At 40.4% G+C, this 47,603-nt stretch carries 43 protein-coding genes (1 of these 43 running past the window's edge); 26 read left to right on the top strand and 17 right to left on the bottom strand.

Annotated features, from left to right (window positions below; genetic code table 11):
* From MED121_RS18190 to MED121_RS18175, 4 genes are all read left to right on the top strand, one after another.
* The coding region (locus tag MED121_RS18190) for an ABC-three component system protein (RefSeq protein ID WP_009835226.1) at positions 1-1,103 on the top strand (1,103 nt) is incomplete at its 5' end.
* Positions 1,096-1,794 carry an ABC-three component system middle component 1 gene (locus tag MED121_RS18185; protein ID WP_009835225.1) on the top strand — a complete coding sequence of 233 codons (699 nt, stop codon included), beginning with the start codon at positions 1,096-1,098 and terminating at the stop codon, positions 1,792-1,794. The genes MED121_RS18190 and MED121_RS18185, both read left to right, overlap by 8 nt.
* Positions 1,791-4,151: an AAA family ATPase gene (locus MED121_RS18180; RefSeq protein WP_009835224.1), complete on the top strand. Its 2,361-nt coding sequence runs from the start codon at positions 1,791-1,793 to the stop codon at positions 4,149-4,151. The genes MED121_RS18185 and MED121_RS18180 overlap by 4 nt, the downstream gene beginning before the upstream one ends.
* A gap of 184 nt (positions 4,152-4,335) precedes the next feature.
* Positions 4,336-5,415 (top strand): hypothetical protein, encoded by a 1,080-nt coding sequence (locus MED121_RS18175; protein WP_131471004.1) that lies wholly within the window; start codon positions 4,336-4,338, stop codon positions 5,413-5,415.
* An 80-nt stretch (positions 5,416-5,495) separates the two neighbouring features.
* On the opposite strand, the gene MED121_RS18170 is transcribed toward MED121_RS18175, so the two are convergent.
* The 5 genes from MED121_RS18170 to MED121_RS18150 form a co-directional block, all read right to left on the bottom strand.
* Positions 5,496-6,335 (bottom strand): hypothetical protein, encoded by an 840-nt coding sequence (locus tag MED121_RS18170; RefSeq protein ID WP_009835222.1) that lies wholly within the window; start codon positions 6,333-6,335, stop codon positions 5,496-5,498.
* Positions 6,336-6,403: 68 nt separating this feature from the next.
* On the bottom strand, positions 6,404-6,937 hold the full coding sequence (locus MED121_RS18165) for a hypothetical protein (protein WP_009835221.1): 534 nt from the start codon (positions 6,935-6,937) through the stop codon (positions 6,404-6,406).
* 306 nt (positions 6,938-7,243) lie between these two features.
* Entirely contained in the window at positions 7,244-7,828 is a 585-nt protein-coding gene (locus MED121_RS18160) for a paraquat-inducible protein A (protein WP_009835220.1), read from the bottom strand.
* A gap of 149 nt (positions 7,829-7,977) precedes the next feature.
* Positions 7,978-8,877 (bottom strand): patatin-like phospholipase family protein, encoded by a 900-nt coding sequence (locus tag MED121_RS18155; RefSeq protein WP_009835219.1) that lies wholly within the window; start codon positions 8,875-8,877, stop codon positions 7,978-7,980.
* A 1-nt stretch (position 8,878) separates the two neighbouring features.
* Positions 8,879-9,826, bottom strand: a complete 948-nt coding sequence (locus MED121_RS18150; protein WP_009835218.1) for an SDR family oxidoreductase — start codon at positions 9,824-9,826, stop codon at positions 8,879-8,881.
* Positions 9,827-10,109: 283 nt separating this feature from the next.
* Between MED121_RS18150 and MED121_RS18145 the strand changes: the two genes are divergently transcribed.
* Positions 10,110-11,003, top strand: a complete 894-nt coding sequence (locus tag MED121_RS18145; RefSeq protein ID WP_009835217.1) for an AraC family transcriptional regulator — start codon at positions 10,110-10,112, stop codon at positions 11,001-11,003.
* 186 nt (positions 11,004-11,189) lie between these two features.
* Positions 11,190-11,972, top strand: a complete 783-nt coding sequence (locus MED121_RS18140) for a transporter substrate-binding domain-containing protein (protein ID WP_036181027.1) — start codon at positions 11,190-11,192, stop codon at positions 11,970-11,972.
* A 156-nt stretch (positions 11,973-12,128) separates the two neighbouring features.
* Here MED121_RS18140 and MED121_RS18135 read toward each other — a convergent pair whose 3' ends face one another.
* Positions 12,129-13,298, bottom strand: coding sequence for a cell adhesion protein (locus MED121_RS18135; protein ID WP_116371659.1), 1,170 nt, complete (start codon positions 13,296-13,298; stop codon positions 12,129-12,131).
* 337 nt (positions 13,299-13,635) lie between these two features.
* Entirely contained in the window at positions 13,636-14,520 is an 885-nt protein-coding gene (locus MED121_RS18130; RefSeq protein WP_009835212.1) for a LysR substrate-binding domain-containing protein, read from the bottom strand.
* 151 nt (positions 14,521-14,671) lie between these two features.
* On the opposite strand from MED121_RS18130, the gene MED121_RS18125 reads away from it, so the two are divergent.
* Both MED121_RS18125 and MED121_RS18120 read left to right on the top strand, forming a co-directional pair.
* Positions 14,672-15,346: a pirin family protein gene (locus MED121_RS18125; protein ID WP_036181025.1), complete on the top strand. Its 675-nt coding sequence runs from the start codon at positions 14,672-14,674 to the stop codon at positions 15,344-15,346.
* Positions 15,347-15,404: 58 nt separating this feature from the next.
* The gene (locus MED121_RS18120; protein WP_036181023.1) at positions 15,405-15,644 is read left to right on the top strand and encodes a DUF2798 domain-containing protein; all 240 of its coding nucleotides are present in this window, start codon (positions 15,405-15,407) and stop codon (positions 15,642-15,644) included.
* Positions 15,645-16,021: 377 nt separating this feature from the next.
* On the opposite strand, the gene MED121_RS18115 is transcribed toward MED121_RS18120, so the two are convergent.
* On the bottom strand, positions 16,022-16,921 hold the full coding sequence (locus MED121_RS18115) for a LysR family transcriptional regulator (RefSeq protein ID WP_009835209.1): 900 nt from the start codon (positions 16,919-16,921) through the stop codon (positions 16,022-16,024).
* Between the two features lie 243 nt (positions 16,922-17,164).
* Between MED121_RS18115 and MED121_RS18110 the strand changes: the two genes are divergently transcribed.
* The 3 genes from MED121_RS18110 to MED121_RS18100 all read left to right on the top strand — a co-directional run bounded on the left by MED121_RS18110 (position 17,165) and on the right by MED121_RS18100 (position 19,881).
* Positions 17,165-18,166, top strand: a complete 1,002-nt coding sequence (locus MED121_RS18110; RefSeq protein WP_009835208.1) for a zinc-dependent alcohol dehydrogenase family protein — start codon at positions 17,165-17,167, stop codon at positions 18,164-18,166.
* 156 nt (positions 18,167-18,322) lie between these two features.
* The gene (locus MED121_RS18105; RefSeq protein WP_009835207.1) at positions 18,323-18,814 is read left to right on the top strand and encodes a thioredoxin family protein; all 492 of its coding nucleotides are present in this window, start codon (positions 18,323-18,325) and stop codon (positions 18,812-18,814) included.
* A 242-nt stretch (positions 18,815-19,056) separates the two neighbouring features.
* Entirely contained in the window at positions 19,057-19,881 is an 825-nt protein-coding gene (locus MED121_RS18100) for a pyrroline-5-carboxylate reductase (protein WP_036181021.1), read from the top strand.
* A gap of 68 nt (positions 19,882-19,949) precedes the next feature.
* On the opposite strand, the gene MED121_RS18095 is transcribed toward MED121_RS18100, so the two are convergent.
* The gene (locus MED121_RS18095) at positions 19,950-20,630 is read right to left on the bottom strand and encodes a glutathione S-transferase family protein (protein ID WP_009835205.1); all 681 of its coding nucleotides are present in this window, start codon (positions 20,628-20,630) and stop codon (positions 19,950-19,952) included.
* Positions 20,631-21,229: 599 nt separating this feature from the next.
* On the opposite strand from MED121_RS18095, the gene MED121_RS18090 reads away from it, so the two are divergent.
* From MED121_RS18090 to MED121_RS18075, 4 genes are all read left to right on the top strand, one after another.
* Positions 21,230-22,069 carry an HAD-IIB family hydrolase gene (locus MED121_RS18090; protein WP_009835204.1) on the top strand — a complete coding sequence of 280 codons (840 nt, stop codon included), beginning with the start codon at positions 21,230-21,232 and terminating at the stop codon, positions 22,067-22,069.
* A 10-nt stretch (positions 22,070-22,079) separates the two neighbouring features.
* A complete protein-coding gene (locus MED121_RS18085) occupies positions 22,080-23,300 on the top strand; it encodes a glycosyl transferase (protein ID WP_009835203.1) in 1,221 nt (406 codons plus the stop codon).
* A 45-nt stretch (positions 23,301-23,345) separates the two neighbouring features.
* The gene (locus MED121_RS18080) at positions 23,346-25,097 is read left to right on the top strand and encodes an alpha-amylase family glycosyl hydrolase (protein ID WP_009835202.1); all 1,752 of its coding nucleotides are present in this window, start codon (positions 23,346-23,348) and stop codon (positions 25,095-25,097) included.
* 139 nt (positions 25,098-25,236) lie between these two features.
* Complete coding sequence (locus MED121_RS18075; protein ID WP_085987764.1) at positions 25,237-25,452, top strand: hypothetical protein; 216 nt, start codon at positions 25,237-25,239, stop codon at positions 25,450-25,452.
* A gap of 381 nt (positions 25,453-25,833) precedes the next feature.
* Here the strand turns inward: MED121_RS18075 and MED121_RS18070 are convergent, their stop codons facing one another.
* A complete protein-coding gene (locus MED121_RS18070; protein WP_207382840.1) occupies positions 25,834-26,337 on the bottom strand; it encodes a lactoylglutathione lyase family protein in 504 nt (167 codons plus the stop codon).
* Between the two features lie 114 nt (positions 26,338-26,451).
* Here MED121_RS18070 and MED121_RS18065 point away from each other — a divergent pair, with 114 nt between their 5' ends.
* From MED121_RS18065 to MED121_RS18045, 5 genes are all read left to right on the top strand, one after another.
* Entirely contained in the window at positions 26,452-27,348 is an 897-nt protein-coding gene (locus MED121_RS18065; RefSeq protein ID WP_009835199.1) for a LysR family transcriptional regulator, read from the top strand.
* A 207-nt stretch (positions 27,349-27,555) separates the two neighbouring features.
* Positions 27,556-28,389, top strand: coding sequence for a pre-peptidase C-terminal domain-containing protein (locus MED121_RS24120; protein ID WP_009835198.1), 834 nt, complete (start codon positions 27,556-27,558; stop codon positions 28,387-28,389).
* Between the two features lie 163 nt (positions 28,390-28,552).
* On the top strand, positions 28,553-29,059 hold the full coding sequence (locus MED121_RS18055; RefSeq protein WP_009835197.1) for a GNAT family N-acetyltransferase: 507 nt from the start codon (positions 28,553-28,555) through the stop codon (positions 29,057-29,059).
* A gap of 60 nt (positions 29,060-29,119) precedes the next feature.
* Positions 29,120-29,731, top strand: a complete 612-nt coding sequence (locus MED121_RS18050; protein WP_009835196.1) for a DUF6151 family protein — start codon at positions 29,120-29,122, stop codon at positions 29,729-29,731.
* Between the two features lie 57 nt (positions 29,732-29,788).
* On the top strand, positions 29,789-31,030 hold the full coding sequence (locus MED121_RS18045) for a sugar efflux transporter (protein ID WP_036181018.1): 1,242 nt from the start codon (positions 29,789-29,791) through the stop codon (positions 31,028-31,030).
* Positions 31,031-31,073: 43 nt separating this feature from the next.
* Here the strand turns inward: MED121_RS18045 and MED121_RS18040 are convergent, their stop codons facing one another.
* The 6 genes from MED121_RS18040 to MED121_RS18015 form a co-directional block, all read right to left on the bottom strand.
* Positions 31,074-32,018, bottom strand: a complete 945-nt coding sequence (locus MED121_RS18040; protein ID WP_009835194.1) for a hydroxymethylglutaryl-CoA lyase — start codon at positions 32,016-32,018, stop codon at positions 31,074-31,076.
* A complete protein-coding gene (locus tag MED121_RS18035) occupies positions 32,015-34,018 on the bottom strand; it encodes an acetyl/propionyl/methylcrotonyl-CoA carboxylase subunit alpha (RefSeq protein ID WP_009835193.1) in 2,004 nt (667 codons plus the stop codon). Before MED121_RS18035 ends, MED121_RS18040 begins: the two co-directional genes overlap by 4 nt.
* Positions 34,011-34,907, bottom strand: coding sequence for an enoyl-CoA hydratase-related protein (locus MED121_RS18030; protein WP_009835192.1), 897 nt, complete (start codon positions 34,905-34,907; stop codon positions 34,011-34,013). Before MED121_RS18030 ends, MED121_RS18035 begins: the two co-directional genes overlap by 8 nt.
* A 101-nt stretch (positions 34,908-35,008) precedes the next feature.
* Positions 35,009-36,616 carry a carboxyl transferase domain-containing protein gene (locus MED121_RS18025; RefSeq protein WP_009835190.1) on the bottom strand — a complete coding sequence of 536 codons (1,608 nt, stop codon included), beginning with the start codon at positions 36,614-36,616 and terminating at the stop codon, positions 35,009-35,011.
* Positions 36,617-36,728: 112 nt separating this feature from the next.
* Positions 36,729-37,895 (bottom strand): isovaleryl-CoA dehydrogenase, encoded by a 1,167-nt coding sequence (locus tag MED121_RS18020; RefSeq protein ID WP_009835189.1) that lies wholly within the window; start codon positions 37,893-37,895, stop codon positions 36,729-36,731.
* A gap of 47 nt (positions 37,896-37,942) precedes the next feature.
* The gene (locus MED121_RS18015; RefSeq protein ID WP_009835188.1) at positions 37,943-38,401 is read right to left on the bottom strand and encodes a MerR family DNA-binding transcriptional regulator; all 459 of its coding nucleotides are present in this window, start codon (positions 38,399-38,401) and stop codon (positions 37,943-37,945) included.
* A gap of 272 nt (positions 38,402-38,673) precedes the next feature.
* On the opposite strand from MED121_RS18015, the gene MED121_RS18010 reads away from it, so the two are divergent.
* Positions 38,674-39,852: an acetyl-CoA C-acyltransferase gene (locus MED121_RS18010; protein WP_009835187.1), complete on the top strand. Its 1,179-nt coding sequence runs from the start codon at positions 38,674-38,676 to the stop codon at positions 39,850-39,852.
* Between the two features lie 198 nt (positions 39,853-40,050).
* Complete coding sequence (locus MED121_RS18005) at positions 40,051-40,419, top strand: STAS/SEC14 domain-containing protein (RefSeq protein WP_009835185.1); 369 nt, start codon at positions 40,051-40,053, stop codon at positions 40,417-40,419.
* A gap of 162 nt (positions 40,420-40,581) precedes the next feature.
* Here the strand turns inward: MED121_RS18005 and MED121_RS23875 are convergent, their stop codons facing one another.
* Positions 40,582-42,348 (bottom strand): diguanylate cyclase, encoded by a 1,767-nt coding sequence (locus MED121_RS23875; RefSeq protein ID WP_009835184.1) that lies wholly within the window; start codon positions 42,346-42,348, stop codon positions 40,582-40,584.
* A 365-nt stretch (positions 42,349-42,713) separates the two neighbouring features.
* Between MED121_RS23875 and MED121_RS17995 the strand changes: the two genes are divergently transcribed.
* The 4 genes from MED121_RS17995 to rluF form a co-directional block, all read left to right on the top strand.
* A complete protein-coding gene (locus MED121_RS17995) occupies positions 42,714-44,321 on the top strand; it encodes a methyl-accepting chemotaxis protein (RefSeq protein WP_009835183.1) in 1,608 nt (535 codons plus the stop codon).
* Positions 44,322-44,435: 114 nt separating this feature from the next.
* Complete coding sequence (locus tag MED121_RS23870; RefSeq protein WP_083789414.1) at positions 44,436-46,163, top strand: GGDEF domain-containing protein; 1,728 nt, start codon at positions 44,436-44,438, stop codon at positions 46,161-46,163.
* 249 nt (positions 46,164-46,412) lie between these two features.
* Complete coding sequence (locus MED121_RS17985; protein WP_207382837.1) at positions 46,413-47,216, top strand: transporter substrate-binding domain-containing protein; 804 nt, start codon at positions 46,413-46,415, stop codon at positions 47,214-47,216.
* Between the two features lie 171 nt (positions 47,217-47,387).
* Positions 47,388-47,603 carry the 5' portion of a 23S rRNA pseudouridine(2604) synthase RluF gene (gene rluF, locus MED121_RS17980; protein ID WP_009835179.1) on the top strand. Its footprint extends 915 nt past the window's final position, so 216 of the gene's 1,131 nt are visible here — the first part of the coding sequence; the start codon lies at positions 47,388-47,390; its stop codon lies off the right edge, out of view.

Raw genomic sequence — 47,603 nt, 5'->3', positions numbered from 1 at the left:
ATCATATTGAAGATCCTAATGATTCTTTTATTCATAAGGCTTTTACTGAAGACAATGTTACAGAAAAAAAGGTAAAAATTCTTAGGCAAGCAAAGGAAGAAGATGATCGCTTAATTAACGAAGATAGCATTCAAACGGTTCTTAATGAGGCTTATTTATCAACGGCTGATGCAGGAGTTATAAATAGGGTTGAACAATATAGGTATGGTGATACTTTTGCATGCGATATTAATGATATTGATGAAAAAGTAAAAAATGCTATCTCTGATCTTAATCTTGCCCTGAATATTAACTCAAATGATGAAGCGTTAGATAAGCTGTTTTGTGCTCTATTAGCAAAACTAGATGAAAATGTTATTTTAAAGCATACTAACCTTAATTGTGAAAATGAAACACCGATTACTTTTAAAGAAATTATAGACCTTTTTACCAATGATCGAATTAGAGATAGTGATGATGCTTACCTAGCATCAAAATTTAAACTGCTATTCATAAAAACCTTTGAAGAGTTTCTTGATGATCAAGACTTATGCCAGCCTGATATTGCTGAAGCATATTTAAATGATGATTCTAATTTAAATGTAGTTATGGACATCTTAATAGACTTATCCGCAAATGAGTTATGGCATTACTTTAAAAAACTTAATCCTCATGTAGCTTTGGATACAGGAAAAACCATTGAAAAAGCTCTTCTTACAAATGTTGATAATTTAAAGCAATACTTATTTTCAATCTTTAGTGAAATGTGTCGTACAAAATTTATCCACAAGCAGAATGAACAGTTAATTCTATATAAAAATGGAAATAAAATTTATTTACCAACAACAATTGGGGCGCAAACTAAGAAACAATTAGTTATTAAAATAATGAACAACAGCCAGGCTATTTCATCATTATTTGAAGTGACTGCTATGGTAACAGGGTGTGAACATGCAACTGAGATTGAGTGCTTTGCCGAAGAATATTGCAGACTTTCGGAAGTAACTTTGAATGATTTTTATGTCGATGAGCCCCCTGAAAGCAGAGAAAGGATTACACAGATTTCTCACGATATTCGTCTTATAAAGGTAAGTACTGCAATAGAGGAAATAAGCAATGCTTGATATTTTACATGGACTTTGTGAATCAAACAGTCTTGTTATGCATGAGGTTGAGATAGATATTGAAGGTGTCAATTCAAAAATTGGGGTGCCTAGTAAAGAAAACGTTAATCAGGAGTATTATCTTATTCTTGAATGCGAGGCCGCGGATGATGCTCTTATTAAAAAGCTGATTAATGAGTATGCTGAGAAGTTCATGGATGTTTTAGAAAAGTTGGACTGTACGGACGAAAGTTTTAGAAAAAATAGTACGCTAATCTTATGTTGTGAAGCCGGTCATATTACCGAGAAGCTATTATTAAATTTTGAAGAAAATCCATACTTCTTTAAAAAGAATGTTATTACTTACTCTAAAAGTGAACTGGTATCTCTAAAAGAAAAACTAAATAACCAATTTAGTAATGAACACTTAAATAAATTGCTAATGAGTGATGAGGGAGGCTTATTTGATTCTTTTAAAACACAGAAGCTTGAAGATGGGAATTATTATCCATTACTTATCAGAGTAATTACAAAGCTCCCTTTTGTACATTATTTACCTCAACCAAATCAACTAGATGATTTGAGTAGTTTTGTTAGAAGTGAGTTAGATCAATCTGATTTAGAATTACTTGATTTTATTTGTGATGGTGATGAAAATTTTAGCTCCGATCTTATTGATGCAAAAGTTACATCAGCTTGGGGGGAGGTATGAGTAACTTATATCGACTGGAAAAGCTTACATTCAATAATTTTAAGTTATTTGGTGAAGAATTCACTATAAATTTTAGCGGTAATGAGCTTGTTGTATTTGATGGTCCAAACGGACATGGAAAAACAACTGTATATGATGCTATTGAACTAGCTCTCACAGGAGGGATAAGGCGTTTTAATTCAACTGAAAATCAGCAAAACCCTAAAGATGTTGTTGTTGCGTATAAAAATAGCGCAGATTGCTTTGTAAGATTGGAGTTAAGGAATGATGAAGATTGTATATTAATTGAGAGGCGATTAAAGAAGGATTTGCCTAATAGTGCAAAGAAAATTAGCAACTTCAGAAGCCTTTGGGATCTTATCTTACTCAAGAATAATGAGCGAAAAATTATTACTGAGTTTGATTTAAATGAATTAATAGGTAGCCCTAATTTAGGGCGTGACTTTACTTTGTTTCACTATGTTGAACAGGAAGATACCGCTCACTTTCTAAAGCATAAAAAAGAGAAAGAGCGTGCAGAAGCTTTGTCAGTTCTTTTTGGTGACACTATTGAAATGCAAGATAAAGTTTTTAAAGTCGAACAGATAGAAAAACGTCTTGATGAAATTCTAAGGGAAAAAGATAGAGAGAAAAAAAATCTTGAAAACAGAGGGAACTTGGAGACTTCTGAAGGTGGACAAGAATCAATATTATGTTTTAAGTCTCTGTTAGAGTGGAAAGATATACACTTTGAATGGGATAGAGAGAACATTGAGGCTCTTTCATCTGAAAAAAGAGATGGTATTTTATCAGAGCTGCATAATATTGGTAGATTAGTAAAATATCGTGAATTTTACTTAAGTCGTAGGAAACATATCCTAGCTACAAACCAACATGATGTTTTGAAACTATTTATAGCATATTCTAAGTATGTTAATAAAATAGATCAACTTAAGGAGCAGTCTAGGCAGGTTGATTTAGTTACAAAGATTACATCGTTGCTAAATTTCGAAAGTTTTAAAAAATTGCTTTCCTCAAATGATTTAGTTGAAGTTTTTTCTTTAGTTGGTTATGAATCTGGGGATGATTTTCTTAAATTTTTAAAACAGATCGTTGAAGGAAATGAACGTAATCAAGAAAGCTCAAAGTTTTTACTTGAGCTACTTGGTAATAGAAATTATTTAAAAGCTTTTTTAATTAACGAGAAGTTAGAAAAGGAATGTTTTCTTTGTGGTACTGGTTTTAATGAACACACAGAGTTGATCCAATCGATCGAAAAAAAGGAATTAGCTTTAAAATCAATTTTGACAGACGATGAGAAGCGTTTAGATAAGTTGCAAAGTGATTTTTTGAAACATACATTGCCAATATTTTTTGGGAAGACAAGTAAATTTTTATCTAATACAGTGGCTCCTTCTGAAGAGCATATTTCTGAACTGGAGAAAGCAAAAGAAATGGGCGAGCGCTTCGCTAATCTAAAGCTATGGCTGAATCAAGAAAAAATAGCTTACTCAGATTTGTTGTTGAATTATAAGCCTGAAAATAATACGGAATCTGAAATTGAAAAAAATTTATCACTTATTAGAGATAGAATTTTAGAGAAGATTAAATATAGCCCTGAAGGTTATGATGAATCAAATGATGAAATAAATTTTGATAATGTATTTAAAATTTACTTTGATTCTAATTCAAAGTATTTGAACTTACTGCATATAGAAGACATAAAACTAAAGTCTAAGTATATTCAGCAATTATTTTCCGAGATGATTACAAGTGATATAAAAAAATATCAATCTGTTAAGCAGGAAATTAATATATTAAATACCAAGAAAAGTTCTATTTACAAATTGCGGAGAAATTTAAAATCAGCAATAAGCCGTTATCAAAAACTTCTCATTAAAGATATTGAAATTCCATTCTATATTTATTCAGGAAAAGTGCTTCAGGCTCATCAGTCTGGTATTGGAAATGGAATATTCATTAAAGATAAAACAGGTGGAAATGAGCTGAAAAATATTCGATTTGTTTCCAACTGGAAAAGTGATCATGACGTCATTAATACTATGAGTTCTGGGCAAATAGCAGCAGTAGTTATTACACTTTATCTAGCACTAAATAAAGTGTATGCCAGAGGTTTTGGCACTTTGCTGATTGATGACCCTGTGCAAACGATGGATGAAATCAATATGATTTCGCTAGTTGAACTTTTAAGAAATGAGTTCTCTGATAGGCAAATTATACTTTCAACTCACGAAGACCATGTTTCAAGGTATTTTATATATAAATTTTTAAAATATAAACGATCAGTAAAGCAAATTAAATTATTGGAAAGGAAGGAATATCAACTTTCAAGTGCTGTAAAAAAAGTTGCTAATTAAACAAAACAGCCATGATAAAATCTCATAGTTTATCATGGCTTTTTATTGTCTAAAAAAGCCTCTAACACCGAATCCTCATCTATAAACCTGCTTTGTATCTCTTGCCATTTAATATATGATTTTTAACTGAATTCAATTTTTCTGTTCCTAAATTCAGATATAGGTAGCCTTTACAAGGATTTTTATGACTACGAGTACTAGCATCTATTATCAATCCATAGAAACAAATAGCTCTGACCCGACAAGTTCGTATTCTTGGAAAGAGTGCATGCATACCCGAACTACTGCTAAGCGTGCTGTAAGCAGCGGTACGATTAGATTTCGTGAAAAGCTGCTTAGAGCCCCCAAAGCTATTACCTCAAAGAAAATAGCTAAAAAAGCAAAGCCGAAAAGGCTCAAACTAGATGTAAAAGTGAGAGAGTATAAGCCGCTAGTAAGCAGGGATAAGGACAGAATGCTTAGAAGGCGATACATAAGGCGTTTGATCTTGAATGGTCAAAGGCAAATGCGCCGAAGTATTAAACAGTATGTAGATATTACTTGTGTCGGGGAGTTAAACGCTCAGATTACTTCGGATGATATCAGTACCTTTAGGGATCTAGGGAAAAGCGTCAGAGTGGCTTCTGCAAAGAAGCATTGTCAGAATTTCAGTTTGTTCACACCAATTTTAGATACCAACTTAAGTTTAAATACACACTTTCTAAGTGACACCGGCTTTGTTGTATTCATTAAAAACAATTTATTGATCGTCTTTTTACATGTGCCTAATAGCCATGCTTCTTCAAGCACTGGAATGCAGAGCTTTTTCACTGGCTTAAAAGACAAAATTAACGCCTCTAGCTTAATTAAAAAAATACCCGATATCATCATGGGCGACACGAATCAAAACGGTATTTCTACCGTGGTAAATATTCTAAATGCCATGAGTTCTGGTGGTAATAGCTATAAACTAGCAACAAAAGTCGTAACAGATTCAACCTTAAAAAATTCATTCGGTAACCTCTATGGTACTAACTCTACAGGAGAGAAGTTCTACGATATTGCTTTATATAACGAAAACACCGTTCACCTTCCTTGGATAGAGTATACCAATCAGTTTGTTTACCACGGCGTAAATGATGACGGAGATGATGGCTCAGACAGTGACGATGACGACGCAACCTATGAAGGACGCACTCATCATCAGCTAAGTAATATAGTAAGTAATGGTGCAGTTGCGGTAACAGACCATAAAGGGATCTTGTTACATGTTAGGTTGAAGTAGGGGGGATTTTAAGATGGAGCTGGTTTTTAAGGTAACAGCCACCCTATAAAATTAGAGTGACTGTATTTATAAAACCTTGCTTAAAATAAATGTGGGTCGTTTTCTCCATTATTAATACTTTGCATTTTTTGATCAGCTGTTGCTTCTATCAATAACCTATCTGCTTTGTATGAATTATTTATTACGTCGGTAATTATTTTAATTACTGACGGATCATTTAAAGTTTCTTGACCATCTGCTTTAATCGTTTTACGTATTTTCATTTCAGAGCGGTTCATTCTCTTTCCATAAGGGTTGTCGCGGGCTAAGAAATCTTTGAGTTTTACCGGATTCTGATCTCCCCATGAGTCAGCTATCATTGCATCGTCTTTAAATCCTTTTGGGTTTAAAACGGGTTTATCAAGCACTTCAATGGGCTGCACTATATTAAATGCATGATCAGTCCATTTTGAATTTGCTTCATCAAAAATAGCCCCCTCCATAGACACTGTATATATGTATTGATCTACTGTGTTTTTTCTTAAAGTATACGACGTCATATTTGCAAACTCACCGCAATTACCAACTTTAAGTGTTTTAAATATTTGAGCACTTATGCGATTAATATCTGATTTAGCTAAAACGGCAGCTTTCTTTTCTATCTCAGACCCGTTCGTTTCTAGGTTGTTAAGTTGATCATAGATCTCTTCTAAAAGTTTTGATTCGTTTTGCCTAGCCCATTGTAAAGTTGCATAGCTCATTCCATTAGTATCAATTATATCTCTGAGAACATTTCCTCGTTTAAATGGACTTATTTCATTTACAGCATCTTGTTCTCCAGCCAGCTGTATCAATGAAAGTGGGCTTCTTGATGAAGGGCTAAATGACCCTCGCTTTATTCTATTTTTCTTCAAATATGAGTTCTGTTTCAGTGCAAACATATTCTGCCTCGTATTGGTGACTTCAACTTAGAAAATTAATGAAAGGGGGCTTAATTTCGTTAAACCGCTTAAATTGAGTTATATTGATCTCGTGTGAAACCATCCACTCGTACACGGGCTATATTATTAGCCGCTATTTGGAAGGCTTCACATCCGGGTTGAAATGCGTGACCGTTTATACCAACTCTATCAACACTTATTATTCCTCGTCCTGGCATAGTGTCGTAAGTCCAATTTGTTGTTCTGTTTTCTAGCCAAAGATGTGATGGTGTAACATCATTTCCATTGAAAGCACCACATAGCCAAATGTCATCATCTGTATCGACTGTCCTAGGTCGGCTAAGAAGTGCAATTGTTTGCATCGTTTCACTTCTTATTGTAGAAAGTGGTCTTCCGTGTAAATTAGATCCATTATCGTATTGATTTCCTATATCACTACATAATTCGGTGTAATCAATGTTAGTTTGCTGAGCTGTTATCCTGTTGCCATTTAAAGCCCAAGCGTGACATGACATTTGATTCATTGTTGTGATTTTTTGGATAACTCTGTTTTCTTCAAGAGTTTTCTTAAACGGTTTTACTTTTTCCATTTTTTTATACATGTTTCAGCCCTCAATAAATTATTTCAATTACTTCCTAACCCCATAGGCTTTAAAGATGAGTTATCACATAACCATTTCGTTTATCTAATATTACCCATTTCATTAAATTAACCTCTGGCTATTCAATGAAGTATTCGGCTTTAACTATGTAGTATTTGCAGGAAGTAATAGGTTTCTTGGTCAGGTTGAGAGAGAAGCTTTTATAAAAGAGTGGGGGAGTAAGTTGGTATGATAAAAAATTCACCTCGTTCCCAGAGAAGTCAGTTCTGGGAACGAGAGGTGGTGGCTTGGTGTAACTGGTTTTTATTAACTTTGCTCAACTACTATTTTTGCCTTTGCTTTATGGCTGCTTTGGCTTAGGTGTGTACCTAACAAAGACAATAAGCAATAGCCCGTAAAATAGTAAAAGCCTGCTCCCGCTGCAGATAGGGTTTGGCTACTGATGAGTAAATCAATGTTTAAACCAAAGGCTGAGATGGCTTCTCTATTTACGGTTTCACTGTGGTTAGTCGATAAGATAGCCAAAAAAATCGCGACAGTGAAAACATCTGCCATGGACCACTTTCCGATACTAGCGACAAACTTTAAGATTTTGGCTTCTTTATCGGCATTTTTAATGAAGTATGAAAAGCTAACCAATGAAGTTTTTAGTAAGGGAATACAAACGGAAAATAAAAAAATCAGTACTGCCACAATAAAGCGTTGATCTAGCCATAGCTCTTCAACTGTGGCGATAATGGATAACTCTTTATCGATCAAATTGGGTGTGAAGTTAGAGCCCATTACATTGATGCCCATCTCCATGGATAAAGACAGCATGGGCAACATTATCCCAGGGATGAAGAGGCCAATAGCGATAATGTTAAGGGCAAATCCTAGATGTTTTTTCATTCTTTATTAGCGAGTCAGTATTAAGGTGGGCTGATTATGTCGCAGCTGTAGATAGCTTCTCAAGTAAATTAGCTATTTACAGCCTTTCTTTACGTTGATAGAACTTAACCAGACTGATTAGCATCTGCTTTTCTTAGTACCTTTCTGTGTTAAAGCTCTTTTAGCAATTTTTCCAGCTTAGGCATTTGCGCCATCATGGCTTTGTAACCTGCATTGATCGCATCTTTTTTCGAGTTAAAATTTCGATTCTCATCTGGTTCATAATCAGGTCTGATAACTATGTCTGCACGATTGATTTCTGCTTCACTGAGTTTGCAGGCAAGTAACCTAAAGGTTGATAGCTGCATGCTTAAAGAGGTGTTTTTAGCTGGTTTTTGGTTGCCACAATATATGTCCACTGCAATGACTAAATCTGCCCCCATCGCTTTGGCATACTCTACTGGTACGACATTCAATACTCCTCCATCAACTAGCAGATGATCTTCATGCTCAACAGGAATGAAAGCACCAGGAATTGTGGAAGAGGTTTGCACCGCTTCGCCAGGGCTTCCATCTCTAATTAGAACAGACTCTAGGCTTGTCATGTCGGTTGCCGTAATCCCAATAGGGATGGGCATGTCTGAGAGTTTTTGCTGTGGTACTGAATCATTGATCCATTGGGCTAGGCTTTGCCCATTCATTATCCCTTTGCGTGATAAAACCATATCCATGATATCTGTTTCATTAAAATTACTGATGATGCTTTCCAACTCAACATAAGGTTTGCCTGATGCATAAAGGGTGGCGGCAATGGAACCCGCCGAAGACCCTGTGACTATATCTGCTTTTATTTGGGCTTCTTCTAAGGCTTTGATCACGCCAAGGTGCATATAGCCACGGATACCACCGCCGCCAAAGGCTATGCCAATTTGTTTTTTATCACCCGTTTGCTTTTCTATAAACTGATCGTCGAGTTCAGACGCTTTAACTAGCTCCAATTGTGGGTAGTTATTATTTTGCGCACAGCCTGTGAGTATTAGCATCAAGAAAGTGATGAGCTTAATCTTCATTTTAGAATGACCAAGTCAGGGCGGTTTTTTCTTCTGATAAGGCCCAAAGTTGATTGGCCATATCTTGGTTTAAGGCGACATTATCTAATGAGCACTCTCCAACTGGGCCAACCGTGTCGGCTCTTTTCGTTGGACCATATAGGCGCTTTTGGGCGAGCCCATCTTGAGTAGCACACATAACCTCTGGCCAAGCGCCTTTTTGTGCAGATTGCGCAATGATTCGTGAAAGAAGTGACCAAAGCACTTTGTTAAAAGTGCTGGCTGTATCCATGAGCAAGTTGGTTCTGGATGCGCCCGGGTGACATACAAACACCTTGGTGTTTTTGCCTGCTGCCTTGATACGATCTTGTAGCTGGTAGGCAAACATCATTTGAGCTAGCTTACTTTGAGCGTAGGAATCCCATGCCGTGTATTTTTGATCAAAATTAAGGTCGTTAAATTGAATTTTCTTTAAACCCATTTTGTAAGCATTACTGCCTACAACAACGATACGTCCTTGGGACGTTTCTATTCGATCGAAAAGCATGCCACATAGGAGAAAGTGACCAAAGTGATTCACGCCGAGTTGGCTTTCAAAGCCATCTTGGGTGATTTCTTGCTTAGCAACTTGGGCAATGGCGCCGTTGCAGATGAGGGCATCTATTTGCTTTGTTGTGTCTAATACTTGTGTCGCCGCTTCTCTTACTGAATCAAGAATGGCGAGATCCATGCTGATAAAACTGACTTCTGCTTTATCGCCAAATTCCTGCTTTAAATTTGTGATGGCAAGGATGGACTTTTGAGTGTTGCGATTAAGCATGATGACTTTTGCACCTTTGCTCAGCAGAGTGCGGGTTGCTTGGAAGCCTGCGCCACTATTTGCGCCAGTGATAAGATAGGTTTTGCCCATAAGAGAGCCAAGTCGTTCTGGTGTCCAGCCTTGGGGGTCAAATGTGTTTGTTTGCGTCATTGTTTATAATCCAAAATTTGTCTGTGTTTAAAGGTCAGTACATTTGTGTTTTTCATTGCAGATAAATATAACTCTCAGGTTTGAGGGTAAATAGGCGAAATAGTCTCTAAAACATGCCTATTTGTATCGCTGTATTGAGTTGTTGAATCTCTGGTGCTAATTTGAATCTGTCTTTAATCGGCGTTTTATTTATGCCTAATTGACCTGTTTTTTTAATCGATATTGAAAAGTCTTTGAAAAATATCTAACTGTCATTTAAGAAGAATTGATATACGTGGCGTGTATGAGTAAAGCATTAATCAAACAACTTGTTGAAACGAATATTCATGATGATGGTATGGTGGAAACCGGTGTGAAGGGGGTACAGCTTTTTCGCGTCACTCGTCCAGTTCGCTGCGCCCCTGCTATTTATGAACCGACTCTTGTTGTGATTTTGAGTGGGTCGAAAGAAGCGATCATCAATGGCCAAAGGTATGTTTACGACAGTCGTCAATATATGTGTTGCCCTATCTCTATGCCGGTGGAGGCTGGCACGCCAGAGGCTTCCTCTGAAAACCCTTTGTTAGGTGTTTATATTTCATTGGATACAAAAGTCATGACAGAACTCGCACTAGAAATGGATACGGCTCAAGGTGCTATTCGCCAGTCTCAAGCAAGCGGTTTGTCGCCAAGCTTTACGTTTTCTGATTGGGATGATGCCTTTACTGATGCGCTTTTACGCTTGCTTAACTTACTAAAGAACCCTGCTGATATTTCGATTTTAGGAGAAGGGCGGTTACGAGAGTTGTATTACGCTGTGTTAAAAGGAGCAGCGGGGGCATCTGCAAGGGGGGCATTTGGAGTGGGCAATGACATTGCTAGAAGCATAGCGTATTTATCAAACAACCTAGCTAAGCCAATAAATATCGAGGTGATGGCCTCTCAACTTGGTATGAGTCGGGCCGTTTTACATCGTAAATTCAAGCAAGCTACCATGATGTCACCGATTCAATTTGTAAAATCCATGCGGCTCAATACCGCGGCAATCAAGATAGCTGGCGGTATGAGTGTTAATTCAGCTGCGATGGAAGTGGGCTATGTTAGCTCGTCTCAATTCAGCAGAGAATTCAAGCGCATGTACGGACAATCACCCAAGCAGTGGATTAGCTCAAAACCAGTTACCCAAGGGGCTCTTTAGTTATCTTGTTTAGTTATTTTGTTCAGCTAGCGCTTAGTTTAAAAGCGGACTGCTCTGTTAACAGCCTGCTTGGTTAGCCACACACTGGATTCACGAGATCTCTGGTAAAGGGTTAAGTGTTAAGTGTTAAGTGTTTTCGTTATGATGCGTTAGTATGATGGGATGTTTCAAATGTAGGCGCGTTCGGTGAAAAAAATATTCTTAATGCTCTTTATTTTCCAATTATCGCCAACGGCTTGGTCTGAGGTAATTGTAAAACTAGCAAATGGTGAGTGGCCGCCATACCATTCAATAAACCTTAAACATCATGGTGTCGCCTCACATATTATTGAAGAGGCGTTTGCCCTAGAAGGGATCAAGGTTCACTATCATTTTGTACCTTGGAAGCGGGGCATGAAGATGGCTGAATATGGTGAGTTAAATGGTACGGCTGTTTGGCGATATCAGTCAGATATCCAAGAAAAATTCTATTATAGCGACCCTGTCTTCACCAGCGAGACGGTCTTCTTCCATTTAAAATCCTTTCCCTTTGCCTGGAATGAGTTTACTGACCTTAAAGGGCTGCGAATAGGTGGAACGATTGGCTATACCTATAATGAGGATTACCGAAAAGCGGAAGCATCAAAAGAGTATAATATTCAACGTATATCGAATGATGAGTTAAATTTCTCCATGCTACTTCGTAACAGAATTGATATTTTCCCGATCACAAAAGAAGTTGGCTATTTCCTATTACAGACCCAATATACGCAAAATCAAGCGGGCTTATTTACCTATCATGCTAAAAGCATGACACCAGAACATGAAAGGACACTTCATCTCTTATTATCGAAGCATGACGAGAAGAATCAGCAGCTCATGGCGTCATTTAATAAAGGTCTTAAAAAGCTAAAAGAAAGCGGCCTGTATCATCAATATTTAAAGGATCTTAAGGAAGGAAAGTACCTTCAAAACGCTGATGTTGAATGATGTTTTGTGCTCGATTTATTTATCTCGCTTTTTTAAGTTTAAGTGAATAGTAAAAACCAAACTAGTGAAGTAAAAATAACTGAGTGAGTCTTTGTTTAAGGTTTACCCACTCAATTATTCCTTTTTATCATGTATTAACAGTGTTAAAGCATGACTTTAATAGTCTTTAACTTCAAATTGATCATCTGCAGGGTCAGCAGTATATCGACCTTCAACTTGATCCCATTCATAGCTATTTCCCATCATAAATTTTATGCGATTATCTGATGTGGAAGCACTGGCTGCATCATAGCCTGTTTCGCTGCGTGTCCCCCACCAATTAATGCTAACTTCTTCTGGGGCAGCAGAATCCATGGATTGAAAATACCACCTGCGCGCATGGTTGTGTTTTGACGTAATGTCCCAAGCATTGAGATACCAAAAACGGTTGTTGATGAGAGCAACATTACTTTCTAAAGCGGTATTTTGATCGCCAATCCAAACATCAAAAATGAGAGATGTTTTATACCATTCTACGGCAATGTCTTGATCGGCAATCATCTCATTGATGGCCCAGCGAACTCGTTCACCTGTCCAGTCATTTTGGCCATCACCATTTTTGTCACCTAAATAACTTTTTCCATCTTGAGACCAAAAAGGATCTAATAAAGCAATACGTTCAGGCATGAGGTTGTTAGCTAGTGAACCACTATTTATCCCATCATTGATTTGCTGTGCGACAAACACGGCGAGTTGATTACCTAAAGAATGTCCTGCAAAGCGAATGTTGCCTGATGTATTATCTGCTAACACAGTACTAATTTGCTGAAAAGCAATTTCACCAACAGATATACTTGGTGATTGGGTTGTACTATAGCTGCCATCGCTTAAGCGATAACGCATGCCTTTATTGCCATTAGCGCTCCACATTTTTGCTTCGGCATCTTTCACTTCGCCTTCGTCTGCAAACTGATTCCAATGGAAAATACCGACATTCCAACCTTGCTCTTTCCATGTTTTCATGGTGTTTTCATTAATATCAGCAAATTCAAAGTTTTCTCGGCGATATCCTTCTTCAGCTGATCCATTTTGCCAACCATGGAAGTAGATCACTGTTGGTTTGCTGTCATCATAGTAGCTACTATTTTGGGAGATAAGAGAACCGTCATGATTAACGGCTTTTACTTGGCTTTCATTACCGCCCACCATTTTGGCCCAATGTAAGCCATAGTCGAGATAGTCTTGCGCAGCATAGGTTAAGCCTGACATTGAGATAGACATGGAGATAGATGAAAGGCACAAAAAGCTTTTAACTGGTTTGCTAAGTCGTGTCGAATTTTCAAACATATTTTTTCCCTTAATTGAGAAAATGCACCTAATGGATGATTTGTTTAATTAAATATCCTTAAAGTGAATTTTCATGCGTTTTATTTTTATTGAAAATCGAGAATATGAAAATATTGTGCATAAAACAAACAATTACAGATATGATTTTTTGTTATTTCTTTGTGATGAAGATATTTGAATTGGCTATATCTAATGTTTTAAATTCACAAGGTTTCTGATCAATTCATTTATTAATCATTTATCTCTTTGTTAATCAGTGGTTTATATATAAAACACCTTTTTATAAAGATTCATTTATTAATAATTTATGTGTGTTCTTATCACTTTAAAGAAATGATTAAACTTTGTCTGACAAAATTCTATCAATAAACCAACGGGCTGCTTTGCCTTTGTTATTGCGCTTCCAAGAACAATACTGAGGGGTACTCTGGGTAGGCTCTGCGGTTTCTAATGTGACTAAAGTACCTTCATCTAACTTGCCTTGAATCTTGTGTCTGGGTAAAAATCCAATGCCGATGCCTGCTTCTATGAGGCTGATTTTCTGTGCCATAGAAGCGACTTTGATTTGTTTTTGCTTAGCCATGATTCGATGGGACTGAATAGGAGACTGTCTGGATGAGTCTTTGATGACGATGGATGTGTAAGCTGTCATCATCTCGTTTGTTAATGGAAGACTTGTCTTTGTAAGCGGGTGATCTTTGGCGGTAACAAGGCACCATTGGCTTTGCATCATTTCTTTAAATTGTAAGCCTTGTATGGTGGCGCTTGGCGGTGGTCCACCTAACACAATATCGGCTCTGTCTTCTATCAAAGCCTCTAAACTGCCCCCCATGACCTCTTCTAACAGATTGATCTCAACACCCGTATTGAGTTGCTGAAACTCAGCGAGAATGGGCAAGAGTTGTTCTATGTCCCAAACCGTATCCAGTGCAATATTAAGGCTAACCTCCCACCCAGAGTCGACTTGATGGGCTTTATCTATCATGGCTTGGGTAGCCAGTAGAAGATGTCTGCCTTCCTCTAATAAAACCCGACCGGCTGGTGTGAGGACAGAGCGCCTGCCTTCCTTTCTGAAAATCACAAAGCCTAAGTCTTCTTCGAGCTTTTGCACTGTATAGGTCAGGGTGGAAGGGACACGAAAGAGAGCATTGGCGGCCGCGGCAAAGCTGCCTTTTTTATCTATCGCATCGAGTACTTCAAGTGCATCTAATGTGAGCTTCATTTTTGTATCCTTACCTCAAACGGCTTAAATTAAAGTGTTCAGTTTTTTCGAACAAATTAGTGAATTTATTCTGATTATTTAATTTTAATTCTTTATTTACAATGTTTTTAGCTTCAAAAAAACAAACAAATAAATTTAAAAGGAAATGATTATGACGATTTTACACAGAGATTCTCTTAAACGTGGTGGTTTTGCTGGTCTTAAAGAAACACGCCTTATTCATGATAAAAAAGTAGGGGGAGATGATTCAACTTGGAACGGTTTAGGCCAGTTTATTTTCTTAGCCGATGCAAGGTATTTACCTTATGGAGAAACCAGAATGCACCCTCACCATGAGGTGGATGTGATTACTGTCATGCTAGAAGGCAACTTACAGCATGAAGGCTCGTTAGAGCACGGGCAGTCTCTTTCTGGTTATCAAGTTCAAGCACAAAGAGCCGGTGCTGAAGGGTTTGAGCACAATGAAATTAATCCAGATGCTACGGGGAATCGCATACTTCAGCTTTGGGCCTTGCCCGAAACCTTGGGCGAACCTGCTGCTTATAAACTTTATGAGCCAAAAGAGAATGAGTTAACCCGTATTTATGGGGGGAGTAAGTTGCAAGCAGAGACTTTTGATAGCCACACCTTGATTGATATTGGCTTGTTGAAACAAGGCAAACATATTGAGCTAGAAGGTGAGTTTTTAGCTTATATCAGCCAAGGAGAAGGTTTGCTTAATGGTGAATTGGTCAAAGATGGCGACTTAATAAGAGGGGAAAAGATGGACCTTACAGTAACCAGCGAGCGCCTGCATATTAGCCTTGTTCGCCAGCAAATTAATTAAACCCAGAATTAAACTTAGCGTTAAACAAGAGTAACTAAATTGATTGGAGGTTAAGGTAATGTTTCATGTTAAATATTCTAGTTTTTTGTTTGGATTCTTTATGGCGTTATTAATGTCTGGTGCCATGTCATTTGCCATGACACTTATACAACTTGGAGCAGAAGACTTAATCCGTTTGCTGTCGAATTGGTTCATTGCTTGGGGGATCTCATTTGCTGTCGCCCTGCCTGTTACTTTTATGATTACTCCCTTGGTGGGGTGGATTGTTAAATCTTTGACAAGAAGCGCTTTAGCATAAAGCCTCTCATGAAAAGGCCAGCGCTTGGTGAGGCGTATGTGAGTCTAGTGAAAGAATGAGGCCTTGGGTTGTTTACTAGGGAAGCTGCGAATAAGTCCTCCCGCCTCAGCGTGTGGATAAAACGCCTGAGATTTAAGGCGAGAGTCGCAACTTAATAGTGACTCTATTGATAAGGCTCTCAACTTATAGATAAGGCTTTAAGGCCACGCCCTTCGGGTCTTTCAGAAAAAAGTGTCATCCTGTGTTGTCCCTTCTCGAAAGGTACCTACATTACGTCAAAGTGACGCCTTGTTTGACACTTTTTCTGATAAGACTGAGAAGAGGTGACTTAATCGCAGTTTCCCTATTCTAATACTTTGATTTAGTTGTGATTATTTTCAATGACTATTTTCAATGATAGTTTTCTTGATAAAGTCTAAAAACACTCTGATTTTGGGTGCAATAAATTGACGGTTCAGATAAATTCCATAGGTAGATGTAAGGTGTTCATTAGGGCTAAAGGTGTATTGCGGGAGAAGCTGCAATAATGATTTTTCTTCCAACTCACTTTTTACTGCCCATTGAGGAATAAGTGCGATACCAGCGTGATTTAATATTAACTGCTTTTGACCATTTACTGAGTTAACACTAATTGTTTTCTCTAAGTTTAAGCTTTGTTTCTTATTGGCGAGTAAATACCAAGACTGCCAACCTGAGTAACCATAATGAATACATTGATGTTTAATCAGGTCATCTGGAGACACTATTTCTGGATGTTTGCTTAAATAGTGTGGGCTGGCACAAGGTATAAAATTGTTGTCCATTAGCTTGGTTGCAATTAAGCTGGAGTCCTCCAGTTTCCCACTTCGAATTGCAATATCGATATTGTCTTCAACAAGGTCGACCACTTTTTCAGTTAGGTCTAATTCTACTTTAATTGCTGGATACTGCTCTAGGAAAAGCGGAATAAGCGGTAAAACCACACTTTCACCAAACCCCACTGTAAGGTTTAATCTAAGCAGCCCTTTTGGGCTTTCTTGGAGATCATTTACGACACGCTTTGCTTCATCTAATTCAGCCACAATACGCTGGCTATACTCGTAGTACTTTCTGCCAGCTTCAGTTAACCCTATATTACGTGTTGTTCTACTTAGAAGACGAACTGATAGCTCTTTTTCTAGTGCAATGATCTGTCTAGAAATAGAAGAAGGCTGAACATTATAAAGCTGGCTAGCCGCTGAAATACTGCCTAATTCAACGACAGCATTAAAGTAATGTAAACGGGTGATTTGGCTCATTTCTTAACCTTTTAATTCCTGCTTTAAAATCTTACTCACGGTGAGAGTAAAGGTGAATTTTAACAAGTTGTTTGCTTTAAAGGCAAAAGTCAGTTGCCTTTTGTGGTGTTAACGGTTTTTTAGGCAAGGATTAAACTAAGTATCAATGAATTAGTGAGGTGTTTATCTCGATTAATTTAAACACTTGGTATGAGACGCCAAGAAAATATTGATTAGTGAAATGAGTGCAGATAAGGAAAAACTATGACAACCCTCAGTCAAATGGGAATGAAGGCTATGGTCGTTAAAGAAAAAGGCCAGAGTGATGTCTTCAAACTAGAGCAAAAGAGTAAGCCAAGTATAAAACCAGGCCATGTTCTGGTCCAAGTTGCAGCAAGTAGTGTTAACCCTTTAGATACTATGTTGCGCTCTTCAGATACGCCTTGGTCTGAAAATCTCCCTGATATCTTGCATGGAGATGTTGCAGGAACTGTCGTTGAAATAGCCGATGATGTGAACCGCTTTAAACTAGGTGATGAGATATATGGATGTGCCGGAGGCATTGCTGGCATAGATGGAGCCTTAGCGGAATTCATGTTAGTTGATGCTGATTTAATCGCACTTAAACCTAAAACATTGTCTATGAGAGAGTCTGCGGCGCTGCCGTTAGTTTCAATCACTGCATGGGAAGCATTAAGGGAGAAACTTAATATTCAACCCAGAGAACATATATTGATACATGGGGCAGCAGGTGGTGTTGGCCATATTGCGATACAGTTAGCAAAGTTTTTTGGCGCTAAAGTGAGCGCTACGAGTACCCCTAGAAATATGGAGGCTGCCGCTCAATTTAACCAAGATAATTTAATTAATGTAAAAAAAGAATCGGTCGCTGACTATGTCGCAAACTATGCCAATGGTAAAGGGTTTGATGCAGTTTTTGATACCATCGCAGGTGAGAATATTCAACGAAGTTTTGACGCTGTAAAAATTAATGGATCTGTAGTGACTACCTTGCCTGTTGAGAATGTTTTGTCTGTCGCGTTAAAAAGCTTGAGTTTTCATAGTGTGCTTATGTTGATTCCTTTGGTTGAGGGAATTAATCGAAAAAAACATGGTGAAATATTGGAGAAAATAGCGACATTAGTGGACTCAGGCGCAATTAAGCCCCTGATAGATGAGTCTGATTATAGTATTTGGCAGGTAGCTAAAGCGCATGACCGCTTATCATCAGGGCATGCAACAGGCAAAGTTGTGATGAGGGTTTAATCTTAGCTCGAGTTCAATGTAGGCATGCCCATCTCACCTTTTTATTTATCCCTTGCTCGCGTCTTAATAAGGTGAAAATGATTTTAATTTATTTGTGGCTGGCGACTGGTAAGATAGTGCTCGAGATTAATAACAAGTAAAGGTGATGGTTAGCGCATGGCATTTAAAAACTTTTTTGAGCAAGGGATAGATTTTAAAACCTTTTTAGCTCAAGGCACTGAAGAAGAGGCGCTTGCTGTGATTAAAGCGGCTGATGCTTTAACAAGTCAACTAACCCAACCGCTGGCAATGAGCATTGCCAGTTTGGAGCAGGACGCTAATATACTCATAGCGGGTGAAACTTGGTGTCCAGATTGTCAGTTAAATGTCACCGCGATTAGTGCAATGGCCGAGCTTCAACCTAAGATATCCATCTCAATTGTTAGCCGTGATTTTGCTCAAGAGAAGCTACTCGATAAGCTAGATATTACTGAGGTTAAAATCCCTTTAGTGGTTGTGCTTGATCAATATTACCAACCCAAAGGCCTGTTTATCGAACAGCCAACTAAGGTGGCAGAAAGCCAGGATGAGGCTTTAAAAGCGGCCTATGATAATGCCGAGCTTTTAACTCACACCATTGAAGAAGTGCTAGATATTATCGCTCGATAAACTCTCTTCTCATGTCTTATTTTTTATATCTCCAAGGATGGAGGTAATCCACCTTATTCATAATATTCCTCTTCTTGTATCGGCTTCTAAATTTTGTATGTGTTCGTTACTACTCATTTTTGTGTTGAGTTTATTTGTTGGTTTTTATTTTTGCATTGATGTCTTGCAAGTTTGAACTCTATTCGTACCATCAAGTTTTCGAATATAAAACGAAAATGGATAGGATTAAGGAGTTGATCTAAATGAATAATCGTCACTGTGTTTATCTGGGAGTCGGGAATATGGGCTTTCCGGTATTTAAGGCGACACTTCCTTACTTTTTAAATACTTGGCAAGTGAGTGTTATCGACAAAAGTGAAGAAAGGCTAAGGCTGGCGCAAAGACTTGGTGACATTGAGGTGAGGGATGCGCTTCCCGAAAATACACAGATTCTCTTCTTAGGTATTCGGCCTCAAGACTTACCTAATCTGGCCATGCAAAACCGAGACTTAGGTGCTAATGACCCTGCTTTAATTGTCTCTATGCTGGCGGGCGTATCTTGTGCGGAAATTCAGCACTATTTTCCTCACTCCCAAGTAGTAAGATGCATGCCAAATACACCGTGTGAGTTTGGTGTCGGCATCACACCTATCTATTTTAGTGGTAATTCTAGCGGTACTTTTAGTGCGCATTATTCTGCTTTTCTTGAAGCGGCTCAGTTTATGGGGGAACTCTTTTTTGTCGAGAAAGAAAGCGATATAGATGGCGCAACGGGCATCAGTGGCGGAGGCCCAGCTTATGTAATGCTAATGGCTGATGCCATGATTAAAGCCTCTCAAACATTAGGCTTTAGCTATGAAGAATCAAAGCGTTTAGTGGGTAAAACCTTAGAAGGTAGCGGTAAAATGCTACAAATGTCCGATAAAATGCCCGCCCAGCTTGCTCAAGATGTGATGACACCAAATGGCACCACAGAGCAAGGGGTGAATGAGTTGAAAGCCAAACAGGTGGAAACCGCTATTTATGATGCTTTGCTAAAAGCCTCTCATAAAGCAGTAGATATGTCTGATCCAGATAATAGGGATTAATGGCTGTTTAACTTTTACGCTGACTAAAAATTGAGAGAGTCTGTTAGCTTAGACTCTCTCAACCCTTATCAATGAAGGTAAGAATCATAATAAATGGGTTCTAACCCATAGGCGTCATCTAACCAAGCTTTGACATGGGGCCGGTTTAATAAACCTTCTGCCCAAGCTTTTGTTAATGGAAAGTGTGATGATGGTTCAAGGTGAGAGGTGAGCCTTAAAACGCTAGGAACTAAGGTAAGGTCCGCAAGGGACAGATCACCAAATAGGTAAGGACCTTGGTACTTAGTAAGAAGGTTTTCCCATACTTGATACAAGCCTTCAGCGCTTTTGACATTATCTGCGGATAATATTTTCTTATCGGGATAAAAGCTGCTTTCAAAAGACAGGCTAGGGCAGATCTTACCCATATCTGCATGTTGCCAAGCGAGCATGGATCTAGCTTCGGCTCTTACCAAGCTATCATCTGGCAGTAACTGGTTATTGGATAGCTCATTCACAAACTCCATGATGGCGATCGAGTCATAGATTATTGTCTTCTTTTGATCGGGTGTTTGCTGCTCAATGACAAGTACAGGCACACGAGATGCAGGAGAAAAGGTGCTAATTTCAGCGATGTTTCGCCATCTCTGAGGACGTTTTATATCCACAATAATTTCTTCAAATTCGATGTTTGTTTCCTTCAGGCTTAGCCAGGCTCTCATGGCCCAACTAGAGGCATTTCGTGTGCCTGAATATAGGGTTAACTTCATTTCTCTCTCCTTTAATTAGCCGTATTGCGAGTGTCTTTTATTAGACGCATTGCTAGTTCATTAAATTAGGCGTCTTGTTCCTATGCTTAGTTATTTTAGTGCTTAAATGCCTTTTTTACGCTGCAAAACATACTTTAATAAGTTCTTTTATCTGCAATTTACCGAGCTAGATGCAGGTAAGCGACCCTGTTTGTTTTTATCCGAGCCATTTTTTTATTTATTTTCAAATAGTGATTCAGTGTGAGTTGGATTGATTGGTACGGGATACTGGGGGGGCTTATATGTGTGCTGTGTTTGTGCGCTGTATTTGTGCGCCATGTTGGTGCGATTTAATGGTGCGGCCTTATTAATAGGTGCCCTAATGCGTGACTTATGGGTTTTATAATCATTTGACTCTTTAGTTTTATGCTAGCTGATTTAAATTTTTATCATTTAAATCAGTCGCTTAATTAGATTTCTTTGGGTTGGCATAGATGTTGTAAAAAGAAAAGACATGAAAGCAAAAGCATCAGCACCAAGATGAACCCTTTGTCAGAATGAGTTTGATATCGGGTCATCAGGTTTTTGCGCTACGTGTATCCAGCTAGGAGAGGAACTTAATGCAAGCTCAACCCCTTATATTCACTGATCTAGACGGCACCTTGCTGGATCATGATACTTATAGTCCTGAGTTAGCAATCCCCATGATAAGGAGGTTAAAGGAACAGCATATACCTATCATTTTGACCAGTAGCAAAACCTTTGCAGAAATGGTCCAAATAAGAAATTCATTAAATTTAACCAGTCCATTTATTGTTGAAAACGGCGCTGCACTTTATATCCCGCAAGATTACTTTAAAACCCCTCCCTTAAATACTCAGCTTGAATCTGGCTTTTGGGTGAAATGCTTTTCCAAGGAAAGGCAGGTTTATCAGGGCATGATTGCAACATTAAAAGCTAATAGCGCGACTGATTATACCGGGCAGTTTAAAACCTTCGCAGAATTAACGGTTAAAGATATTAGTGAGTTAACAGGTTTGACCCATGACCAGGCCAGGTTAGCGGCTAAAAGATGTTATGGGGAGCCTGTGTTGTGGCTTGGCAGCAAAGCCCTGCAAGCAGATTTTATTCAGGAAATAAAAGCATTAGGCGCCAATGTGTTGATTGGCGGGCGTTTTTTACATGTGGTTGGGGATTCTAATAAAGGGCGGGCGCTGAGTTGGCTGTTAGAGGCTTATCAAGCAAATGCCCCCCATACCTCTTTTCAAACCATTGCGTTGGGCGACAGTGGTAATGATCTGGATATGTTAGAAGTGGTTGATATTGCAGTACAAGTGAAATCACCAAGCCACGATTTTCCTACTTTAACGGCGCAAGGGTTAAAAATTCAAACCCAAGAATACGGGCCTTTAGGTTGGTCTCAAAGCCTAGATCAAATTTTAAAAACAATACTTTATTGAGGGTAACTTTATGGCTGATTTTTACCAAAACGGCATAGTAACGACCTTGCATAATTTAGGTCAACGGGAATATCAGGATCTTGAAGCAGAGCTGACTCACTTTAATAAAACCAGACCTTTGGGTTTGATTTTACCGTCGCTTTATTCTGAATTAGGCGGAAAAGCCTTACCCAATATCATTAATAAAATCGCCGAAGTACCTTATTTAACTGAGATAGTGATTGGCTTGGATAGGGCTGATGAAGCTGAGTATCGGGACGCGATTGAGTTTTTCTCTTGTTTGCCACAGCAACATAGAATTCTGTGGAATGATGGCCCAAGGCTTAAGGCACTTGATGCTAAATTGCAGGCCTTAGGTTTAGCGCCAGTTGAAAGTGGTAAGGGCCGTAATGTGTGGTATTGCATGGGCTATATCCTTGCCTCCAACAGAACCGAATCTGTGGCGCTACATGATTGTGATATTTTGACCTATGAGAAGGATTTGTTGGCAAGATTACTTTATCCAGTGGCACACCCTCAATTTAACTATGAGTTTAGTAAAGGACTTTATGCCAGAGTGGCAGATGGCAAGATTAACGGTCGCGTCTCTCGACTCTTGGTGACTCCCATCATTAAGGCGTTAAAGCAGGTCGCAGGCGCCAATGATTATCTGGATTTTATGGATAGTTTTCGCTACCCCTTGGCAGGTGAATTCTCTTTTAGACGAGATGTGCTAACGGATTTACGTATTCCAAGTGATTGGGGATTAGAGATAGGGGTACTTAGTGAAATGCATCGAAACTATGCTCATAACCGTGTTTGCCAAGTGGATATTGCAGAAACCTATGATCATAAGCATCAAGACTTATCCTTAAATAATGATCAAGGTGGTTTGTCGAAAATGTCGATTGATATCACTAAGGCATTTTTACGAAAGCTGGCGACGCAAGGGGAAACATTCACCCCAGAAACCTTTAGAACGCTTAAGGCAACCTATTATCGAATTGCATTAGATTATGTGGAAATTTATCGTCACGATGCCTTGATGAATGGCTTGAATTTTGATGTGCATAATGAAGAGAAAGCGGTGGAGATGTTTGCTAAAAATATCATGAAAGCCGGACAACACTTTTTAGATAACCCCATGGAAACCCCCTTTATTCCCGCTTGGAATAGGGTGATTAGTGCCATGCCAAATGTATTAGAAGAGCTAAAAGAAGCAGTAGAGCTAGATAATGAAGAGTTTCGCTAATATAAGCGTATGTCCATTTTATAGGTAAAGATTAAGGTAGCTAAGATGAATCAAGTTCTCAGTGATTTAGGCAAAAAATTAGAGCATCAACTGGCTTTTATCTATCAGGGGATTCCTCTTAATGAGGAGTTTAAGACCTTAGCTGACACGTTAATTGAGTGTATGAAGTTAACGGATAAATGCCATTTCCCCCAGCCTTTTGCCAACCACTGGAGTGAGCAAGATGTGGTGATGATTACCTATGGGGACAGTGTGATAGAAGAAGGGGTTAAACCCCTGAAAACCTTACAGCACTTTATCACTGATCATGTTAAAGACAGCATTAATAGTGTGCACATTTTACCCTTTTTCCCTTATAGCTCGGATGATGGGTTTTCCGTAATAGATTATTCCTTGGTCAATGAAGGCTTGGGGAATTGGCAAGATATTCAAGCTATTGCCTCCAAAAAGCGTCTGATGTCAGACTTGGTGATTAATCATTGTTCTAGTCGCAGTATTTGGTTTGATAACTTTATCAAGGGCAGCGGCAAAGGCAGTGACTTCTTTTATACTGGCGATCCCACTCAGGATTATTCCTTAGTGGTCAGACCCAGAACCTCACCTTTATTAAAACCTGTGATGACAGCCTCTGGTGAGCAGCACGTTTGGTGTACTTTTAGTCATGATCAGGTCGATTTTGATTTTAGAAATCCAGAGGTATTGATCGAGTTTGTGCGAATTATTCGCTTATATCTAGATTATGGGGTGCGAATATTTAGATTGGATGCGGTGGCATTTTTATGGAAAGAGCAGGACAGAGACTGCATTAACCTTGTGCAAACCCATGAAGTGGTGAGATTGTTACGTAGCTTGATTGAGCATGCCCAGCCTGATGCTATTATCATCACAGAAACCAATATTCCGAATACGCAAAACCTAACCTATTTTGGTAATGCCAACGAAGCCCATTGTATTTACAATTTTTCCTTACCGCCTTTGTTAATTAACACCTTAATAACGGGTAATTGCCTTTACTTAAAACGTTGGTTGATGAGTATGCCTGCTGCGCAAAACGGCACCTGCTACTTTAACTTTTTAGCCTCCCATGATGGCATTGGTTTAAGACCCGTTGAAGGCCTTTTAAATGATCAAGAGGTCACTGAGCTGGTGGATACCATGACGGCTTTTGGTGGCAAAATCTCTTGGCGCATGAGTGAAGATGGGACACAAAAAGCCTATGAAATGAATATTGCCCTGTATGATGCTTTAAAGGGCACGACAAAGGGTGAAGATGACATGGGGATGGCGCGCTTCTTGTGTGCTCATGTCATTATGATGGGCCTTGAAGGCATGCCAGCATTTTATATTCATAGCTTGTTAGGCACACGTAATGACTATAAAAAGCTAGAGAATACCCATCACAATAGGGCAATTAATCGCCATCGTTGGGATTATCAGGCCCTTGAAGCACAACTGGCTGATGAAGGCAGTGATCATGCAAGGGTGTTTCAACAGATGTTGGCTTTGATTGATATCAGACGAGCTCAAGCGGCATTTCATCCTAATGCTATTCAGTTCACCTTACATTTAGGCCATAGCTTGTTTGGTTTTTGGCGCCAAAGTCAGAACCGTCATCAGAGTATCTTTTGTATTAGTAATATTTCTGATCAAAGCGTTGAGCTTGCCATCAGTGAATTGAACTTATCTTTGACAGAACGTTGGTCTGACCTCTTATCTGATCTGGAAATTCATGATTTGAACCAGATGATTAGCCTTGAACCTTATCAAAGTATTTGGCTAACAAATCGTAAAGCATAATGTATGGGCGAAGCCTGAGCTTAGTATGCGTTTGTGCATACTAAGCATTTATTTCTAGTCGATTTTTACTGTTTTTATTGTGCTATTATCAAGACGGTTTTTACCTAATAAAGCGCTCATGAAAAAAGGAAAGATCTTGATGATAAAAGGGGTCGTGTTTGGTGTTTTGCTATGCTTGATTTCAGCTTGTAGCAAAAAAGATTTGTATGAAAATATTCAGGCGAATAATCAGTTTGCTTGTAATAACGTGGCGGCTTCTCAATATGATGAGTGTATGCAGAGGTCGAGTATGTCTTATGAGGAATATGAGGCAAAGAGAACAGAAGATCCTTATGAATCGAATTTAGGTTATTAGCACGCCTTCCAAATATAAGACTAGGGAGCCTGCGATTAAGTAACCTCTTCTCAGTCTGCTCTTTTAAGGTATGTGAGGAAAAAGCGTCAAACCAGGCGTCACTTTACATTTATTAATAGAAAGTCACTGTAGGTACCTTTCAAGAAGGGACAACGTAGAGTGATATTTTTTCTGAAATGCCGTAGGTATTCTTCAAAGACCCAAAGGGCGTGGTCTAAAAGCCCTATATTTAGGTTGAGGATCTTATCAATAGAATAACTATTAAGTTGCGCCCCTCGCCATAAATCTAGTTGCTTTTATCCACACGCTGAGGCGGGAGAACTTATTCGCAGGTTCCCTAACTCTTTTTTTTCAGCCAGCCTTATATTTTTCTGATTTATGCTAACTCTGATACGCCCCTGCTGAGTAGGTTAACTCATAGGAATGAGAGTAGATCTCGATAATGTTGCCCCATGGATCTTCACAATAAACCATTCGATAAGGCTTTTCTCCTGGATAATAGCTGCGAACAGGCATACGTTGCTTACCGCCCGTTGCGACTATCTTTTCTGCAAGACCTTCAACATCTGGGTCTGTGATACAAAAATGAAAAATCCCTGTTTTTTTATACTCTAAATTGTTGTCTGGTGTTTCATTGTCTGGAAATTCAAACAGCTCGATGCCAATACGATCTGCTGTGGCTAGGTGGCAGATTTTAAACTTGCTCCAGCTCTCACCAAATACGTCATCACACATGATGCCAATGGCACTGTCATCTCGTGCAATTTCAGTGGGTTCCATAATAGGGTATAGCCCTAAAACCTGGGTATACCACTTAAAAGCAGCGTCTACATCGGGTACGGATAAACCTATATGGTTAAAGGCTCTTGGGTAGGTCATAACAATTCCTTATTTAGGCTAAGTTAAATCATCTGTGTTTAATCAGCATTTTGATAAGGTTACATCGGGAATTTTATAATGTTAAATTATCATTAATAATGAAAATGAGTATTTTTTGTAATGATAAATCCCATCCTTTTAACAAGCTTTTGCACTCTGGTTGAGCTTGGTCATTTTACCCGTACAGCAGACAAACTAAATATGACCCAGTCAGGTGTCAGTCAGCACATACGTAAATTAGAAGTGTCTCTAGGGCAGGTTTTGTTAATACGTGAGGGTAAAAAGTTTAGCCTGACCCCAGCGGGTAATCAGGTGTATCAACAAGGAAAGCAAATATTGGCGGCCATGGAAGCGCTAGAAACCCGCTTGCAAGATGACCCTGAATTTGAAGGGGAAGTGAGCATAATGTCACCAGGCAGTGTGGGTTTAAGGCTTTATCCAGAAGTTTTGGCCTTGCAGCAGCGCTATCCTAGGTTAAGTATGGATTATCGCTTTGCCCCCAATGATTCGATCGAATCCCAATTGAGCCAAGGTGAGTTAGATATTGGCTTAATGAGTAAACTATCGACCAACCCGAAAATTAAAAGCCGGGCTGTCGCTCAAGATGCGCTAGTGTTGGTGACGCCTGCAAATTTCATTAATACTCTCCCTTCGATAAATTCAACCATTAGCTGGCAGCAACTGACGGATTTAGGTTTTATTCAGCATCCAGACAGCGCTTATCAAGCGGCATTGCTGTTAGGGACAAATTTTCCTGAGTTTAGCCACATTGATGATATCCGAAAAAGTGGTTTTTCAAATCAAATTGGCGCTATTTTAGAACCTGTGAGTTTAGGGTTGGGTTTTACGGTTTTACCTGCTTTTGCGGTGGATGCCTTTGCTTATCAGGACAAGATTAAACGGCATACACTTCTAAACCCAGTAAATGAAACTATCTACCTTTGTACTAGCCGAGAGCATGTATTGCCAAAACGTGTAAAGGGCATGCTTGCTAGATTAGAGGAATGGTTGGCTTAACTTAAAGAATGGTTTAAGGGATCATGGATTGATTTAGCTCAGGCTCCCAAATCTAATCCAGTCTAATCTGAGACCTTTGATCTAGTTATATTAGCCTTTTTAACTTTTGCTCAGTTGCGGCAAAAGCATTGTTAGTATGTTGATCTAACTTTGTGGAAAGTTAGATTAAAAATAAACTAAAACAATGTGTTATAAAAAGGAATTATCATGATTAAGAAGGCTTTAACTGTTTCTGTTATCGGTATGAGTATGGCGTTATCTGGCCTATATGCTTCTTCATTAATGGCAGCGGATGCGAATATCATTTATCTAACACGTCATGCGGAAAAGCTCGACTCAGGTTCAAATCCATCCTTATCAGATGCGGGTAAATTAAGGGCCGAAAATATCGCCAGCATGCTGAAAAATGCGAAAATTAACACGATTTACAGTACCTCTTATAATCGCACTTTAGAAACCGCTGCACCCTTAAGTGAACTGATCTCTGTGGGTGTGCAAGCTTATGACCCGTTTGATTTAACTGGTTTTGCAGCAAGTTTGAAAACCCTAAATGGTAATACCATGGTGGTCGGTCACTCTAATACCACACCAGAGCTGGTGGGCTTATTGGGTGGCGAAGCGGGTTCTGCCATTGATGAGAGTGAATACGATAGGCTTTATCAATTAATATTTAATCAAGATGGCTCTGTGACGACTGTTCGCTTAACCTCTTTACCCAGTGAAAATAGTGCCAGTTGTGACGTGTCTGATTTAGCGTTAACGAATGTCTCAGGGGTTCAAGACAGCTGGACTTACTATGATTTAACTCTTCCAGATTGTGCGACATCACTTTCTATTAGTATGAGTGGTGGTTCAGGTGATGCTGATTTGTATGTGAATTATGGGGATCGTCCAACCGTTTCTAGTTATGATTGCCGACCTTTTGAATCAGGCAATAATGAAAGCTGTGAGTTTAGTTCGGTTAAGTCTGGGGTTTATCATATCGGTTTGTATGCCTATAAAGATTATGCGGGTGTGAATCTTTCGAGCACTCATCAATAAACCGCTTTAAACCCAAGGTTTAAATCAGTGGCTCAATGGCTTTCGTGTTATTGGGCCTCTTGTTAAACCTGCATTCTAAATGAGATCTTATCTCAACATCTATTAAGTTCACCTCATATGCCTTAAAGTATGCCTATGAATTCACAAAGAGTGGGGCGCACTTGTGTTATTTCGAAAACTCACGCCAGAAGATTGGCAGCTGTATAAAAATATACGTCTTAAAAGTCTTGATGAAGTGCCTCAGGCCTTCGAGTCTAGTGTATTAGAAGAGTCTCGTTTTGATGAGGCTTTATGGCGAGAGCGTTTAGAATCGACTGATGCTTCCTTTTGTTTGGGGGCCTTCGTAGAAAGAAATGAGTTGGTTGCTATCGCAGGCTTTAGTCAAGGACATAAACTTAAGACTCAGCATAAATCTTATCTTTGGGGGATTTATGTCTTACCTAATGCGAGAAGGTTTGGGATAGGGTCTGGGCTGATGAAAGCTGTCATCAAGGAGTTTGAGGCCTTAAAAGGTATATCCAGTTTGCAGCTCACTGTGACGGCGAATAATACCCAAGCAATTGCACTTTATAAAACATTTGGTTTTAAAGAATATGGGTTAGAGAAAGATGCCATCCGGGTCGCGGGTGTCTCTTATGATGAGCTTTTGATGCATCTTGTTAAGCCATAAATTGAGTTGATTTGACTCTTTTCTTTTTAACCCTTTTTTATCATGTTAGAGGTAATATAAATGACAGAGATAACGTTAGCCTGTGATTGCGGTAAAGTTCAGGGTGTTGCCCATGATATGAATGCGCAAAAGGGAAATCGTCTCACTTGCTGCTGTTCCGATTGCCAAGCCTTTGCTCACTATCTCATGAATTTAGGACGGGGGAATCATCCCGCCATTTTAGATCAGTATTCTGGTACTGATATTTTTCAAATGCCTGTATCCAAATTAACTATCGATCAAGGCATTGAGCAATTGGCTTGTATGCGTTTAAGCGCGAAAGGCTTGTATCGTTGGTATAGCCAATGTTGTCATACGCCCATCGGCAACACCTTAGGCCCTAAGATGCCTTTTGTCGGTGTCGTGCATAATTTTATGCGACATGAAAAAAGTCGGGTTGATGAAATCGGTCAAAATCGTGCTTATGTGCAAACTAAGGGGGTTAAAACGCAAATTCCAGCAGCATTAAAAGGGGCTGCTATCCAAACCGTTTTAAGGAGTATTGGCAAGGTTCTCAGTTGGAAACTCAAGGGCTTTCATCGACCTTCTGCTTTTTTTAGCCAAGAGGGTAATCCTATCGTCACACCGATTATTAAGCGTAAAGCAGCCATAAAAGCGGAAATAACGCATTAAATAGACTTTTTTTTTCACAAAATTTTTGACAGGACGTCATAACAAGGAGAAAGGGACATCAAACGCATTTATCATTACTTTAAGAGTGAGGCAGGCAATTTTTTTGTCATTAACGGATTCACCGCCTTATCATTTTCCCTCATCATCCCAATTTTAAGCTTATTTCTCATTGAGGGTTTGGGCTTTGAGCCTATTTATATCGGCATCTACACGGTTTCTTATGCTTTAGCTGGTATTGTGGTGAGCCAAAAATTTGGTGCCATGGCGGATAGGGGTGTTGACAGTAAAAAGCTGTTTATTATTTCTTTGATTGGCATGGCAATGGCCGCGTTAAGCTATGCTTTTCTCACCCAGTTTTGGCAAATATTGCTCGCTGGGACGATCTTTATGGGGCTTGCTAGAGCCTCGGTCCCCATGATTCTTACCATGATACGCCACTTTGCTGATACATATGGCCTGAACGCCATTAAGGTGAATGCGCAAACTAGGTCTTCTGTTTCTTTAATTTGGATTGTCGGGCCGCCTTTGGCTTTCTTGTCCGTTGAACAGTTAGGCTTTCAAATTAATTTTTTACTGGCGACCACATTAACCCTATTGGTGGCTTTGTATGCTTGGCGAAAGCTGCCCAAAGCCGATGCCGCACTCAGCCAGCAAAAGGCTCAGTCTAGGGTTGTGACTGTACTACCTAAAACCGTAATTTATTTAGGCATTACCTTGTTTTTTGGCAACGTGGCTAACGCTAATTATATAACGGCAATGCCTCTCTATTTAACCGTTGAACTCAATATGCCCTTGTCTTATCCAGGCTTACTGCTCGGTCTAACCGCGGCGTGTGAAATGCCCATCATGTTAATAGCGGCGAAATGGGCTAACCGATTTGGTTCGGTGAGATTGCTGATGTTTAGTTTTGTGGTCGCTATGGTCTTTTATGTTTTATGCCAGTTGATGGTGTCGATTGAAACGTTTCTTTTAATTCAACTTTTCAATGGTTTGTTTTTTGGCATTTTTATTGGCATTGGTATTAGCTTGTTGCAGAATGAAGCGCCTAATGCGATTGGTAAGGCCACGGCATTTTATGCCAATATGATGGCATTAGGCAGTATGGTAGGCGCCTCTTTAATGGGCATTGTTGCCCAATACTTTGGGTATAAAGAGGCATTGTTATTGAGCTTTGTGGCCATTCTCATCGGTTTTTTGATGTTGCTTATGTTTGAGCTTTCGAGCAAGCGACATAGAGGCGCTGAAGAGGTTTCAGAAGTTTCAGAAGTTTCAGAAGTTTCAGAAGTTTCAGGAAAGTAAGAGGTATAGCGTTATCAGTGCGTGTAGCAAGAATGAGTCAGGCTTAAACCTGACTCATGCCTTTCGCTAAGGCCACTTTGGAACCATTGTGACGATTAATCTGCTCACAAATCCAAAAGCCGGTATCCACCATAGCCTGAAGGTTTATACCGGTTTCAATACCAAGACCCTCAAGCAAATAGAGCACATCTTCTGTGGCCACGTTACCCGAGGCGCCTTTGGCATAAGGACAACCGCCAAGACCTGCCACCGAACTGTCGATAATTGCGAGACCTTCTTCTAACACCGCATTCAAATTACCAATGGCTTGGCCATAGGTGTCGTGAAAATGTGCGGCGAGTAAGTGCATTGGAACCTCTTTGTTTACCGCTTCTAACATGCGCTTGGCTTTGAGTGGTGTGCCTGTGCCGATAGTGTCACCTAAGGAAATTTCATAACAGCCCATCTCATAAAGGGCTTTTGCCACTTTAGCGACTTTATCGGGTGCTATCTCACCTTCATAAGGGCAGCCCATCACAGTGGAGACATAACCGCGAACAGGAATGCCTTGGGCCTTAGCCGCTTCAATCACAGGAATAAAGCGTTCAAGACTTTCTTCGATCGAGCAATTAATGTTCTTTTGGGTAAAATTTTCAGACGCGGCGCTAAATACCGATACTTCTTGAGCATTGGCTGCAAGTGCCCCTTCAAAACCACGCATATTAGGGGTTAGTACACTGTAGGTAATGCCGTCTTTACGCTGGATGCCCGCCATCACCTCACTGGCATCTTTCATTTGTGGCACCCATTTAGGGGAGACAAAACTGGCGGCTTCAATATGAATCAAGCCAGTGTCGCTTAAACGGTTAATTAGCTCTATCTTGGTTTGAGTAGGGACAAAGCCACCGGTTTCGTTTTGCAATCCATCCCTAGGGCTCATTTCCACCAGACGTACCTTTTTTGGATAAGTATGGGGGGATTGGATAAAAGTACGTTTATCTAAGCTCATGAGACACTTTCCTGCGATGTTTCAATAACACTCATAGCAAGCAGTTCAGCGCCGTCGCTGACGAGTTCGCCTTCATTAAAATAAATCGCATCAATAATGCCATCATGGGGCGCTTTAATAGCGTGTTCCATCTTCATGGCTTCCATAATTACTAGGGTTTGGCCTTCGCTAACCTTATCCCCTTGAGAAACCATTACGCTCACCATAGAGCCATTCATTGGCGCACTTAAGCTATTATCAGAACCATGATCGCCTTGTTCAAATTCAGCGCTGTACTGATGACAGTTAAACTTCTCACCTTGATAGAAAAGATCTAACACGCCTTCTTTTAATGCTCCGCGAACACTTAAGCAGTGGCCATCAATAATGGCATCTAGCTTGTCATGACTAAGGTGTGATTGCAGTTTATATGAGCGACCATCAACTCGGACTGCATCATACTCATCAAAATGTTGAATTTCTAACGTATGTTTGATGTCGTCCACCACCAGAATAAGCGGCTTTTGGTATGGCTTATTCATGCGCCAGTTTTTAAATTGGCTAAAAGGTGAGTGCTTATCTTGATTGCTCTTCTTGATCACTTTGGCTTGTTGTAGATAAAAGCCAGCAGCCAGAACAAGGGCTTTATCTAGTTCAAGGCCGCTTGTATTAAATAAAAGATTTTCGTGTTTTTCGATAAAACCTGTATCAAGCTTTGCATCTCGAAAAGGTTTTGCATCGACTAGGGCATGCAAAAAGCGAATGTTACTGGTGACACCGCTAATGCGATATTGCTCTAGCGCCTGCACCATGCGATTGATCGCCTTGCTTCTGTCCTGATCCCAAACGATTAGCTTGGCGATCATAGGGTCGTAATGAATGCTGACTTCATCGCCTTCGAGCACACCTGTATCCACTCTGACATGTGAGCTGGTGGCAGGTGTTTTTAAATAATGCAGCTTGCCTGTTGCAGGTAAAAAATCATTATCAGGGTCTTCTGCATAAATACGGGCTTCAAGGGCATGGCCTGTGATTTGGATTTGATCTTGGCTTAAAGGGAGAGGCTCACCATTGGCGATGCGTAACTGCCATTCGACCAAGTCTTGTCCTGTGATCATTTCCGTCACTGGGTGCTCAACTTGCAAACGGGTATTCATCTCCATGAAGAAAAAGGAAGTATCCACATCATAAAGAAACTCAACTGTACCTGCGCCCACATAATCAATAGCCTGAGCCGCTTTTACTGCTGCTTCACCCATGGCTTTGCGTGTGGCATCGCTAAGGCCTGGAGCAGGGGCTTCTTCAATCACTTTTTGGTGACGCCTTTGTACTGAGCAATCTCGTTCCGCTAAATAAACACCATTACCATGTGAATCACAAAAGACTTGGATTTCTACGTGGCGAGGTTGGGTTAGGTAGCGCTCTATTAGCATGTCTGGGTTACCAAAGGCATTGCTAGACTCTCGTTGAGCAGCTGCTAGGGCCTCATCAAATTCAGCCAGCTCGTTTACCACTCGCATGCCTTTACCACCGCCACCTGCGATTGCTTTGAGTAAGACAGGGAAGCCGCAACGTATCGCTTCTTCTTTTAATAGCTCTGGGTTTTGATCATCACCGTGATAGCCAGGCACTAAAGGCACCTGGGCTTTTTCCATAATGGCTTTAGCGGCAGATTTAGACCCCATCGCCGCAATGGCATTGGCTGGTGGCCCAATAAAGGTCAAGCCATTATCCGCACAGGCCTTAGCAAAATCAGTATTTTCAGATAAAAAGCCATAGCCTGGGTGAATGGCTTGGGCGCCACTTGTAAGCGCAATCTCGATGATCTTTTCATGACGCAAATAGCTTTGATTACTTGGTGCTGGCCCGAGTAAAAAGGCTTCATCCGCCATAGCTACATGGCGCGCGTTTACATCGGCTTCTGAATAAACAGCAACACAGCGAACGCCCATTTTGTGAGCGGTTTCGATAATTCGACAGGCAATTTCGCCACGGTTAGCGATTAGTATTTTATTAAACATCTTTTTGCTCCTTGTCGTTATCTTGAACAGGCTTGATCCAGCTGGCCTGACGCTTGTTGAGGAAGGCATCTAGGCCTTCTTGGCCTTCGTTACTAATACGAATATCAGCAATGCAATGGCTGGTATAATCAATCAGCTTGTCATCAATAGGTTTGTTGGCAACACCGGCAATAAGTGCTTTTGCCACGGACATGGCTTGAGGGCTGTTTTGATTTAACTGCTGAATAAAGAGCTTGGCGGCAATGTCGAGTTGACTATCATCCTCCACCAATTCATGTACCAAGCCAAAGTTTAAGGCTTGGGTCGCACTAATAATTTCTGCCGTTAAGAAGTATCGTCTGGCTTGACGCTCTCCGATAGCACGCACAACATAAGGGCTAATGACCGCAGGTACTAAACCTATTTTGACTTCACTTAAACAAAAGCGTGTCTTTTGTGTCGCAATCACAATATCGCAACAGGCAGCGAGCCCGACGGCACCACCAAACGCGGCGCCTTGTACAAGGGCGAGAGTGGGCTTGCTAAAGTCGTTAAGTGTTTGCATTAAACGGGCAAGTTGATTGGCATCATCAAGGTTTTCTTGATGGGAGTTGCTTGCCATTCGCTTCATCCAATTTAAATCGGCACCTGAGGAAAAGTGTTTGCCTTTTGAGCGCAGAATGAGCATATCTAGCTCAGGGTTTTGCTCCGCTTGCGCCAGTTTTTCTAACATCAAACCTATGATTTGATCATCAAATGCATTGTATTTCTCAGCATAATTTAAGATTAACTCCCCGACGCCAGGGTGAGGGTAATGCAAGATTACTTTTGCCTCTAAATCGCTGTGTGCAGAAGAGGTTTTTTCTTCTGTGTTATCAAAAAGACTGCTTTGTGTGGGTATATTGTTCATGACATTGCTCTCTCATGATCACTTAATAGGGATGGCTTTACTCAAATATGTCGGTAAAGCCTTGGTTGGGCCAAATGGGCTAAACTGGGTGGCCCAACCCCTTACATTCTGAAGACACCGAATTTTGTCTCTTCTTTTGGTCGATTCAAGGTGGCAGATAAACTTAGGGCAATCACATCACGTGTTTGCGCTGGATCAATCACCCCATCATCCCAAAGGCGAGCGCTGGCATAGTAGGGATGTCCTTGATGCTCGTAAGTATCAATGATTGGCTGCTTGAATTGCGCTTCTTCCTCTTCACTCCAGCTTTTACCTGAACGGGTAAGTTTGTCTTTGGTCACGGTTGCCATCACACCTGCTGCTTGTTCGCCGCCCATGACGGAAATTCTGGCGTTAGGCCACATCCATAAAAAGTCTGGGTTATAAGCACGGCCACACATGCCATAGTTTCCTGCGCCAAAGCTACCACCGATTAAGATGGTGATTTTAGGGACATTGGCACAGGCAACTGCCATGACCATTTTTGCCCCGTGTTTAGCGATGCCTTCTGCTTCGTATTTCTGACCCACCATAAAGCCGGTGATATTTTGCAAAAACACCAAAGGAATATTGCGCTGACAGCAAAGCTCAATAAAGTGAGCGCCTTTTTGCGCTGAGTCTGAAAAAAGAATGCCATTGTTTGCAATGATACCTACAGGATAACCATGAATATGAGCAAAGCCTGTCACTAAGGTGGTGCCATAAAGTTGTTTAAACTCATCAAATTCTGAGTTATCAACCGTGCGCGCAATCACATCTCTTACATCAAATGGCTTACGCAGATCAGTACCAACAATGCCGTAGATTTCTTTGGCATCGTATTTAGGTGCTTGTGGTTCACGTACATCTAAATGAGGTTGTTTTTTGTGATTAAGATGAGAAATACAACGACGTGCAATTTGTAGAGCGTGTTCGTCATTTTCAGCATAATGATCAGCGACACCAGAAGTACGACAATGCACATCCGCGCCACCTAAATCTTCTGCGCTGACTTCTTCGCCTGTTGCCGCTTTCACCAGAGGCGGGCCCGCTAAAAAGATGGTGCCTTGGTTACGTACAATAATGGATTCGTCTGCCATGGCAGGAACATAAGCACCGCCAGCAGTACAAAGACCCATTACCACCGCAATCTGTGCAATGCCTTTGGCAGACATGCGCGCTTGGTTGTAGAAGATACGACCAAAGTGGTCACGATCTGGGAAAACCTCGTCTTGTTGAGGAAGGTTAGCACCCCCTGAGTCGACTAAGTAAATACAAGGTAGGTGGTTCTGCTCAGCAATCTCTTGTGCTCTTAAGTGTTTTTTTACCGTAAGCGGGAAGTAGGTGCCGCCTTTTACAGTGGCATCATTGGCGATGATCATGCATTCGATGCCTGATACTTGGCCGACACCTGCAACAACACCTGCTGCTGGAATATCGTCTTCATAAACCCCATAAGCGGCTAATTGGCCTAGCTCTAGAAAAGCGCTGTCTTCATCGATAAGCGTATCGATACGTTGACGTACTAGTAACTTACCTCTTGCAAGGTGGCGTTCTTGATAAGACTTACCACCACCTTGATAAATATGTTCGATTTTAGATTTTAAATCTAATACCGCGGTTTCCATTGCATCGGCTTTGGCTAAAAATTCTTCAGAACGAGGGTTAACTTTAGACTGCAATATCGGCATATAGCTCTCCTTAATCTTTTTGTCCTATCAACTCTTTTTTAAATAAGCAGGCCCTTAAATAAAGAGCCTGAACTAATGAGAGTGAGTAATAGGAATGAATGATAGGTCTAAGTTATTTGTTCATGAAAAGTTCGCGGCCAATGAGCATGCGGCGAATTTCTGAGGTGCCTGCACCAATTTCATAAAGCTTGGCATCACGCAATAAACGGCCAGTAGGGTATTCGTTGATATAGCCATTGCCGCCAAGTAGTTGAATTGCGTCTAATGCTATTTGGGTTGCCATTTCAGCGGCATAAAGGATGACGCCAGCGGCATCTTTACGGGTCGTCTCGCCTCTGTCTGCTGACATGGCAACCATGTAAACATAAGATTTAGCGGCATTCATGCGAGTGTACATGTCAGCAATTTTGCCCTGTACTAGCTCGAATTCGCCAATGGCTTTACCAAATTGCTGACGATCACGGATATAAGGTACAGCCACATCCATTGCCGCTTGCATTATGCCAAGTGGCCCACCTGCTAATACAAGGCGCTCGTAATCAAGGCCACCCATTAGTACTTTAACACCACCGTTTAGCTCACCTAAGATATTCTCTTTTGGTACTTTGCAATCTTGGAAAACCAATTCACAGGTGTTTGAACCGCGCATACCTAGCTTGTCGAGCTTTTGAGCTTGAGTGAAACCTTCGCTATCTCGTTCAACAATGAAAGCGGTAATCCCTTTAGAGCCCGCGTGTAAGTCAGTTTTAGCGTAAATTACATAAACATTGGCATCAGGACCGTTAGTGATCCACATCTTGTTGCCATTAAGAACATAGTGGTCGCCTTCATCGCGGGCGTGCAATTTTAATGAAACAACATCAGAGCCTGCGTTTGGTTCAGACATGGCTAGCGCGCCTATGTGCTCACCAGAAACTAATTTAGGAAGGTAAGTTTCTTTTTGTTTTTGGGTACCATTACGATAAATCTGATTAACACACAGGTTTGAATGAGCGCCATAAGATAAGCCAACAGAAGCCGATGCGCGGCTGATTTCTTCCATCGCAATCACATGGGCAAGGTAGCCCATTTCTGCTCCCCCAAATTCTTCACTGACTGTGATACCTAATAGGCCCATTTCACCAAACTTTTTCCAAAGATCATTGGGGAAGAGGTTATCTTGGTCAATTTGCTCAGCACGAGGTGCAATTTGTGCTGCCGCAAAGGCATTCACTTGTTGGCGTAACATATCTAGGGTTTCGCCAAGTCCAAAATTCAGTTCAGAGTATTGAGAGATCATGTCAGTTTACCTTTGTAGGGTGATTCTTGTTTTTAGGCCTAATTTGTTTAAATCTCTTTTGAAGATATCAACATGTCAGCGGTATTGTGTGCTGATCCTTGCCCAGTTTCTTTACCTTGCATTAGCTCTTTGAGTGCAGAGCGGCAGCGCATTTCAGCATTGTCCAATTCTTGTTTGGCCATCTGTATATCTTGCATTTGTTGCTCAAGCTGAGCCTGTTTTGCACTTAATGTTTCTAACATCTTATTGAGCTGTCTTTCGCTGCCGCTTGGGGTTTCATCCCATAAATCGAATAGTTCACGGGATTCGGCTAGGGAAAAGCCAAGACGTTTGCCGCGCAAAATCAGTTTTAGCCTTACCTTGTCGTGGCTGTAATAAATGCGAGTTTGTCCTTTACGTTCAGGTTTCATGAGACCTTGATCTTCATAAAAACGAATGCTGCGGGTGGTTACACCAAACTCAGCGGCAAGTTCGCTAATTGAGAAGCTCTTTTTCTGTGTGGTCATAATGTTTGCTCATAATGGATTTCTCTAATATCTCTAAAGACTAAATGAAGTTGACGTTAACGTAAAGCAAATATTTTAACCAAAAATAATGTCAGCAAAAATCAGCAGATAGATAGGAAATATTTTGGCTTAAATGGCTGGATATCTGATATCGCACAGAAAAAATGAAACCAACTTTACGTTAACGTAAAGTCGTGCTATTTATCTAATAATAGAAAGTGTAATAACCAATACTTAATGCCGGTTTACAGACCGATTAATGGAGAAAGAAGATGACTGATCATGTTGTGCTAGTCGGGGCTGCTAGAACCCCAATGGGTGGATTACAAGGAGAGTTAAGCAGTGTTAAAGCGCCTGAGTTAGGGGGGATTGCAATCAAAGCTGCCCTAGAACGTTCTGGCCTTAAGCCAGAGCAAATTGATGAGGTACTCATGGGTTGTGTCCTTCCAGCTGGCCTTGGTCAAGCACCAGCACGACAAGCCTCTTTAAATGCAGGTCTGCCATTGGCAACAGGCTGTACCACGGTGAACAAGATGTGTGGTTCGGGTATGAAAGCTGTGATGTTCGCCCATGATCAGATTCTTGCTGGTAGCGCCAATATCATGGTGGCGGGTGGTATGGAAAACATGAGTCAGTCACCTTATATCTTACCTAAAGTTCGCGAAGGTTTACGTATGGGTCATGGTAAGGTGCTAGATCATATGTTTGTTGATGGTCTTGAAGATGCCTATGAAGGCGGTTTGATGGGTAACTTTGCTCAGAAAACGGCAGACAAGTACGAACTTACCCGTGAAGCCATGGATGACTTTGCATTAGCTTCTTTAGAAAAAGCGAATGCAGCGATTAACAATGGCACTTTTGCTGATGAGATTACACCTGTCACCGTCAAAGGTCGTCATGGTGATACCTTAATTGAAGTCGATGAGCAGCCAGGTAATGCTCGCCCAGAAAAAATTCGTAAGCTAAGACCGGCGTTTGCCAAAGAGGGCACAGTAACAGCGGCTAACTCTAGCTCAATTTCTGATGGTGCCTCAGCCATCATCTTGATGAAAGAGAGTGAAGCCATTGCTAAAGGTCTTAAACCTCTCGCGCGGATTGTGGCCCATTCTACTCACGCACAAATGCCCGCTGAATTTACTATCGCACCCATTTCAGCGATTCAAAAAGTGTTAGATAAAGCCCAATGGTCAAAAGATGAGGTGGATTTATACGAAATTAACGAAGCCTTTGCAGTAGTCACCATGCTTGCTCAGCAAAAGCTGGAGCTTGATCCTGCTAAGGTCAATATTAAAGGGGGGGCTTGTGCGCTAGGTCACCCTGTTGGGTCAAGTGGTTCACGTATTTTGGTGACCTTGATGTATTCACTGCAACAAGAAAACAAAAAACGTGGTGTGGCTTCTTTGTGTATTGGGGGTGGTGAAGCTGCGGCAGTGGCTATTGAGTTGGTTTAATCACAATGACTCACATTCAGTTGGCTTAATAAAGCTTCAAGTAATAAACAAGAAGCAATAAACAAGAAGTGAAAACAAGCAATAAAAAGTGAAACACGAGCCCTATACACTATTGTTATAGGGCTTTTTTATGAAAGCTTAATAGAGGATGAAGACAGATTAGCGCATCAGGGATTTAATGGTATCAAGGAGCATCTTATGGCTTTTTCACTATTTGCTGATAGTGACGACATTATTCATGTGACCTTTTTTGAAGAGGTTGATTTTAACCAAAGAAAAACAGCAGTAGATCAGGTTGTAAAGCAAGTTCTTGATTGTGAGAAGATTCGATTATTAGTTGATTTGAGTGATTTTATTGACCTGATGTCACTGCAAGAACAAGAAGCCTTTGGTTTGTATCTTGCCAATACGCCAGCCTTACAAAAAGCCAAAGTCGCTTCTGTAACAGGGCTAAATCATGATGGCAATATTGTGGTTGAGGCGGTTGCTTTTACGCAAGGTTATCAGGTGGTTAATTTTAAACGCCATCAAGATGCTATTGCTTGGTTAAAAGGAGAGCTTAACTAGTTAATCTATGGCTAATATATAGCTCATCTATAGCTCATCAATAGTTAATTAGTGTCTCTTGCCATCTGTCTAGGTGCTTTATATGCGCACCCTAAGAGGGGATGGCTTACTTCTCGGTTTTTTTAAAAACAGGAGTAAAATGGCGCTCAAATGATGGCAAGATCAGTTTAGTGATTGAAACAGAACATGTTTGCCTGTCCCTTGTTTTTTGGCTTGATACATGGCCATATCGGCATTTTTGATTAAGGTTTTACGTTTTAGTAAATCGGATTCCGCTTTATTTAGTCCCGCTGTAGTGTGTTTTGGGCCATGAGGAGAGTGCAAGCTCGGTTTTGTTTGCTGGTGAATGTTAGATTTAGATAAAGCGATTCCCACACTGGCACTAACACTGACATAAATAGAAGCATCGTAATCGGTTAGGTGAATGGGTTGGCTAATGGCCTCTATGATGCGACTGATAATCTCGTCAATGGGCTCTAATAAATGTAAACCCGTTAAGATGAAGACGAATTCATCACCCCCTATTCTTGCTGCAACATCACTATCCCTAAGTTTATCTAATAATCGATTGGCCACCTCTTGAAGCACAAAGTCACCCATATCATGACCATAAATGTCATTAATTTCTTTAAAGCCATCTAGATCCATGACACAAATCGCCGAAAAGCTTTCCTCCCTTTCTTCCAAGCTTAAAATACGCTTTAAATGCTCATTGAGTAGGGCGCGATTCGGTAAGTGCGTCAGCTGATCATAATAGGCCAGCTCATCTAATTCTTTTTGCCTTTCTATGAGGTTTAGGTTGGCGCGTTTTAAACGTGCTGACTGTTTGGTGGCGTTAAACATAAAGACAGCTAAGACCAAGGTAAAGAGAAGCATGGTAGCCAATAACAGGTGGGATAAATAAGACCCATGCATCCCTTCTTCATCGGCCGTAGAGTAGAACTCTAGCATCCAAGTGCGCCCCGGTACTTGCCAAGAATATTGAATGTTAAAATGTGACCCTAAATAAGGATCTTCTTTGTCAGCCACAGGCTTAGGGTAAATTCTAATGGGGTCTTCTTCTGATACATCATAAAGGCGAACGGCAATCCCTTTGTGAATAAATTCACTTTTATATTGTTCGAGTAAGATGCCAGGTCTTAGCATCAAAATGATATAACCCCTCAGGGCTTGCCAGCGTTGTTCGGGTGTCTGAGCTTTCATCCATTTGTGATAAATGGGCTGGTAGATGGCAACCGATAAGGGGCCATCAGGGTCTTGAACTATCTTAAAGGGTTGGGTGGTGTCCAGTGAACCATTACGAGCCGCATTTCTTATGGTTTGACTGTTATAAGGTCTTGCCAGTGGGTCTAAACCAATGGCTTTTTTGTTTTTATGAATAGGCTCAGCATAAAAAATCGGAAAATACTCACTTCGAATGGTGGCTGTGTCTATTGAGCCAGCATCAGGGCTCGCATCGGCAATGCCTAATGGTGCTAAATCAAGTCCTTTCAAGTGTTTTTCTAGGGCCGGTCTATCTTGATGTTTTACCCTAGGGGCCCAATGTACAGCAAAAATCTCAGGGTGGTTTAATAGAATGACATCAGAAAAACGGGCATATTCTTCTCGACTGACTTGATCGCTTTTACTCAGAAGGGCGAAATAGGAATGCAATACAGCTTTAGATTGATTAATTTTTGCTTGAATACGCAGGTTTTGGACATGCATTACCTGCTCTAAGTTATCGTGAGCTCGACTTTCCTCATTGTTTTTGTAATAAAAAAATAGTCCGATTGAGAAACTAAAACCAAATAGGGCAAGCATAAGAGCGGGCCAAATTGGAGAAGGCGCTAAATCTGAGTCAAGGTTGGGCATAGAAATAATAATTTTGGCAATAGGTTTTAGTTCAAGCTTAGCTTTTATAAAAGCTGCGATTCTTGTATTTAGCAATAATTTAGCAATAGAGCCTTAATTACTTTATGTGTCTTGGGAAACTACGAATAGCTCCTCCCGCCTCAGCGTGAGGATAAAAGCATCTAATTTTAGTGGAAAAAGTGAGGCTGGAAAGTCAATTACGCTAAATTACAAACCTTGCGTGTGATTATCAATTTCCATTTCGTGTATTAGTGTATTTTTTCGTTATTTTTCAAAAAATAACGCACCCTTCATTAGGGGAGCTGCGAATATCTCCTCCCCCAATACCTCAAAAGAGCAGACTGAGAAGAGGTGACTTAATCGCAGTTTCCTTAATCGAGATCAATCTAATAAATATTTTTTATAGTTAGTATTGAGGATCGTTTTTTGGAGAAAATGAAATGCGTTCACTATCTATTCAGCACAAAATATATTTGCTTCTGGCCATTACCGGTATTTTGGTGCTCATCGCCAGTATTATCAACGGCTCAAACCAACAGCAGAAACTCGCTGAGCAGACAATCGAAACCAATATCAAATTGTTAGCTGATAATTATTTTGATTCGATCAATACGCTGATGATCACAGGTACCATGTCTAACCGAGAGATTCTGACGGATAAAATTCGTAGCCAAAAGAATATCGAAGCGGCGCAAATTTTCCGTGGTGAGCAAGTGAGTAAACTCTATGGCCCTGGCAATGTGAATGAAAAAGCCAGTACACCGGCTGAAATTGCCGCCATGAAAGGCATTCAAAGTCTTTTTATTGAAACCAAAGATAATAAAAGGGTACTGACTTATATTAACCCTATTGTTGCCAGTGATAATTACAAAGGCACCAACTGCCTTGGCTGTCATCAGGCACAAAGTGGTGATATTTTAGGAGCCGTTAAGGTGAGTTATTCGCTGGATGAAGTTGACCAAGCCATTAGCAATAATGCGGTGTTTAGCGTTGCTATGCTCAGCGCCATTTTCTTGGTTGCCTTTGTGGGTTTAGGTTTTCTCTTTCGACGTCTTTTTATTAAGCGCTTAAAAGTACTGGGTAAGACCATGCGTCTTGTTGCCCAGAATAATGATTTAAGTTTAACCATCAGTGATAAAACCAATGATGAATTAGGGCGTTTAGCCAATAACTTCAATATCATGATGTCCAGTTTCAAAAGTAACATTACCAATGTCTCTGAAACCTCCCATATTTTAATTCAATCAGCAGAGCAGATTCATCAGGCTTCTAATACCACAGAGAAATCGATTCAAGCCCAAAAGCAAAGTACAGAATCTGTGGCGGATGCGGTGAGTAAGTTTGAAGAGTCCTCATCAGAAGTGAAAAACACATCCCATGTGGCGTCACAAAAATCAGATGCCAGTAATCAAATGGCAGAAGCCAGTATGGCAATCGCAGCGCAAACTGAAGTCAGTATTAATCAGCTGGCTAATGATGTCAGAGGCGCGGCTAATCAAGTGGAAGAGTTGCAAAATCAAACCTTAGAAGTGGGTAACGTATTGGAGGTGATCAGTAGTATTGCAGAACAAACCAATTTGTTAGCCTTAAATGCGGCGATTGAAGCGGCTAGAGCTGGTGAAACCGGTCGTGGTTTTGCTGTTGTGGCTGATGAAGTGCGCACCCTTGCTACCAGAACCCATGATTCCACTGATGAAATTAAGCGCACAATAGATAAGCTGCAACAAGAGGCAAAAGATACGGTGGTTGCCATGAGCGCATCCTGTGAAGAGGCTGATCAAAGAGCACTGCAGGTGCAAGAGGTTGCCATGTCACTCAAGGATATTTCAGCGCAAATGAAAGAGATTAATAGTCTAAATGTACAAATCGCTGATGCTACCGAACAACAGAACCTTGCCGCTGAAGAAATTAATCAAAGTGTTGAAACCATTCGTGACAATGCTGATAAATCCCTTGGTGATGCGCATACGAGTAAAGAGACCAGTGAGAAGCTATTGTCCTTAGCGCGTAATCTTGATGAAAGAGTAGGGAGTTTTAAACTAGATTAATGGCTTAGTTGCTTAATTTTACAGAAGAAAATTAGCTTTTCGGTCATCCTTCACTAGGATAATAAAGGGTCTACTTGTTGGTATGGCCCTTTACTATTAGGTGCGAAAAGTGACATGGCTTTTTTTAGATCTTCGAAAGTTTCATCATTTGTTTTACCCTGTATTTTTATCCTTCTGATTAGCTTCGCTATCATGACGGCGATTACCTATGTTGAAAAACATGCTAAACAATCCATCCATAAATCCCTTTTTACTGTCCTTCAGATCACACAGGAAGCCCTAGCGCGCTGGGCAGATAACCATTTGCAAGACTTGGTTGATATTGCCGATGATCAAGCGGTTTTAAGTTTTACTAATAAAATGTATGACAGTGATAGCATCAACCAACAGTTACTTATTAATCATGATTTTAAGCGCTTTATGTCGCAAAAAGTGCGACGCTATGCTGATCAGACCTTTTTAGTTATTTCACCAAAGGGCGTGAATCTTGCCAGTAAATACAATTCTGACTTAGGCAAGGTAAACCCAGTTTATCAACATCATAATGAGGAATTTAGCAAAATATTTGCGGGTCACACCTTATTTATTCCACCTGTTAACTACCCCATGGATGATCAGCATTCTGATCAGAGTGCTCACCTTGATGAGAGGATGTTTGTGCCAACCGTGTTTGTCGGCGCGCCTATATATAATCATGATGCAAAGGTGGTGGCGGCCTTAATAATGGGCTTTAACCCTCTCATACATTTTACCCGTATTACCGAACTTGGACGTATTGGCCGAACTGGGGAGACTTATGGGTTTAATAAATCTGGCTTATTAGTGACTAAAAGTCGCTTTACGCAAAATTTAAAATTGCTGGGAATGCTGGGTGAAAAGGATATGGCCATGTTATCCATTCGCATTACTGACCCTGGGGTTAACCTAGTTGAAGGATTGACACCCAAGCTAGATCAAGCAAGCCGACCCTTAACTCTTATGGCCAGTCGTGCTTTAAAACATGATGAATCGCCTTATTACGACGCTTATCGAGATTATAGAGGGGTTCCTGTCTTTGGGGCCTGGTTATGGAGTGAGGCGCTCGGTATTGGTTTAGCCACTGAGATTGATAAGGATGAGGCATTAGAGTCTTTTTATGTGACCCGCTTTGTTTTTCTGTGTGTCCTTGCCGTGATTATCTTGCTCATCATGGGGCTGGCATTTTTGCCTTTGTGGTTCAAGGAAAGAGAAAGGGATACCCTTAAAAAACATCAAAAGAACTTGGAGAAAAAAGTTCAAGATAGGACAGAACAATTAGAGCAAGCTAATTACAAATTGAAAGTATTGAGCGAGCTAGACCCTCTGACGCGTATTGCAAACCGACGTTTATATAACCGTACCCTCATTAAAGAAATTGCCATGGCAAAGCGAACCTCAGAGCCTCTGTCATTATTAGTGTTTGATATCGATGATTTTAAAAAATACAACGACAATTATGGTCATGATAATGGCGATGTTATCTTGCAAGAAGTGGCTAAAATCTTAACTAATTCAATCACAAGAACCACAGATTTTGTGGCCCGTTACGGGGGAGAGGAATTTGTCGCTATCTTGCCTGCAACGGATGAAAAAGGGGCCTTTCTGGTGGCAGAAAGAGTACGGATCAATATTGAAGCTGAAAATCTAGAGCATATTCATTCTAGTGTGCTGCCTTGTGTGACAGTCAGTGTCGGCATCGCGACTTTAAAAGGCGCGCAGCTGTGTAAAAAAGAACTGTTTCAGCAAGCGGACCTTGCTCTTTATAAAGCCAAAGAGGGGGGGAGAAACCAAGTAATCACCTATCGTTTAGATAAAACTGGCTAGCGCTTTAGTTTAATGGCTAGCGCTTCCATTTAACGGCTACTTACATTCTACTGCTAATTTAAGGCCTAATTTTCTTACTAACAGAACAAAATCCGATACCAGTGATTTCGAATAGTTAGCCTGACAAAATTCTTAGACGTTAAACTTGATGATTTATAATAATATCAGTAGCCTAGCGCGAATATTCCATTTTATGGTCCGCTGGTTTTAGCTTAATTTGTTTAAGCTTGCTGGTGAGGTCGCAGGATTTTGAGCCTTCAAATGCGTTATTTGTTTATTAGCTTTTTTAGTCTGTTTTGCACACCTATTTATGCCATCACGCTAACGTTTGCCTACGAAGATAAAGCCCAGCCACCTTACTATCTTGGGGATACTGGCGATGTGCCACAACTCAACCCTGGTGTCGCAGTAGAAATGCTGCAAATTATGGATAGCCAACTTGATGAGGTAGAGATTAAATTTGTTCGAATGCCTTGGAAAAGGGCACTCTATTCGTTGAAATCTAATCGTATTGATGGCATCTTTAATGCCGCTTTTTTGACTGAAAGGCTAGAGTATGGCTGGTATCCCACCGTTAATCGCAAGCCTTATGGTCCTATTGATACGAGTCGACGTATCACTCAAATCTCATACTCTTTATATAAACTTGCGTCTTCACCTTTAGATTGGCACGGTGACTGGAGTGTGTTGAAAGAAGAGTTAGTGGGCGCGCCCTTAGGCTTCTCTATTGTGACTGACCTGAAAAAAAAGGGGGTCAGGGTAGAAGAGTTTCACAGTTCGCAAAGCAACTTACGCATGTTATTAACACACCGTTTGAAGTTGGTGGCCTTGCAATCTGTCACGGCAGACAGCTTGCTTAAGACAAAGAAGGATAATGCTGAGTACGCCAAAATAGAAAAACTAACGCCTAATTTAATATCAAAACCCTATTACCTCATGCTGTCAAAGTACTTTGTTAACCAAAATCCTAAACTGGCTCAAAAGATTTGGGATAAGATAAAACAGATTCGACAAGAACAAAGGCCCGCTTTGTTTGCTCGTTACCAAAAATAATCACGCTATTTGCCGTTTTCCTTTCTTGCTGGCTGGCAACCTTATGCTCATTCTTATAAAGTGTGCGCCATTAGTTTAGGCATCTCATTTGTAGTGATTTATTATTAGTGAGTCATATAAAAGCGAGCCTAATCTTAATGATCGATTCGCCAACACTTTGATAGGACCAACATGGATTTCAAAACCTCAACTCGTTTAAATAAATACATCAGTGAAAGTGGTATGTGCTCGCGCCGTGAGGCAGACCGTTTTATTGAACAAGGTAATGTGTTTATCAATAAAAAACGAGCTGAAGTGGGCGACCAAGTAAATCCGGGTGATGTGGTGCGTGTTAATGGCGCTAAAATTGAGCCGCCAGAAGCGGAAGATCTTGTCTTTATCGCGTTA

It is taken from the genome of Marinomonas sp. MED121, from assembly GCF_000153025.1.
GTDB lineage: Bacteria > Pseudomonadota > Gammaproteobacteria > Pseudomonadales > Marinomonadaceae > Marinomonas.
The sequence above is the reverse complement of the archived record's forward strand: the minus strand, read 5'-3'. Positions and strand labels throughout refer to the sequence as shown.

Excerpts from the sequence above, each read along its gene's own strand:
- MED121_RS18090 (WP_009835204.1), top strand. The coding sequence starts at position 21,230 with ATGCAAGCTCAACCCCTTATATTCACTGATCTAGACGGCACCTTGCTG.
- MED121_RS18115 (WP_009835209.1), bottom strand. The coding sequence starts at position 16,921 with ATGAGCCAAATCACCCGTTTACATTACTTTAATGCTGTCGTTGAATTA.
- MED121_RS18075 (WP_085987764.1), top strand. The coding sequence starts at position 25,237 with ATGATAAAAGGGGTCGTGTTTGGTGTTTTGCTATGCTTGATTTCAGCT.
- MED121_RS18095 (WP_009835205.1), bottom strand. The coding sequence starts at position 20,630 with ATGAAGTTAACCCTATATTCAGGCACACGAAATGCCTCTAGTTGGGCC.
- MED121_RS18130 (WP_009835212.1), bottom strand. The coding sequence starts at position 14,520 with ATGAAGCTCACATTAGATGCACTTGAAGTACTCGATGCGATAGATAAA.
- MED121_RS18005 (WP_009835185.1), top strand. The coding sequence starts at position 40,051 with ATGGCTTTTTCACTATTTGCTGATAGTGACGACATTATTCATGTGACC.
- MED121_RS18160 (WP_009835220.1), bottom strand. The coding sequence starts at position 7,828 with ATGAAAAAACATCTAGGATTTGCCCTTAACATTATCGCTATTGGCCTC.
- MED121_RS23870 (WP_083789414.1), top strand. The coding sequence starts at position 44,436 with ATGGCTTTTTTTAGATCTTCGAAAGTTTCATCATTTGTTTTACCCTGT.
- MED121_RS18150 (WP_009835218.1), bottom strand. The coding sequence starts at position 9,826 with ATGACGCAAACAAACACATTTGACCCCCAAGGCTGGACACCAGAACGA.
- MED121_RS18035 (WP_009835193.1), bottom strand. The coding sequence starts at position 34,018 with ATGTTTAATAAAATACTAATCGCTAACCGTGGCGAAATTGCCTGTCGA.
- MED121_RS18110 (WP_009835208.1), top strand. The coding sequence starts at position 17,165 with ATGACAACCCTCAGTCAAATGGGAATGAAGGCTATGGTCGTTAAAGAA.
- MED121_RS18050 (WP_009835196.1), top strand. The coding sequence starts at position 29,120 with ATGACAGAGATAACGTTAGCCTGTGATTGCGGTAAAGTTCAGGGTGTT.
- MED121_RS24120 (WP_009835198.1), top strand. The coding sequence starts at position 27,556 with ATGATTAAGAAGGCTTTAACTGTTTCTGTTATCGGTATGAGTATGGCG.
- MED121_RS18080 (WP_009835202.1), top strand. The coding sequence starts at position 23,346 with ATGAATCAAGTTCTCAGTGATTTAGGCAAAAAATTAGAGCATCAACTG.
- MED121_RS18105 (WP_009835207.1), top strand. The coding sequence starts at position 18,323 with ATGGCATTTAAAAACTTTTTTGAGCAAGGGATAGATTTTAAAACCTTT.
- MED121_RS18170 (WP_009835222.1), bottom strand. The coding sequence starts at position 6,335 with ATGTTTGCACTGAAACAGAACTCATATTTGAAGAAAAATAGAATAAAG.
- MED121_RS17995 (WP_009835183.1), top strand. The coding sequence starts at position 42,714 with ATGCGTTCACTATCTATTCAGCACAAAATATATTTGCTTCTGGCCATT.
- MED121_RS18180 (WP_009835224.1), top strand. The coding sequence starts at position 1,791 with ATGAGTAACTTATATCGACTGGAAAAGCTTACATTCAATAATTTTAAG.
- MED121_RS18085 (WP_009835203.1), top strand. The coding sequence starts at position 22,080 with ATGGCTGATTTTTACCAAAACGGCATAGTAACGACCTTGCATAATTTA.
- MED121_RS18155 (WP_009835219.1), bottom strand. The coding sequence starts at position 8,877 with ATGAAGATTAAGCTCATCACTTTCTTGATGCTAATACTCACAGGCTGT.
- MED121_RS18030 (WP_009835192.1), bottom strand. The coding sequence starts at position 34,907 with ATGAACAATATACCCACACAAAGCAGTCTTTTTGATAACACAGAAGAA.
- MED121_RS18165 (WP_009835221.1), bottom strand. The coding sequence starts at position 6,937 with ATGTATAAAAAAATGGAAAAAGTAAAACCGTTTAAGAAAACTCTTGAA.
- MED121_RS18025 (WP_009835190.1), bottom strand. The coding sequence starts at position 36,616 with ATGCCGATATTGCAGTCTAAAGTTAACCCTCGTTCTGAAGAATTTTTA.
- MED121_RS18100 (WP_036181021.1), top strand. The coding sequence starts at position 19,057 with ATGAATAATCGTCACTGTGTTTATCTGGGAGTCGGGAATATGGGCTTT.
- MED121_RS18020 (WP_009835189.1), bottom strand. The coding sequence starts at position 37,895 with ATGATCTCTCAATACTCTGAACTGAATTTTGGACTTGGCGAAACCCTA.
- MED121_RS18175 (WP_131471004.1), top strand. The coding sequence starts at position 4,336 with ATGACTACGAGTACTAGCATCTATTATCAATCCATAGAAACAAATAGC.
- MED121_RS18120 (WP_036181023.1), top strand. The coding sequence starts at position 15,405 with ATGTTTCATGTTAAATATTCTAGTTTTTTGTTTGGATTCTTTATGGCG.
- MED121_RS18135 (WP_116371659.1), bottom strand. The coding sequence starts at position 13,298 with ATGTTTGAAAATTCGACACGACTTAGCAAACCAGTTAAAAGCTTTTTG.
- MED121_RS18145 (WP_009835217.1), top strand. The coding sequence starts at position 10,110 with ATGAGTAAAGCATTAATCAAACAACTTGTTGAAACGAATATTCATGAT.
- MED121_RS18015 (WP_009835188.1), bottom strand. The coding sequence starts at position 38,401 with ATGACCACACAGAAAAAGAGCTTCTCAATTAGCGAACTTGCCGCTGAG.
- MED121_RS18125 (WP_036181025.1), top strand. The coding sequence starts at position 14,672 with ATGACGATTTTACACAGAGATTCTCTTAAACGTGGTGGTTTTGCTGGT.
- MED121_RS18040 (WP_009835194.1), bottom strand. The coding sequence starts at position 32,018 with ATGAGCTTAGATAAACGTACTTTTATCCAATCCCCCCATACTTATCCA.
- MED121_RS18010 (WP_009835187.1), top strand. The coding sequence starts at position 38,674 with ATGACTGATCATGTTGTGCTAGTCGGGGCTGCTAGAACCCCAATGGGT.
- MED121_RS18065 (WP_009835199.1), top strand. The coding sequence starts at position 26,452 with ATGATAAATCCCATCCTTTTAACAAGCTTTTGCACTCTGGTTGAGCTT.
- MED121_RS18185 (WP_009835225.1), top strand. The coding sequence starts at position 1,096 with ATGCTTGATATTTTACATGGACTTTGTGAATCAAACAGTCTTGTTATG.